Source organism: Ruegeria sp. AG7 (assembly GCF_056541545.1).
Window position 1 is genome coordinate 171,302 of sequence record NZ_JBQFYP010000006.1, and the last position, 54,082, is coordinate 225,383.

Annotated in this window: 62 protein-coding genes and 1 pseudogene (2 of these 63 cut by a window edge); 36 read left to right on the forward strand and 27 right to left on the reverse strand. The window is 58.7% G+C overall.

What is annotated here, in order from left to right; all coding sequences use genetic code 11:
- A pseudogene (gene tnpA, locus ACR0BF_RS10280) lies at positions 1-215 on the forward strand (IS200/IS605 family transposase) (it extends 178 nt beyond the left edge of the window).
- Between the two features lie 33 nt (positions 216-248).
- On the opposite strand, the gene pncB reads toward tnpA, so the two are convergent.
- Positions 249-1,541 carry a nicotinate phosphoribosyltransferase gene (gene pncB / locus ACR0BF_RS10285; protein WP_480554357.1) on the reverse strand — a complete coding sequence of 431 codons (1,293 nt, stop codon included), beginning with the start codon at positions 1,539-1,541 and terminating at the stop codon, positions 249-251.
- A gap of 164 nt (positions 1,542-1,705) precedes the next feature.
- Between pncB and ACR0BF_RS10290 the strand changes: the two genes are divergently transcribed.
- The gene (locus ACR0BF_RS10290) at positions 1,706-2,239 is read left to right on the forward strand and encodes a hypothetical protein (RefSeq protein WP_480518057.1); all 534 of its coding nucleotides are present in this window, start codon (positions 1,706-1,708) and stop codon (positions 2,237-2,239) included.
- Here ACR0BF_RS10290 and pncA read toward each other — a convergent pair.
- The gene (gene pncA, locus ACR0BF_RS10295) at positions 2,236-2,829 is read right to left on the reverse strand and encodes a bifunctional nicotinamidase/pyrazinamidase (protein ID WP_480624847.1); all 594 of its coding nucleotides are present in this window, start codon (positions 2,827-2,829) and stop codon (positions 2,236-2,238) included. The two genes, ACR0BF_RS10290 and pncA, sit on opposite strands and share 4 nt — an antisense overlap.
- Before the next feature lie 97 nt (positions 2,830-2,926).
- Here pncA and trhO point away from each other — a divergent pair, with 97 nt between their 5' ends.
- Together trhO and ACR0BF_RS10305 are read left to right on the forward strand one after the other, a co-directional pair.
- The gene (gene trhO / locus ACR0BF_RS10300) at positions 2,927-3,832 is read left to right on the forward strand and encodes an oxygen-dependent tRNA uridine(34) hydroxylase TrhO (RefSeq protein WP_480624848.1); all 906 of its coding nucleotides are present in this window, start codon (positions 2,927-2,929) and stop codon (positions 3,830-3,832) included.
- A gap of 65 nt (positions 3,833-3,897) precedes the next feature.
- Positions 3,898-4,410 (forward strand): potassium channel family protein, encoded by a 513-nt coding sequence (locus tag ACR0BF_RS10305; protein ID WP_480624849.1) that lies wholly within the window; start codon positions 3,898-3,900, stop codon positions 4,408-4,410.
- 3 nt (positions 4,411-4,413) lie between these two features.
- Here ACR0BF_RS10305 and ACR0BF_RS10310 read toward each other — a convergent pair whose 3' ends face one another.
- On the reverse strand, positions 4,414-4,743 hold the full coding sequence (locus ACR0BF_RS10310; protein ID WP_480474311.1) for a hypothetical protein: 330 nt from the start codon (positions 4,741-4,743) through the stop codon (positions 4,414-4,416).
- Between the two features lie 188 nt (positions 4,744-4,931).
- Here ACR0BF_RS10310 and betB point away from each other — a divergent pair, with 188 nt between their 5' ends.
- Together betB and ACR0BF_RS10320 are read left to right on the forward strand one after the other, a co-directional pair.
- The gene (gene betB, locus ACR0BF_RS10315; RefSeq protein ID WP_480624850.1) at positions 4,932-6,386 is read left to right on the forward strand and encodes a betaine-aldehyde dehydrogenase; all 1,455 of its coding nucleotides are present in this window, start codon (positions 4,932-4,934) and stop codon (positions 6,384-6,386) included.
- A 119-nt stretch (positions 6,387-6,505) separates the two neighbouring features.
- Positions 6,506-7,873: an MmgE/PrpD family protein gene (locus tag ACR0BF_RS10320; RefSeq protein ID WP_480624851.1), complete on the forward strand. Its 1,368-nt coding sequence runs from the start codon at positions 6,506-6,508 to the stop codon at positions 7,871-7,873.
- A 58-nt stretch (positions 7,874-7,931) separates the two neighbouring features.
- On the opposite strand, the gene ACR0BF_RS10325 is transcribed toward ACR0BF_RS10320, so the two are convergent.
- Genes ACR0BF_RS10325 through ACR0BF_RS10345 form a run of 5 tightly spaced genes read right to left on the reverse strand, consistent with a single transcriptional unit; the run spans position 7,932 to position 12,563 of the window.
- Positions 7,932-10,079 (reverse strand): hypothetical protein, encoded by a 2,148-nt coding sequence (locus tag ACR0BF_RS10325; protein WP_480624852.1) that lies wholly within the window; start codon positions 10,077-10,079, stop codon positions 7,932-7,934.
- Complete coding sequence (gene motA / locus ACR0BF_RS10330; protein ID WP_480605402.1) at positions 10,076-10,945, reverse strand: flagellar motor stator protein MotA; 870 nt, start codon at positions 10,943-10,945, stop codon at positions 10,076-10,078. Before motA ends, ACR0BF_RS10325 begins: the two co-directional genes overlap by 4 nt.
- A 47-nt stretch (positions 10,946-10,992) precedes the next feature.
- Positions 10,993-11,577, reverse strand: coding sequence for a MotE family protein (locus ACR0BF_RS10335; RefSeq protein WP_480605405.1), 585 nt, complete (start codon positions 11,575-11,577; stop codon positions 10,993-10,995).
- Positions 11,574-12,056: a hypothetical protein gene (locus ACR0BF_RS10340; RefSeq protein WP_480624853.1), complete on the reverse strand. Its 483-nt coding sequence runs from the start codon at positions 12,054-12,056 to the stop codon at positions 11,574-11,576. Before ACR0BF_RS10340 ends, ACR0BF_RS10335 begins: the two co-directional genes overlap by 4 nt.
- Positions 12,057-12,065: 9 nt before the next feature.
- A complete protein-coding gene (locus ACR0BF_RS10345; protein ID WP_480624854.1) occupies positions 12,066-12,563 on the reverse strand; it encodes a flagellar basal body-associated FliL family protein in 498 nt (165 codons plus the stop codon).
- 118 nt (positions 12,564-12,681) lie between these two features.
- Here ACR0BF_RS10345 and fliF point away from each other — a divergent pair, with 118 nt between their 5' ends.
- From fliF to fliP, 4 genes are read left to right on the forward strand one after another with little or no spacing between them, the layout of a single operon-like run.
- Positions 12,682-14,265: a flagellar basal-body MS-ring/collar protein FliF gene (fliF, locus tag ACR0BF_RS10350; RefSeq protein WP_480624855.1), complete on the forward strand. Its 1,584-nt coding sequence runs from the start codon at positions 12,682-12,684 to the stop codon at positions 14,263-14,265.
- Positions 14,265-14,861 carry a FliH/SctL family protein gene (locus ACR0BF_RS10355; protein ID WP_480624856.1) on the forward strand — a complete coding sequence of 199 codons (597 nt, stop codon included), beginning with the start codon at positions 14,265-14,267 and terminating at the stop codon, positions 14,859-14,861. The genes fliF and ACR0BF_RS10355 overlap by 1 nt, the downstream gene beginning before the upstream one ends.
- Entirely contained in the window at positions 14,854-15,141 is a 288-nt protein-coding gene (locus ACR0BF_RS10360) for a FliM/FliN family flagellar motor C-terminal domain-containing protein (protein WP_267364617.1), read from the forward strand. The genes ACR0BF_RS10355 and ACR0BF_RS10360 overlap by 8 nt, the downstream gene beginning before the upstream one ends.
- Entirely contained in the window at positions 15,141-15,872 is a 732-nt protein-coding gene (gene fliP / locus ACR0BF_RS10365) for a flagellar type III secretion system pore protein FliP (RefSeq protein WP_480624857.1), read from the forward strand. Before ACR0BF_RS10360 ends, fliP begins: the two co-directional genes overlap by 1 nt.
- Positions 15,873-15,974: 102 nt before the next feature.
- On the opposite strand, the gene ACR0BF_RS10370 is transcribed toward fliP, so the two are convergent.
- Both ACR0BF_RS10370 and ACR0BF_RS10375 read right to left on the reverse strand, forming a co-directional pair.
- Entirely contained in the window at positions 15,975-16,574 is a 600-nt protein-coding gene (locus ACR0BF_RS10370; RefSeq protein WP_480474300.1) for an MlaC/ttg2D family ABC transporter substrate-binding protein, read from the reverse strand.
- Positions 16,564-17,334 (reverse strand): MlaA family lipoprotein, encoded by a 771-nt coding sequence (locus ACR0BF_RS10375; RefSeq protein WP_480476848.1) that lies wholly within the window; start codon positions 17,332-17,334, stop codon positions 16,564-16,566. Before ACR0BF_RS10375 ends, ACR0BF_RS10370 begins: the two co-directional genes overlap by 11 nt.
- Positions 17,335-17,685: 351 nt before the next feature.
- Between ACR0BF_RS10375 and ACR0BF_RS10380 the strand changes: the two genes are divergently transcribed.
- From ACR0BF_RS10380 to ACR0BF_RS10395, 4 genes are read left to right on the forward strand one after another with little or no spacing between them, the layout of a single operon-like run.
- On the forward strand, positions 17,686-18,141 hold the full coding sequence (locus ACR0BF_RS10380; RefSeq protein WP_480474299.1) for a RidA family protein: 456 nt from the start codon (positions 17,686-17,688) through the stop codon (positions 18,139-18,141).
- Entirely contained in the window at positions 18,138-18,905 is a 768-nt protein-coding gene (locus tag ACR0BF_RS10385; RefSeq protein WP_480474298.1) for a glycerophosphodiester phosphodiesterase family protein, read from the forward strand. The genes ACR0BF_RS10380 and ACR0BF_RS10385 overlap by 4 nt, the downstream gene beginning before the upstream one ends.
- 45 nt (positions 18,906-18,950) lie before the next feature.
- Complete coding sequence (locus tag ACR0BF_RS10390; protein WP_480624858.1) at positions 18,951-20,138, forward strand: GNAT family N-acetyltransferase; 1,188 nt, start codon at positions 18,951-18,953, stop codon at positions 20,136-20,138.
- Positions 20,135-20,428, forward strand: a complete 294-nt coding sequence (locus ACR0BF_RS10395) for a 4a-hydroxytetrahydrobiopterin dehydratase (protein WP_209505128.1) — start codon at positions 20,135-20,137, stop codon at positions 20,426-20,428. The genes ACR0BF_RS10390 and ACR0BF_RS10395 overlap by 4 nt, the downstream gene beginning before the upstream one ends.
- On the opposite strand, the gene ACR0BF_RS10400 is transcribed toward ACR0BF_RS10395, so the two are convergent.
- From ACR0BF_RS10400 to ACR0BF_RS10415, 4 genes are all read right to left on the reverse strand, one after another.
- Positions 20,425-20,736: a hypothetical protein gene (locus tag ACR0BF_RS10400; RefSeq protein ID WP_480474295.1), complete on the reverse strand. Its 312-nt coding sequence runs from the start codon at positions 20,734-20,736 to the stop codon at positions 20,425-20,427. The genes ACR0BF_RS10395 and ACR0BF_RS10400 overlap by 4 nt on opposite strands.
- Positions 20,737-20,751: 15 nt before the next feature.
- Positions 20,752-21,099, reverse strand: coding sequence for an EF-hand domain-containing protein (locus ACR0BF_RS10405; protein WP_480493970.1), 348 nt, complete (start codon positions 21,097-21,099; stop codon positions 20,752-20,754).
- A 10-nt stretch (positions 21,100-21,109) separates the two neighbouring features.
- Positions 21,110-21,355 (reverse strand): glycine zipper 2TM domain-containing protein, encoded by a 246-nt coding sequence (locus ACR0BF_RS10410; protein WP_209598444.1) that lies wholly within the window; start codon positions 21,353-21,355, stop codon positions 21,110-21,112.
- Between the two features lie 103 nt (positions 21,356-21,458).
- Entirely contained in the window at positions 21,459-21,944 is a 486-nt protein-coding gene (locus ACR0BF_RS10415) for a redoxin family protein (RefSeq protein WP_480474293.1), read from the reverse strand.
- Positions 21,945-22,043: 99 nt separating this feature from the next.
- Between ACR0BF_RS10415 and ACR0BF_RS10420 the strand changes: the two genes are divergently transcribed.
- The 4 genes from ACR0BF_RS10420 to ACR0BF_RS10435 are packed head-to-tail and all read left to right on the forward strand — an operon-like array spanning position 22,044 to position 24,645.
- Positions 22,044-23,255 (forward strand): NAD(P)/FAD-dependent oxidoreductase, encoded by a 1,212-nt coding sequence (locus ACR0BF_RS10420; RefSeq protein WP_480559298.1) that lies wholly within the window; start codon positions 22,044-22,046, stop codon positions 23,253-23,255.
- On the forward strand, positions 23,252-23,812 hold the full coding sequence (rsmD, locus tag ACR0BF_RS10425) for a 16S rRNA (guanine(966)-N(2))-methyltransferase RsmD (RefSeq protein WP_480474291.1): 561 nt from the start codon (positions 23,252-23,254) through the stop codon (positions 23,810-23,812). Before ACR0BF_RS10420 ends, rsmD begins: the two co-directional genes overlap by 4 nt.
- A complete protein-coding gene (locus tag ACR0BF_RS10430; protein WP_480624859.1) occupies positions 23,805-24,440 on the forward strand; it encodes an HAD family hydrolase in 636 nt (211 codons plus the stop codon). Before rsmD ends, ACR0BF_RS10430 begins: the two co-directional genes overlap by 8 nt.
- Positions 24,441-24,465: 25 nt before the next feature.
- The gene (locus tag ACR0BF_RS10435; RefSeq protein ID WP_480493966.1) at positions 24,466-24,645 is read left to right on the forward strand and encodes a hypothetical protein; all 180 of its coding nucleotides are present in this window, start codon (positions 24,466-24,468) and stop codon (positions 24,643-24,645) included.
- On the opposite strand, the gene map is transcribed toward ACR0BF_RS10435, so the two are convergent.
- Together map and ACR0BF_RS10445 are read right to left on the reverse strand one after the other, a co-directional pair.
- Positions 24,633-25,445 carry a type I methionyl aminopeptidase gene (gene map / locus ACR0BF_RS10440; protein WP_480493965.1) on the reverse strand — a complete coding sequence of 271 codons (813 nt, stop codon included), beginning with the start codon at positions 25,443-25,445 and terminating at the stop codon, positions 24,633-24,635. The genes ACR0BF_RS10435 and map overlap by 13 nt on opposite strands.
- Before the next feature lie 488 nt (positions 25,446-25,933).
- A complete protein-coding gene (locus tag ACR0BF_RS10445; protein ID WP_480624860.1) occupies positions 25,934-26,479 on the reverse strand; it encodes a TetR/AcrR family transcriptional regulator in 546 nt (181 codons plus the stop codon).
- A 108-nt stretch (positions 26,480-26,587) separates the two neighbouring features.
- Here ACR0BF_RS10445 and ACR0BF_RS10450 point away from each other — a divergent pair, with 108 nt between their 5' ends.
- The 5 genes from ACR0BF_RS10450 to ACR0BF_RS10470 are packed head-to-tail and all read left to right on the forward strand — an operon-like array spanning position 26,588 to position 30,783.
- Positions 26,588-27,289 carry a type 1 glutamine amidotransferase domain-containing protein gene (locus tag ACR0BF_RS10450; RefSeq protein ID WP_480624861.1) on the forward strand — a complete coding sequence of 234 codons (702 nt, stop codon included), beginning with the start codon at positions 26,588-26,590 and terminating at the stop codon, positions 27,287-27,289.
- A gap of 56 nt (positions 27,290-27,345) precedes the next feature.
- Positions 27,346-28,326 carry an MBL fold metallo-hydrolase gene (locus tag ACR0BF_RS10455; protein ID WP_480624862.1) on the forward strand — a complete coding sequence of 327 codons (981 nt, stop codon included), beginning with the start codon at positions 27,346-27,348 and terminating at the stop codon, positions 28,324-28,326.
- A 15-nt stretch (positions 28,327-28,341) separates the two neighbouring features.
- Positions 28,342-29,019: a cupin domain-containing protein gene (locus ACR0BF_RS10460; protein WP_480518013.1), complete on the forward strand. Its 678-nt coding sequence runs from the start codon at positions 28,342-28,344 to the stop codon at positions 29,017-29,019.
- A 4-nt stretch (positions 29,020-29,023) separates the two neighbouring features.
- Positions 29,024-29,698, forward strand: a complete 675-nt coding sequence (locus tag ACR0BF_RS10465) for an SDR family NAD(P)-dependent oxidoreductase (RefSeq protein WP_480624863.1) — start codon at positions 29,024-29,026, stop codon at positions 29,696-29,698.
- The gene (locus ACR0BF_RS10470; protein ID WP_480624864.1) at positions 29,695-30,783 is read left to right on the forward strand and encodes a flavin monoamine oxidase family protein; all 1,089 of its coding nucleotides are present in this window, start codon (positions 29,695-29,697) and stop codon (positions 30,781-30,783) included. The genes ACR0BF_RS10465 and ACR0BF_RS10470 overlap by 4 nt, the downstream gene beginning before the upstream one ends.
- Before the next feature lie 182 nt (positions 30,784-30,965).
- Here ACR0BF_RS10470 and speB read toward each other — a convergent pair whose 3' ends face one another.
- Positions 30,966-31,931: an agmatinase gene (gene speB, locus ACR0BF_RS10475; RefSeq protein WP_480624865.1), complete on the reverse strand. Its 966-nt coding sequence runs from the start codon at positions 31,929-31,931 to the stop codon at positions 30,966-30,968.
- An 84-nt stretch (positions 31,932-32,015) separates the two neighbouring features.
- Positions 32,016-33,107 carry an extracellular solute-binding protein gene (locus ACR0BF_RS10480; RefSeq protein ID WP_480605448.1) on the reverse strand — a complete coding sequence of 364 codons (1,092 nt, stop codon included), beginning with the start codon at positions 33,105-33,107 and terminating at the stop codon, positions 32,016-32,018.
- A gap of 172 nt (positions 33,108-33,279) precedes the next feature.
- Here ACR0BF_RS10480 and ACR0BF_RS10485 point away from each other — a divergent pair, with 172 nt between their 5' ends.
- Entirely contained in the window at positions 33,280-34,080 is an 801-nt protein-coding gene (locus tag ACR0BF_RS10485) for a helix-turn-helix transcriptional regulator (RefSeq protein WP_480622603.1), read from the forward strand.
- A gap of 186 nt (positions 34,081-34,266) precedes the next feature.
- Here the strand turns inward: ACR0BF_RS10485 and ACR0BF_RS10490 are convergent, their stop codons facing one another.
- Both ACR0BF_RS10490 and sfsA read right to left on the reverse strand, forming a co-directional pair.
- The gene (locus ACR0BF_RS10490) at positions 34,267-35,964 is read right to left on the reverse strand and encodes an adenylate/guanylate cyclase domain-containing protein (protein WP_480624866.1); all 1,698 of its coding nucleotides are present in this window, start codon (positions 35,962-35,964) and stop codon (positions 34,267-34,269) included.
- 86 nt (positions 35,965-36,050) lie between these two features.
- Positions 36,051-36,758 carry a DNA/RNA nuclease SfsA gene (sfsA, locus tag ACR0BF_RS10495; RefSeq protein ID WP_480624867.1) on the reverse strand — a complete coding sequence of 236 codons (708 nt, stop codon included), beginning with the start codon at positions 36,756-36,758 and terminating at the stop codon, positions 36,051-36,053.
- A gap of 50 nt (positions 36,759-36,808) precedes the next feature.
- On the opposite strand from sfsA, the gene ACR0BF_RS10500 reads away from it, so the two are divergent.
- From ACR0BF_RS10500 to ACR0BF_RS10515, 4 genes are read left to right on the forward strand one after another with little or no spacing between them, the layout of a single operon-like run.
- Complete coding sequence (locus tag ACR0BF_RS10500; protein ID WP_480474277.1) at positions 36,809-37,531, forward strand: competence/damage-inducible protein A; 723 nt, start codon at positions 36,809-36,811, stop codon at positions 37,529-37,531.
- Entirely contained in the window at positions 37,528-38,238 is a 711-nt protein-coding gene (locus ACR0BF_RS10505) for a GNAT family N-acetyltransferase (protein WP_480624868.1), read from the forward strand. Before ACR0BF_RS10500 ends, ACR0BF_RS10505 begins: the two co-directional genes overlap by 4 nt.
- Before the next feature lie 15 nt (positions 38,239-38,253).
- Positions 38,254-38,826: a peroxidase-related enzyme gene (locus tag ACR0BF_RS10510; RefSeq protein WP_480474275.1), complete on the forward strand. Its 573-nt coding sequence runs from the start codon at positions 38,254-38,256 to the stop codon at positions 38,824-38,826.
- Positions 38,823-39,725, forward strand: coding sequence for an OmpA family protein (locus tag ACR0BF_RS10515; protein WP_480474274.1), 903 nt, complete (start codon positions 38,823-38,825; stop codon positions 39,723-39,725). The genes ACR0BF_RS10510 and ACR0BF_RS10515 overlap by 4 nt, the downstream gene beginning before the upstream one ends.
- Here ACR0BF_RS10515 and ACR0BF_RS10520 read toward each other — a convergent pair.
- Positions 39,718-40,680 (reverse strand): sodium-dependent bicarbonate transport family permease, encoded by a 963-nt coding sequence (locus tag ACR0BF_RS10520; protein WP_480493955.1) that lies wholly within the window; start codon positions 40,678-40,680, stop codon positions 39,718-39,720. The two genes, ACR0BF_RS10515 and ACR0BF_RS10520, sit on opposite strands and share 8 nt — an antisense overlap.
- Before the next feature lie 98 nt (positions 40,681-40,778).
- Between ACR0BF_RS10520 and ACR0BF_RS10525 the strand changes: the two genes are divergently transcribed.
- A complete protein-coding gene (locus ACR0BF_RS10525; protein ID WP_480517998.1) occupies positions 40,779-41,696 on the forward strand; it encodes a hydrogen peroxide-inducible genes activator in 918 nt (305 codons plus the stop codon).
- Positions 41,697-41,748: 52 nt separating this feature from the next.
- Here the strand turns inward: ACR0BF_RS10525 and ACR0BF_RS10530 are convergent, their stop codons facing one another.
- Positions 41,749-42,654, reverse strand: a complete 906-nt coding sequence (locus ACR0BF_RS10530; protein WP_480474271.1) for a LysR family transcriptional regulator — start codon at positions 42,652-42,654, stop codon at positions 41,749-41,751.
- Between the two features lie 106 nt (positions 42,655-42,760).
- Here ACR0BF_RS10530 and ACR0BF_RS10535 point away from each other — a divergent pair, with 106 nt between their 5' ends.
- Positions 42,761-43,090, forward strand: coding sequence for a hypothetical protein (locus tag ACR0BF_RS10535; RefSeq protein ID WP_480624869.1), 330 nt, complete (start codon positions 42,761-42,763; stop codon positions 43,088-43,090).
- Here the strand turns inward: ACR0BF_RS10535 and ACR0BF_RS10540 are convergent.
- Positions 43,060-45,087, reverse strand: a complete 2,028-nt coding sequence (locus tag ACR0BF_RS10540) for an FAD-dependent oxidoreductase (RefSeq protein WP_480624870.1) — start codon at positions 45,085-45,087, stop codon at positions 43,060-43,062. The two genes, ACR0BF_RS10535 and ACR0BF_RS10540, sit on opposite strands and share 31 nt — an antisense overlap.
- A gap of 137 nt (positions 45,088-45,224) precedes the next feature.
- Between ACR0BF_RS10540 and ACR0BF_RS10545 the strand changes: the two genes are divergently transcribed.
- Both ACR0BF_RS10545 and ACR0BF_RS10550 read left to right on the forward strand, forming a co-directional pair.
- Positions 45,225-45,716, forward strand: coding sequence for an RNA pyrophosphohydrolase (locus tag ACR0BF_RS10545; protein WP_480554394.1), 492 nt, complete (start codon positions 45,225-45,227; stop codon positions 45,714-45,716).
- A 409-nt stretch (positions 45,717-46,125) separates the two neighbouring features.
- Positions 46,126-47,025, forward strand: a complete 900-nt coding sequence (locus ACR0BF_RS10550; protein WP_480624871.1) for a LysR family transcriptional regulator — start codon at positions 46,126-46,128, stop codon at positions 47,023-47,025.
- A gap of 74 nt (positions 47,026-47,099) precedes the next feature.
- Here ACR0BF_RS10550 and ACR0BF_RS10555 read toward each other — a convergent pair whose 3' ends face one another.
- On the reverse strand, positions 47,100-48,089 hold the full coding sequence (locus ACR0BF_RS10555) for an adenosine kinase (RefSeq protein ID WP_480624872.1): 990 nt from the start codon (positions 48,087-48,089) through the stop codon (positions 47,100-47,102).
- Positions 48,086-48,730, reverse strand: a complete 645-nt coding sequence (nth, locus tag ACR0BF_RS10560; RefSeq protein ID WP_209505105.1) for an endonuclease III — start codon at positions 48,728-48,730, stop codon at positions 48,086-48,088. Before nth ends, ACR0BF_RS10555 begins: the two co-directional genes overlap by 4 nt.
- Positions 48,731-48,847: 117 nt before the next feature.
- Here nth and ACR0BF_RS10565 point away from each other — a divergent pair, with 117 nt between their 5' ends.
- Positions 48,848-49,699: a bifunctional helix-turn-helix domain-containing protein/methylated-DNA--[protein]-cysteine S-methyltransferase gene (locus tag ACR0BF_RS10565; protein WP_480474266.1), complete on the forward strand. Its 852-nt coding sequence runs from the start codon at positions 48,848-48,850 to the stop codon at positions 49,697-49,699.
- Between the two features lie 177 nt (positions 49,700-49,876).
- On the forward strand, positions 49,877-50,311 hold the full coding sequence (locus ACR0BF_RS10570; RefSeq protein WP_480474265.1) for a glyoxalase superfamily protein: 435 nt from the start codon (positions 49,877-49,879) through the stop codon (positions 50,309-50,311).
- Between the two features lie 61 nt (positions 50,312-50,372).
- Here ACR0BF_RS10570 and ACR0BF_RS10575 read toward each other — a convergent pair whose 3' ends face one another.
- Positions 50,373-51,812 (reverse strand): aldehyde dehydrogenase family protein, encoded by a 1,440-nt coding sequence (locus ACR0BF_RS10575; RefSeq protein WP_480493952.1) that lies wholly within the window; start codon positions 51,810-51,812, stop codon positions 50,373-50,375.
- A gap of 214 nt (positions 51,813-52,026) precedes the next feature.
- On the opposite strand from ACR0BF_RS10575, the gene ACR0BF_RS10580 reads away from it, so the two are divergent.
- Positions 52,027-52,677 (forward strand): peroxiredoxin, encoded by a 651-nt coding sequence (locus ACR0BF_RS10580; RefSeq protein ID WP_480517988.1) that lies wholly within the window; start codon positions 52,027-52,029, stop codon positions 52,675-52,677.
- 130 nt (positions 52,678-52,807) lie between these two features.
- Here the strand turns inward: ACR0BF_RS10580 and ACR0BF_RS10585 are convergent, their stop codons facing one another.
- Entirely contained in the window at positions 52,808-53,497 is a 690-nt protein-coding gene (locus ACR0BF_RS10585) for an outer membrane protein (RefSeq protein WP_480624873.1), read from the reverse strand.
- 266 nt (positions 53,498-53,763) lie between these two features.
- Between ACR0BF_RS10585 and ACR0BF_RS10590 the strand changes: the two genes are divergently transcribed.
- Positions 53,764-54,082, forward strand: partial view of a DUF1326 domain-containing protein gene (locus ACR0BF_RS10590; RefSeq protein WP_480624874.1) — the 5' portion only. 317 nt of this gene lie beyond the right edge of the window; only the first 319 of its 636 coding nucleotides appear in the window; the start codon lies at positions 53,764-53,766; its stop codon lies off the right edge, out of view.

The window sequence follows — 54,082 nt, forward strand, 5'->3', positions numbered from 1 at the left end:
CGGTGCGCAAGATGAAGGGCCGTTCGTCTCACAAGGTGCAACGGGAACTTCCCGCCCTGCGCAGCCGCTACTGGGGTCGCCGGTTCTGGGGCAGGAGGTATTTCTCAACCACCAACGGTGCCATCACCGAAGACATCGTGCTGCAATACCTCGAAAACCATATCGCCGATCCTACCGACGCCAGTCGGTGGTCGTTCAGTCCTAACATTATATGAATTGAGGGTAAGTGTTTGGTATTATGCCTTAGCTCAGACAATCACTTTGATCGCTTCCTGTGCGCCCACGCCGAACACCCGTTTGTATCGCTCGATCTGATCCGCAGGGCCCATTGCCTTTTCCGGATTGTCCGACAGCTTTACCGTCGGGCGTCCGTTTGCGGATACGGCTTTGCAGACCAGTGAGAACGGTGCCAGCGCGTCATGAGGGACCAGTCCGCGGAAATCGTTGGTCAGCAAGGTACCCCAGCCGAAAGATACTTTGGTGCGGTCCGCAAACTGTGCATGCAATTCCTGAATACTGCCTACGTCCAACCCGTCCGAGAAAATGATCCGTTTTTGGGTCGGGTCCTCTCCGCGCGCTTTCCACCAGTCGATGGCCACCTCGGCGGCGGTAGCCGGGTCGCCGCTGTCGATACGAATACCGGTCCAGCCCGCCAGCCAGTCGGGCGCGTTGTCCAGAAAGCCCTTGGTGCCGTAGGTATCGGGCAGGATGATGCGCAGATTGCCGTCATGTTCGTCGTGCCAATCGCTGAGAACGTCATAAGGGGCCTGCGCCAGTTCGGCATCGGTGTCGGCCAACGCGGAATAGACCATCGGCAGCTCATGCGCGTTGGTGCCGATGGCCTCAACCTCACGCCGCATCGCGATCAGGCAGTTCGATGTCCCAGTAAACGCGGGGCCGAGCCCTTCTATCATCGCCTGCACACACCAGTCCTGCCACAGGAAGGAATGCCGTCGCCGCGTGCCAAAATCCGCGATGCCCAAACCGTTGATCGTACTCAGCTTCTCGATCTTTTCCCACACGCGGGTCATCGCGCGGGCATAAAGCACCTGTAGCGCAAACCGGCGCATGTCGTTCAGCACCGCGCGCGACCGCAATTCCATCAATACCGCCAGCGCCGGAATTTCCCACAACATGACCTCGTGCCATTTGCCTTCGAAGGTCAGTTCGTACTGATCGCCTTTGCATTCAAGGTGGTAAGGCGGCAGGCGCATATTCTCGAACCATTCCATGAAATCGGAACGGAACATCTGGCGCTTTCCATAGAACATGTTGCCCCGCAGCCAGGTGCTTTCCCCCCGGCTGAGATTAAGCGAGCGGATATGATCCAGCTGTTCCCGCAACTCGCCTTCATCAATCAAACGGGCCAAAGGCACGTGATTCGACCGGTTGATCAGGGAAAACACCACGTTTGTTTGGGGCTTGTTTCGAAACACTGACTGGCACATCAGCAGTTTGTAGAAGTCTGTGTCGATTAAAGACCGGACAATCGGGTCAATCTTCCATTTATGATTGTAGACACGGGTCGCGATGTCGACCATGGGGAACTCCTGCGATTTCCGTAGTTAGATCAATCGATTTCGGGAATGGCAAGAGTCGCTGATTTGGTGACAATGCCAGCATGACGTCACATTACGGGCTTATTGTGCAGTGTCTTCGCCGGTTAGTGAGAAAAGGGGATGGTAAGACGAAACTGAGTTTGTGAATGGGTCTCGAGTACGATTTTGACATTGTTAATGTAGCACTGAACGATTTCGACCCCGAAAAGCTGGGGTCAGCCTCTGATGTGGAACGCCAGGTGTGTGCGGTGTTTCGCGACATCAGAACAGCCGATGCGCTACGGGGAACATCGCCGAAAATCCGCAAGATTTTCCTGGATGCGGGGTTCAGCCTCGAGTCGCGGAACAGCGGCATCGTGCCCGGTGTGTTTCCGGCCGAAGATCAGGTGGACCGGGTCAGGATTCTGCGTTCTCTGTTTGAGAACATAAAATCGCGCGGCGTTCAGGGGGAGTATTGCGGCGAGTTCAACCTGTGGGACTTTCTGCATTACATACGGATGGCGCAGCCCATGGCCGGGATCGTGCGTACGCGTCAGGTGCGCAAACCGCCGCCACCGCCACAGCAGCCCGTTTCGGCACGTCGGCGTTCTATTTCGGGGCGTATCGGGCTGGCGTTCGGGCTGGCCGTTATTCTGTTTGTGACGATCAAGCTGCTGGCCGCTGCCGGGGCGACACCTTAGGCCAGCGTAACACCGGCATCGCGCATGGCCTGTTGTGCGGCAGCCAGCGATCCGTCCATGTCAATCGCGCGGCAGGCATCCATCCGGACTGTGACATCAAATCCCAACCGGGCAGCGTCAATCGCGGAAAAGCAGACACAAAAATCCGTTGCAAGTCCGACCAGCGTCAATTGGGTTATTCCACGCGTCTCCAGGTAGCCTTTCAAACCTGTCGGCGTTTTCCGGTCATTCTCGAAAAAGGCGGAATAGCTGTCGATGCTCGGTCGAAAGCCTTTTCGTATGACCAGATCGGCATGAGTGCGTAGATCAGGGTGAAAATCTGCGCCTTCGGTTCCCTGAACACAATGATCCGGCCACAAGACCTGCGGCCCGTAATGCAACTCGGTCGTATCAAAGGGGTCTTTGTCATCATGGAAGCTCGCGAACGAAGAATGCCCCGCCGGATGCCAGTCCTGCGTCAGGATCACGGCGTCAAACTCCTCCATCATGGCATTGATCGGCGCGACGATTTCATCTCCTCCGGCCACTGCCAAGGCACCGCCGGGGCAAAAGTCGTTCTGGACATCGATGACAAGCAGGGCATGGGTCATGGCGGCCTCCGTATAACTGCCTTATCGTTAGGGGGCCGGGGGCGGGGCGTCAATGCAATCCCTTGCGACTCCGGGTTTGCGGGGGTAGATCGCGCATATGTACACGATCGCTGCCCTCTATCACTTTACCCGATTCCCGGACCCCGTCGCGCTGCGCGAACCGTTGCTTGATCTGTGTCGCGCGCAGTCCGTCACGGGAACGCTGTTGCTGGCGCAAGAAGGCATCAATGGCACCATCGCAGGCCCACGCGCCGGGATCGATGCGGCTCTTGCGCATATCCGGGCTCTGCCCGGTTGCTCGGATCTGGAGTGGAAAGAGGCGTCCTCGGACCATCCGCCTTTCGGCAAGATGAAAGTGCGGCTGAAGAAAGAGATTGTGACCATGGGTCAGCCGGATGTCGATCCGCGCGCCCGTGTCGGCAACTATGTCGATCCGCAGGACTGGAACGATCTGATCCGTTCGGAAGATGTCGTGGTGATCGACACCCGCAATGACTACGAAGTGGCGATCGGCACGTTTGAAGGCGCAATAGACCCTGAAACAGCCAGTTTCCGCGAATTTCCGGCCTGGTGGGAGGCGAACAAGGACCGCTTTCACAACAAGCGCGTTGCCATGTTCTGCACCGGCGGTATCCGGTGCGAGAAGTCCACCAATTACCTGCTGGGACAGGGGGTCGAGGATGTCTATCACCTCAAAGGCGGCATCCTGCGCTATCTTGAAGAGATGCCATCGGAAGACAGCTCGTGGCAGGGTGACTGCTTTGTGTTCGACAACCGTGTCTCGGTTGGCCACGGCCTTGTTGAAGGGCCGCACAAGCTGTGCCATGGCTGCCGTCGCCCGATCCTGCCCGAGGATATGAAGCGCCCCGAATATGAACATGGCGTGTCCTGTCACCAATGCATCGACGAGACATCCGAGGCTGACAAGATGCGCTTTCGTGAACGGCAAAAGCAGATAGTGCTTGCGCGCAAGCGGGGCGAGCCGCATTTGCGGCAGGACTGAAAGCGGGTTGCAGGCCCTTGCTTTAGGTCGGATGATCACCGTCAGACTAGGCTGAGAGGGCGTTCATGCACCGCAAACCCACAACTCTGGAAGAATGGAAATCGACCCTGATTGCTGCATTGGGGCTGGTTCTGACAAGTTTTCTTGCCTGGTTCGGGCTATCGCGTCTTAACGAAACCGCTGCGGGTGACATGATCGGAATAATCGCGTCGGTTGGCCTGCTGATCTGGCTGGTGTCGCAATCCTGGTATTACATGACCCAGGTGACATCGCCGCGACGGCTTTTGTTCCTGATGGGTGTGTCATTCATCCAGGTCGTCCCGTTCCTGTTTGCCGCCGTCTACGGAGCTTTTGGGTACAACGATAATTGTGTGGTCGGGGCGCAGGGTCCGGGGGATGTCCTGTATTTCTCATATGTCACCTTCACCACGGTCGGGTATGGCGACATGTCCCCGACCGGCCTGTGCCGCGGGCTTGCCGTGTCCGAGGCTGTGACCGGTTACATTCTGCTGGGTATGTTTGTTGCGGCTGCGGTTGCGCTTTATACCCGCAATCATGCGCCAGAAGACCCTAAATAAGGGTTATCTGTTGTGGTCAATCCAGCGGGACATCATTTTCTTGTCTCGAAAACACTCGGACGGGATCGGGCGACGCTTGCTGCGAGAAATCCGTTCAGCGAACGCCACCTGCTTGCCCGTCGGGTAACTGTCGAATTGCGAGGTGCCACATGATTTGTGGGCCGAAATCCAGTCGGACAACAATCGCCTGTCACGTTGAACTTCGACCGGGATCTCAAGCGCTGATTTCTCGGCAATGGCGCGCGCATATCGCATCTGCCGGTCTGTTACCGGAAGCAGGTGGTAGTCATTGTTTGGCCCGTTCAGGGCCGTGTGGCGCATGTGTTGGGTCATCGGTTTGTCCTCTGACTATGTGGAACATATATAGAACATTAACCAAGGAGTTTCAAGATTTGTGCGCGGTGGCAGGCGTGACCTTGCCGCTTGGATGATTTTATTGACTGGCCAGTCAATAACCATTAGGGCCGATTCAAAATGACCAAATGCCCCGCCCGGACGGGGTCGAGCGAAAAGGACACGGTATGAAGTTTCAGCCCAAGGCCAGCCATTTCATCGACGGCATCTATGTCGAGGATACCGATGGCGCGGCCATTGACGTGATCTACCCCGCTACCGGCGAGGTGATTGCCCGTCTGCATTCGGCAACACCAGCGATTGTAGAAAAGGCTCTGAACAGCGCGAAAACCGCTCAGGCAGCTTGGGCCGCACTGACCGGAACAGAACGCGGCCGCATTCTGCGCCGCGCGGCCGACATTATTCGCGACCGCAACTACGACCTGTCGGTTCTGGAAACCCATGACACCGGCAAACCGATTCAGGAAACCACGGTGGCAGATGCCACATCGGGTGCAGATGCGCTGGAATATTTCGGCGGGTTGGCCGCCTCTCTGACCGGCGAGCATATTCCGCTGGGCGGTGGCGATTTCGTCTACACCATCCGTCAGGCGCTGGGCGTTTGCGTGGGCATCGGGGCGTGGAACTATCCCACGCAGATTGCCTGCTGGAAAGGTGCCCCGGCGCTGGCCTGCGGCAACACAATGGTCTTCAAGCCTTCGGAAACCACGCCCCTTTCGGCATTGAAAGTGGCCGAAATTCTGGTCGAAGCCGGCGCACCCAAGGGTGTCTACAACGTGATTCAAGGCTATGGCGACGTGGGGGCCGCACTGGTCACCGATCCGCGTGTAGCCAAGGTCTCGCTGACCGGATCGGTGCCGACAGGCCGCAAGGTCTATGCCGCGGCAGCTGACGGCATGAAGCACGTCACCATGGAGCTAGGCGGCAAATCTCCGATGATCGTCTTTGACGATGCCGACATCGAAAACGCGGTTTCCGGCGCGATCCTTGGCAATTTCTATTCATCGGGCCAGGTCTGCTCCAACGGTACCCGCGTCTTTGTGCAAAAAGGGATCAAAGATGCCTTCCTGAAACGCCTGTCCGAACGTCTGGCCAATGCCAAAATCGGCGATCCGATGGACGAGGACGTCAGCTTTGGCCCGATGGTCAGCGAAAACCAGTTGAACATCGCGCTGAGCTATGTCGACAAAGCCAGGGCCGAGGGCGCAAGGCTGGTGTTCGGCGGCAACCGGATCGAAGGCGACGGTTTCTACATGCAGCCAACCGTTTTTGCGGAAGTGAACGATGACATGACCATCGCGCGCGAGGAAATCTTTGGCCCCGTCATGTCGGTGCTGGATTTCGACACGGAATCCGAGGTCATGGCCCGTGCCAATGACACCGAATTTGGTCTGGCCGCAGGCGTCTTCACCAATGACCTGACCCGCGCGCACCGTGTTGTGGCCGGGTTCGAGGCGGGGACCTGTTATATCAACACCTATAACCTTGCCCCGGTCGAAGCCCCGTTCGGGGGATCGAAAATGTCGGGTGTCGGACGCGAGAATTCGAAGCTGGCGATCAACCATTTTTCGGAAATGAAAACAGTCTACGTGTCCATGAATGGCGTCGAAGCCCCGTACTAGGGTCTCTTCTTCATACGTTTTCCTCTGTTCCCGACATTTGGCGTCGGGAACAGAGTACAAGCCCGCCCTTACCTGTGGCTGACTTTCCTGTACCGGCCCCGCCCGACAGGAGAGCTCTCATGACGCATAACCCGCAGACAGATACATTTTCCAGGGTTGCCGATTTCACGCTGACCCGCGCGGCCTCGGACATGCCCGAAAGCGCACTAGAGGCCGCGGCACTGATGATGCTCGACACGATGGGGATCCTGATCGCATCCGGCCCGATGCAGGCAGGCGTGATCGCGCGGGACACGGCGGCGTTGCTTTATGCCAGCTCCGATTCTGCTTATGGCGCACGGATGCTGTTCGATGGCCGTACCGTCAGCATGGCAGGTGCTGCCTATGCCGCCGCTACGCAAACCGACAATCTGGATGGTCACGATGGATATAACCCCACCAAGGGCCATATTGGGGTGGTCGTGTTGCCAGCGCTGTCCGCACTGGCCGAACATTGCCCGAACCTAACCGGACCCGAGGCTTTGGCAGCGGTCGTCACCGGGTACGAGGTGGCCGGGCGCGCGGGCCTGTCACTGCACGCCAGTGTCAGCGACTACCACACATCCGGTGCCTGGAACGCGCTGGGCGTGGTCGCGATGGCGGCGCGCCTACGCGGATTGTCTGCCGACCAGATGCGGCAGGCGATGGGGATCGCCGAGTATCACGGGCCACGCAGCCAGATGATGCGCGAGATTGCCAACCCGACAATGCTGCATGACGGGTCGGGCTGGGGCGCGATGGTGGGGCTTTCCGCCGCTGTTCTGGCCGAACGCGGCTTTACCGGCGCGCCCGCCATCACCATCGAGGCGGAAGAGGTCAAACCCTACTGGGATGATCTGGGCACCTTCTGGCAGGTCGAACATCAATATGTAAAACCCTATCCGATCTGTCGCTGGGCCCATGCCGCGATTGATGGCGTGCGCGCTGTCATGATCGCGCATGACCTGACCAGCGCGCAGATCGAAACAGTGCATATCAACAGCTTTCATCAGGCGGCCTGTCTTTTTGCGGGGCTGCCCGAAACAACTTCGCAAGCGCAGTATTCCCTGCCATTTGCCGTGGCCGTTCAGGCCGTTTACGGGCGCATCGGCGTTGAACATATCTCAGGGTCTGGCCTGTCTGATCCAGCGGTCGCCAATCTGATGTCCCGCATCACGGCCGCGGAAAGCGAACACCACAGCGTCCGGTTTCCTGAAGGGCGCTGGGCAGATGTCACGATCACAACAACGGATGGCCGTGTTCTGAAATCCGGGGATATTCATGCCCGCGGCGGCCCCGAGGCCCCCATGACACGGGACGACGTCATCGCCAAATACATGCAGTTTGCAGCCCCTGTGCTTGGGGAAGTACGTGCCGACCGCATCCGTCGTGTAATACTTGGCTGGCCGGACAAAAGCGTGCGGTATGCAGACCTGACACCGCTGATTTTTGATCCGCCAGAACCGTGAACCGCGCCCCGTCCTGCCTGGATCGATCCGGGCAATTGGTCCGGTCGGTTGGGAAACCTCACTCCACCCTGACCGTGTTCAGCATTTCGACGATCCTCTGCCGCGTTGCCTGACTGTCCTCCAGTAGGCTTCCCGCATCAGCCAGCGGCTTGCCTGACACGCGAACCGGCGGGGCCAAAAGGGCCTCCGCAGTTTGGTTGAGGCTTGCGTATTTTCCGTCAGATGGCCCCGATCTTTTCCCCGGCAACCCGGCCAGCCATAGGTATCGGTTCGCCTCGTCCTGTTGCCCGCGGCTCTGCATGATTTCGGCCACTGCGGCGTAGTCCTGCACCTTGTCCAACGCCTGCGCCCGCAGGACGAGCGCCTCATCCGAGGTATCATTGGCCAGCTCAAGCATGGCCTGTTGCGGGCGGTCCGACAACAACGCCGCACGGGCGCGCAAACGGGCGCGCTCTGATCGCCGGGCCTGATCTTCAGGCCTGTTTGTCAGCGCAACGGCCTGATCGGCAAAGCCAAGCACGGCCAAGCGTTCGGCCAGTGCAATCGCGGTATCCGTGGACAGCGCCGCCATGCGATCCGACTGCTGCACCAGCGTAACCTGACGCAAAAAGGTAAGGTCGTCTGATCGCTCTGCCAGCAATTGCAGGTGACGGTTGAAAGCGCTGTTGCTGTCCGGGCCGTCTGGCAAAGACTGGATCACATCGAATGCGCTGTCGAAATCCTGACTCAGACCCAGGGCAATCGCATGGGCGCGGTTCATCATCGGGCCCAGTTCGGATCGCCGGAATTCGATCGCGTAAGACGCGGCCAGTTCAAGTTCCCTTGAAGACACGGTCTCGCGGTCTGACCACCGATTTTCCACCAGCCGGGCCAAAGCCAAAGGCGCTTCGGTCTTTGTCCCGGCCGAGGTCGCGACCTCGGTCAGCAGGGCCTCTTCAAGGGCGCCGTTGCCTTCGGCTTCGGCGACGCCAGCCCGGGCCAGCGTGGCGTTCGGGGACGGGTTCTGTTCAACCCGGTCGACCGAACGCATTATCCTGCGCGCGGCCTCAAGCTCTTGCGCGTTTGTCAGGATATCCGAAAGCCGCGCGCCAAGATGGCGGCGAAGATGCTCTGGCAGCTTTGCAAAGCTGTGTTCGATGGCTTCAAGATGTGCGTCGGATGCCAGCTGACCTTCGGACAGCACGGCCCAAAGTGCCACGTCGCCGTTACCCCGTTGCTGGCCCCTGAATGGATTTGGCACCTGTGCTGGCCGCTCATCCACCAGCCGTGCAATCCCTTCAACATGTCCAGCCTCTTCCGATGGGGTGTTCAATAACTGCAAAACCTTTTGCGCCTCGGCCCCAAAGCCGTGATAGGCATAGAGCTTTGCCAGGCTCAGCGCGCTTTCCGCGTCAAGACGGTCGAACTCTTTGTATAGGGCGGTGCGCAAGGCGGACACCTGCTCTGGAAACGGGCGCGTCCCGGACCATGTCGTGAACCCCAGTTCAGCCGTTGAGATACAAACCGGGTTGTCGTCGATCTGCTGCAAACCAGAGTTCAGAATGTCCTGCAGATCATCCAGAACCGAGGTCACGCGGATGTTCGATGTCAATCCGGGTAATAGCGTCACGGCGTCGGACGAGGCAGAACGGCGCGGTCCGACAGGTGCCAGATTCAGGTCAAGCAGCTCACGATCCGCCCCTTGCACCAGACGGGTCGACAATTGATCCCTGATCCCTTGCGTCTGCCCGGTCAGAAGCGGCAGGTCGAGCTGGGAAGGAAGCTTTTGTTCCGGGGGCTGAGGTTTCAGAGCATCCCGATTTATTCGGGTCGGCGGAGGGATATCTGCAAGTAGGGGCGGCAGGGCTATTGCTGGTGCAATGTCCAGAACGATCATCGAGTTTCGAAACAGGAACGCCGACGCCGTGCAATCGCACCCGAATTCCAGCTCAAGCGCGCCACCGGGTTGCGCCTGCGACAGCGCGGCCAGCCGATCTGATGTCAACCGCGCAAACACCGAACCCGTCCGAAATGTGACACCCTTCAGGTCAATTGCCAGCTTGGCACCGTTCTTACGCTGGCTCAGAACCCAGCCCGTATCCGGTGGAACGTTGAAAACCAGCCGGGTGTAGCCGTCATGTTCACCGGACCGCACAATCACCTCTTCAGAGGTTGCGGCCGTTGCAAGAGTGATCAACGCTGCAACCAGTATCGCGGTTTGCCTCATGCCGCTGCCCGTTTGAGCTCTTTCAAGGCATCCTCAAGCTCAGAGAAACCGGGGCGGTTATGCGTTGGTGTGTTCTGGCGTCCCACCTCAATGCACATTGCGGCATTGTGGTTGTGCAGGTTTGCAACCAGAACTTCCTTGATCAGCTGATAGAAGTGGCTGTCTTCCTCGACCACAGATTTCAGCTTGGCCGCAAAGGGACCAACCAGACCGTAGGCCAGAAAGACGCCCAGAAACGTACCCACAAGGGCGCCGCCGATCAGTTTTCCCAGAACTTCCGGTGGCTGATCAATGGACCCCATTGTCTTGATTACCCCCAGAACGGCGGCGACAATTCCAAGCGCGGGCAGGCCATCGGCCACGGTTTGCAAGGCGTGGCTCGAATGCAGGGCATGGTGGAAATTCGCCTCCATCCGCTTCTCCAGAACCTCTTCGACCTGATGCGGATCGTCGTAATTCATCGCCGCGGACCGCATCGTGTCGCAAATCAGATCAACCGCTTCTTTGTCGGCTAGAATTCTGGGGTAGGACGAAAACAGGTCAGAGCTGCCGGGGTCTTCGATATGCTGTTCCACCTCTACCGGATTGGCGCGGGCAATGCGAATGAGGGAAAACAGCAGACACAACAGGTCGCGGTAATCTTCGGGCTTCCATTTCGGGCCTTTAAAGACATTCCCCATGTCCTTGATCGTGTGTTTCACGCCGCCGATGTCGTTGCTGATCAAAAAGGCACCAACTGCGGCACCACCGATCATCATCATTTCAAACGGAAGCGATTTTAGAATGATGGCCATCTTACCGCCAGCGGCCAGATAACCGCCGAAGACCATAACGAAAATGATGACAATTCCAACAATTCCAATCATCTGAGATCTCCGGCTATGTGTGTTGCAACCGCGGGGGACACGGACGGCTATTCCTGCGGGGCCGAGGCGTTTCGGCCCGCCATGACAACGCTGATCGTATAAGCCGCTTCGGGGCTGAGCCCCGCCAGAACCCCGGCTGCCGCATCCGGTGGCATGCGTGACAGAAACCCGGCGGCAAAGGTCGGGTCCATGGTTTCGAACAGGGCAGCCGCGTCTTTCGGCTTCATGTTCTGATAGACATCGGTCAGGCGCGTCAGATCGTTTTCCGCCGCCCTGTCCGCCAGGGCCAGAGTGGTGCGCAACGACTCCTCGGCCTCCTCAAGCGCGGCCATGCGTATCTCGATAGCCTGGCCCGCGATTTCCAGAGCGTTTTCCCGCTCGCGCAGCATGTCTTCCTTTTTCTTGACACGCTCTTCGCGGCGCAGAAGCTCGGTCAGCAGAACCTGCATGTCACGGGTGTCCGACGGGGCGGGTTCATCGTGTTCCGCCTCAGGTTTGGCGGGTTTGGCAAAGGCGGGTCCGGCTTCCAGCCCGATGCGGATGGCGGCCGAGCCGATCATCAGCAATGAGATCACGGCAAGCACCCCTCCGCGGGGTCGCGCGTTGGGATTGTTGGTCCGCGCGCGGCTCATGCCTGCGCCTCGCCTTGCTTGCGGTCATGCCGGAAGAACATCAGCCCCTCAGGTGGTCGTGCCTGTTCTTCGGGCGCAGCGGCTTCGCTGGCCTGCGGCTTGGGCTTGTCTTCGTGCTTCACGCTCTCCGGCACTTCGGTGGCGGTGTTTGTCGCGGAAACCTCTGCCTCGGGCTGGGGGTCAGTGTCTTTCTCGGGCACGACGTCGTGCATTGACGCCATCATGAGTTCCAGCCGCTGTGCCACCGCTTCGGCGCGCCCCGTCAGTGCCCTAAGCTGATCGCCCGACTGATCAGAGGCGTTGCGCGCATCATCCAGTGATTTCCGCAGCTCTTCCGCTTGGGTCGACAGCACCGCCACCGCGCCGCCGACGCCCTTTTCAAGATCGGCAAAACGCTTGAGACGGCGCGACAGCACAAAACAATACAGACCCGCACCCATGGCGCCGGCGACCAGCAAAATATCCGCAATCAGCTCCAATTTCGCCTCCTAGTTCAGAACAAATTCCATCACCAGCACGTCGCGCACGCGACCTTCGCCAACGACAATCTCGATACGGCGCAGCAGGTGGCCCCGGATACGCATCAACGCCAGTGAATCCTCAAGATCCTTCAATTCGACGGCCCGCAGATACCCGTTCAGGACATCCATGATTCGCGGTCGCATTTTTTCCACGTCAGTCATGTACAGGGCGTTAACCTCAAGCTGTGCGTGAAACTTCAGATGCCGCGCGCCGCCGGAATTCACCGAAACGATCACCGGCGGCAAATCGAGAAAGGCAACATCCGCCAATGCCTTGGCCGGTTCATCCTTGTCCACGTCATGGCTTTCCGCCTTCTCGGCCTTGTTCCCCAGCGGCAGCAGCCCGGACGAGGTCAGGAAATACCCACCGACGGCACCGGAGATGGCCAGAATCACCCCGACGATGATCCCTTTTTTTCCCTTCTTTTCCGGGGTTTCCGCCTGTTCAGCCGTTGCGTCGGTCATGACGTCCTCATTCCTGTGATCCGCCCAGTCATAACCTTGCAGGGACTAACCGATTGTTAAGGGCAATCGTCCAAACAGAGGATGCGCCGGGCAGAATGTCGGCGAGTCGGAGGTGAGCGTGCAGCAGATCGGAACTGTCTGGGCAAGTTTGGACAGGCGTAAACAAATCGTCGTTGCCGGTGCTGTTGTGCTGGTGTTTCTGGGGATCCTCGGGATGTCGCGCCTTGCGACGGCACCGTCGATGACCCTGCTTTACGCGGGTCTGGAAAGCAGTGCCGCCGGGGACATCGTGCGTGCGCTGGATCAGCGTGGCGTGACCTACGAGATTCGGGGCCGATCAATTTACGTCTCTGGCGCACAACGGGACGAGCTGCGGATGACTTTGGCCAGCGAAGGACTGCCTACCAACGGCAACAAGGGCTATGAACTGCTGGATTCGCTGAACGGCTTCGGCACCACATCCCAAATGTTCGATGCTGCCTACTGGCGCGCGAAAGAGGGGGAACTGGCGCGCACAATCGTGGGCAGCCCGCATGTCAACCAGGCCCGCGTTCATATCGCCAACGGCTCTGCCAATCCGTTTCAGCGCAGCGTCGCACCGACGGCTTCGGTTTATCTGGTGCCCTCGGGGGGCGATATCACTGGCGATCAGGCCAAGGCCATCCGGTTTCTAGTCGCCTCTGCCGTTAGTGGTCTGTCGCCTGAAAGCGTGACAGTGATCGATTCGAACGGGTCCGTGATTGGCGGGCAGGACACCGCCGTGGCCGCCGACACGGCGGATGACAAGGCGCGGCAGCTGCGGGAACGGGTTTTGCGTCTGGTCGAAGCGAGAGTTGGCACGGGAAATACCGTGGTCGAGGTCAGCGTCGATACTGAAACCAGGACAGAATCCCTGCGTGAGCGGCGCTTTGACCCCAAGGGCAGGGTGGCTATCAGCACGGATGTCGAGGAACGCTCCGACAGCGCGCGCAACCAGTCAGCCGATGTCACGGTGGCCTCAAACCTGCCCGACGGCGATGGTGCGGGGGGGGACGAATCGAATTCGACCGCGACCCAGACACGTGAGCGGGTGAACTACGAGGTTTCCGAAACCGAGCTGGAAGTGCACACCGCCCCCGGTGCGATCAAACGCCTGACGGTTGCCGTTCTGGTCAACGGAACGCGGGCGCTGGATGCTTCGGGCGCTGAATCCTTCACGCCGCTGCCGCAAACAGAACTCGACGCACTTGAGGAGCTGGTGGCCTCGGCTGTGGGATTTGACGCCGCGCGCGGGGACGTCATCACGCTGAAATCATTGGATTTACCAGTGGTCACGCCACAAGGCACGCTGGTTTCCTCTTCGCTTTGGCAAAACATCCATCTGGACGCCATGTCACTGATTCAGATGGCAGCGCTGGCGCTGGTGTCACTGGTGCTGGCGTTGTTCGTGATCCGTCCAATCCTGATGAAACCCGCGATAGTCCCGGCGCTGTTGCCGGCCGCGGACGGAGGGGCTCCGGCCCGGTCGGTCCTGACCGGTGAAATCGCGGCGGACGGAACGGCAGAGTTCACGCCGCTGCCCCAACAAGGGGCCGTTCCCGTGCTTGGGGTCAGTGCCATCGGGGATCCGGTTGATCGGTTGCGCGCAATGATCGGCGACAAGCAGGAAGAAACGGTCGAGATCCTGCGCAGCTGGCTTGAAGAAAGTGAGGAGCGCGTGTGATGTCCATCGCTCATCTGCTTGAGGATTTCACCACCCGGACCAGCGCCGGAACCGTTCTTTACCTGGACGAGGAAACGCTGGAGGAACAACGCCTTGCCGCGTTCGAAAACGGGTACGGCGCCGGTTGGGAAGACGCCGCGCAGGCGCAGGAACAGAACCGCGACCGCGTTTCGGCCGAACTGGCGGGATCGCTCGAGGATATGTCCTTCACCTACCACGAGGCGCTTACCCGGATGACATTGTCTCTGGAACCGATGTTCGAAAGCCTGGTTCAGACCGTATTGCCTGACATGGTCGAACGCGGGTTGGCCGCCCGGATCGTCGAACAGCTTTGCGAAATGGCGCGCACGGAAATCGAACAACCGATGCAGATCATGGTGCCGGAAGGGTGCGCGCAAGCGGTGCAATCCCTGCTGCCGCAGACCCTGCACTCCGCACCGCGCGTCATCGAAGACCCTGGCCTGGCCCCCGGACAGGCGCGATTGCAGGTCGGCACAAGCCGGCGCGAGATTGATTGCGCGACCCTGCTGTCCACCATTGCACAGGCATTTGACGCATACGTCTTTGAGGCAAGAAAGGCTTTGTCCAATGAATGACACCCAGTTTCCCAAAACTGAAAAACCCAATCCTTTCGAAACTGTTCCGATTGAAGTGACCGTTTCGGTTGGTCGCGCCCGCCCGTTGATCCGGGATTTGCTGAACATGGGTGAAAACGCGGTGTTGACCCTGGACAAGCGGATCGAAGACCCGGTCGACCTGTATGTCGGGGATCAGCTGGTGGCACGCGGGGTGCTTGAGGAGATGGAGGGCGATCAGGCTGGGCAACTGGCCGTGCGCCTGACCGAGATTGCGGATCTGCAAAACGGAATCGGCTGATGCGCTATGTGATCTGGATGGGTCTGGCTGTAGTGGTGTCCCTGCCGTCGATGGCGGCAGCTCAGGATGTGACCCTGTCGCTGGGCGAAGGCGGTTCGATCTCGGCCCGCACCATACAGTTGATCCTGTTGATCACGGTGCTCAGCGTTGCTCCGGGTCTGGCGATCATGATCACATGTTTCCCGTTTCTGATCACCGTGCTGTCGATCCTGCGTCAGGGGGTCGGCCTTCAGCAATCACCGCCGAATATGCTTTTGGTCAGTCTTGCGCTGTTTCTGACCTATTTCATCATGGACCCTGTGTTCACCGAGGCCTGGACCGCGGGAATACGCCCGATGATGGAAGAAACCATGGCGGTCGAGCCCGCGCTGGAACGCGCGTTAGAGCCGTTTCGTACCTTCATGGCGAACCGGCTGGATTCAGATACGTTTTATGCAATGGCGGCCCTGCGCCCCGGCGGTGACGCGATCGAGCTGTCAGCTCAGGCCCCGTTATCGGTGTTGATGCCCTCTTTCATGCTGTCCGAGATCGCGCGCGCCTTTCAGATCGGGTTCCTGATCTTCCTGCCCTTTCTGATCATTGATCTTGTGGTTGCGGCGGTATTGATGTCGATGGGCATGATGATGGTGCCACCTGCCATCGTGTCTTTGCCGTTCAAGCTGGCGTTTTTCGTAATCGCTGACGGGTGGGCTTTGATCGCAGGCGCGTTGGTTCGCAGCTACATGCCGTAAATCTGTAAGGCACGCGCATCACGAGAAAGGGTCAGGCAGATCCGACCCTCTTGAACTTCCAAAAACACGAGCTGTCCGGCACACTTTTGTGCCGGAAACGGCTTAACCCGTCTTTTTCAGGTCCGTGATCAGTTGATTCAGATTGCCTTTGCGGGCGTCCAGCATCGCGCCGATTTCGGTTCGCTCGGTCAGCAACAGATTCACGCCTTCGATGAACATGTTGTAGAACTTGTCCCGACCTGATTTGTCGGAAACAAGGAACGTTACGTCGAACGGGGCTGATCCGCGCAGCTTGACCAACGTGCGAACCTCGTACCCGGCTTTGATCTTGCGGGCATTGCGAACATCGACCTCACCGCCGATAAATTCACGAAAACGGCGACCGTATTTACGCGAGATATAGCCCTGAAATGCAGCGGTGAACTGTTTCAGCTGGGTCGGGCTGGCTGTGCGGGCGTCCGCACCCAACGCATAGCGCGCCATGATCGGCACATCAGCATATTGAACAAAGATCTTTTCGAAATCGCGCAGCATCGCTTTTTCGGATTTACCCGACTCGATCACCCGGTTGATGTCGGAAACCACGTTGGTCACAAGCGCCTTGGCGGCGGCCTCGGTCTGGGCAAAGGCAGGTACGGGCAGCACTGCCAGCGCAAGCCCGGCTGCGATAAAATGGCGACGGTTCAACGCGTTATTCAGCATAGGGGTCCTCATAGGGGTCAAGATAGGGGTCCCTGACCGGGTCCGTCCCGGTTTCGGCATAGGGGTCAGAATACAAGTCCAGATAGGCGTCTTCGTCATCTCTTGCCAGTTCGAAGCGGCGGTTTTGCAGATAGATCAGGCGAGCCTGCGCATAGCTGTCGGCACTTTCGTAAAGAATGGAATCGACAGTATCCGAGAACCGACCCCGATCCCCCATGCGCCGCACAATTTCTGCGTAGACGCCAAGATTGTCGGCGGGGCGGGTCGGGCTGAAATTGATCGGATTCGAGAACAGGTTGACCACAACCCCGATCGCATCCCTTTGGGTCGACGGGCCATAGAACGGTAGCTCGACATAAGCGCCTTCGCCAACCCCCCAGACATGCAAGGTCTCACCGAAATCAGTGTCAACGGGTGGCAGGTTCAGCTCATCAGCGGGCGAGGACAAGCCAAAGCCGCCGACGGTCATGTTGATCACAAAGCGCAGCAGAGCATTGCCCATCTGTTTTGGATTGCCCTGAAGCAGGTAGTCAACTGCCTGACCGGGCAGCGAGATGTTTTCGGCAAAAGTGCTGAAACTGGTGACCATCGGGTCAGGAACGATTTTGACATACCCTTTCGAGGCCGGCCGGAACAGGAACCGGTCAACACCCAGATTAAACTTGTGAATTCCCCGGTTCGCATTTTCGTACGGATCAAACACGTCGCTGCGCAAGGCACCCTCTGGCGGCGTTGTTGCGCAAGCGGACACAAGGGCCATGACCGACAGTAAAACAAGGTGTTTCAGGCGAAATCTGCTCGACACGATCTTTGTTTCTCCTAAATGGCCCCGGCACATGCGCCCGCCGGACATTCAATCAATAATCCACCAAAATCCACGTGCCGGGGTGGCACAAGTTGCAGTCACATAGTCGTTTCAAGTCTTAAATGAAACACCTTGCGTGTAACCTGTTCATCACGGTGGGGTAAAGTGACCGTCGATCAACAGTGAGTTTTCAGTAAAGATACGCTCAGATCGCAGGAAGGCCGAAATTTGCCGGTTTCCGTCTTTCCCAATCCGTGCTTCCCGGTTAGCGTCCCGCTGAGTTGAAATTAGGGAAGGACCCTCGCAATGAGCATCGCTGCAAAACTGGAAAGCCTCGGTGTAACGCTGGAAGACGCGCCCGCGCCTGCGGCCAACTATGTGCCTTTCGTGCGTGTCGGCAACATCCTTTATGTATCTGGCCAGATCTCGAAGACTGATAAGCTGATCACCGGAAAACTGGGCGATGACTTGGATGTCGAAGCCGGGGCTGCGGCGGCGCGTGTCTGCGCGATCAACCTGCTGGCACAGGTCAAGGCGGCTTGCGGCGGCGATATCGAAAAGCTGGTCCGCGTGATCAAGCTGACCGGATTCGTGAACTCGACCGCTGAATTCACGGCACAGCCGCAGGTGATCAACGGCGCGTCCGATTTTCTGGTCGAGGTGCTGGGCGATGCCGGTCGCCATTCGCGTTCCGCCGTCAGCGCGGCGTCGCTTCCGCTGGGTGTCGCGGTCGAGATCGAAGGCATTTTCGAAATCGAATGACGCCGCCCCTACCAGATGTGTTTTTGCAGGCCCCGATTGCGCATCGGGCGCTGCACGACATTACCAAGAACCGCCCGGAAAACAGCCGGGCGGCCATTCGTGCCGCGATTGAAGCTGGCTACGGGATCGAGATCGATCTTCAACTGACATCGGACGACCAGGCAATGGTCTTTCACGATTATGACATGACCCGTCTGACCGGGCAGTCGGGCCCCATTCAGCAGGTCACGGCACTGGCCGCCTCTGGCACGCCGCTTCTGCATGGGGATGACGGCATTCCGACACTGGATGATGTGCTGGAAATTGTCGCGGGCCGGGTGCCGTTGCTGATCGAATTAAAGGATCAGGACGGGGCGATGGGCACGAAGGTGGGCGCGCTTGAACGCGACACCGTACGCGCGTTGCAGGGCTACAAAGGCCCGGTGGCCCTGATGTCCTTCAATCCCAACTCGGTCGCTGAACTGGCGCGGCTGGCCCCGCATCTGCCGCGCGGGATCACGACCTGCGCGTATGAGCCCAGTGTCGAGCTTTTGCCGCAAAGCGTCTGCGATCACTTGCGCGATATCCCGGATTTCGACCGTGTCGGCGCCAGTTTCATCAGCCACGAAGCCGCAGACCTGTCGCGCCCCCGCGTGGCGGAACTCAAGGCGCGGGGCGTGCCGATCCTGTGTTGGACAATCCGGTCGCCCGAACAGGAGGCAGAAGCCCGCAAGGTTGCCGACAATGTGACCTTCGAAGGCTATTTGGCTGCGCATTCGACTTGAACCCCCTCCGTGCGGTCACAGATAAAAGACAGGCGCGGAGGACATATGGATCAGGCACAGATCGAGGTTCAGGTACTGGGCGCTCTGTCGCAGATTGCAGCGGCAGAGTGGGATGCCTGCGCCTGCCCCGAAGCTGCCGATGGCGGGCGGCCGCTTGATCCCTTTACCACACATCGCTTTTTGCTGGCGCTGGAAGACAGCGGCTCGGTAGGGCGTGGCACCGGCTGGCAGCCGCAATACCTGACGGCCTATCATGACGGGATGCTGATCGCGGCGGCCCCGATGTATGCCAAGTCGCACAGCCAGGGCGAATACATCTTCGATCACAGCTGGGCCCATGCCTATGAAAGCGCGGGCCGGCGGTATTACCCCAAACTGCAAATCGCGGTGCCGTTCACCCCGGCAACCGGGCGGCGGTTTCTGGTGCGTCCGGGCTATGAACGGATCGGTATGTCGGCGCTGGTTCAGGGGGCGGTGCAGCTTGCGGCTGACAACCGGGTTTCGTCCCTTCACGCGACCTTCTGTACCGAGGATGAAGCATTGGCTGGCGAACAGATGGGTCTGATGCTGCGCCGATCGCAGCAGTTTCACTGGCTGAACGATAACTATTCGGATTTCGACGGCTTTCTGAGCGCGCTGTCGTCGCGCAAGCGCAAGACTATCCGGAAAGAACGTGCGCAGGCCTGTGGTTTTGGTGGTGAGATCCGCACTCTGACCGGTGACCAGCTGCGCCCCGAACATTGGGACGCGTTCTGGCGGTTCTACCAGGACACCGGATCGCGCAAATGGGGCTCACCCTACCTGACGCGGCGGTTCTTTGATATTGCACAGGATACGATGGCAGATGACATGGCCCTTGTGCTGGCCGAACGGAATGGATTTCCCATTGCGGGTGCGTTGAACTATATCGGCCGTGAAACCCTTTTTGGGCGTTATTGGGGTTGCATCGAACATCATGCCTGCCTGCATTTCGAACTGTGCTATTATAGGGCAATCGACTTTGCCATTGCCCAAGGTCTGGCCCGGGTCGAGGCAGGCGCACAGGGTGAACACAAGCTGGCGCGAGGGTACCTGCCAACACGCACGCATAGCTTGCATTGGGTAGGCGATCCGGGTTTTGCCGATGCGGTCAAGAAATATCTGGACGCCGAAGGCCACGCAGTGGAAGAAGAGATCGAGATTCTGACGGATTACGGCCCGTTCAGGAAATCGAACCCGGAGGAACAGCAATGACCGAACTCTTGTCGACCGAAACCCGTGGCCCGCTGCTGGATCCGCTGTTCAAAAACGGTTGGACCATGGTTGAAGGCCGCGATGCGATCACCAAGACCTTCATTTTCGACAATTTTGTCCACGCCTTCGGCTGGATGACACAGGTGGCAATCTGGGCTGAGAAGTGGAACCATCACCCCGAATGGTTCAATGTCTACCGCACGGTCGAAGTTGTCTTGTCCACCCATGACGTGGGCGGCCTGTCGTCGCTGGATGCCAAGCTGGCCCGCAAGATGGACAGTCTGTGCTAGCGATCGTTGCGGCCTGACCCTTCACCGCCAGCCAGCGATGCGGCAGTGCCCATCTGCCGGAACTCGACAGGCGTGACAGTGCCGTCGCTGACATCAATCGCCCTTGGAATACCCGTGGTCTTGTTTCCGATCTGCCGCACGCTGCGCGCGGCCGGGTTGATATCCAGACACTTGTTTTCATAACAGGTCAGGCCAGACAGGTTGATCTGTATGCGGGCCTGCCCGTCCGGGCCTGTCACCATCGGGGCCTGCGGCACGTCACAGGCCGCAACCAGCCCCAGCGCCGTCACCCCAAGCCATTTGTTCATCTCATGCTCCTGCTGTTAGTCAAGCTGACCATTCCCGTCCTGATCGGCAGACTGGAAATCCTCGCCCATCTGGGTGTCAAATTCAGGTCTTGAGATTACGTTGTCGCCGTTTCGGTCAGCGCTGCGGAACAGTTTGATATCCATGAACGGTTTGGCCTCGGCCTGACCCAAAGTGCCGTTCCTGTCTTCGTCCATCGTCTGAAAGGCGTAATCCGAGAAAGCATCGAACTCGTCTTTGGACAGGAACCCGTCATTGTTGGCGTCGATGGCCTTCAACTCGTTTTCGTGCAGTTCAGCCACGCTTTCGGCGTGACCCGTACCGGCCAAAGCCACCATGAACATCACTAGGCTTAGCTGTTTCATATCGACCTCCTCAGCACGCGAATCTCTGACCTTCGATGCCGCCAGCGGCAGCGCCCGCTGCGGTCAGGATCGTCTTGCCTGATCCGCCACCAAACTGGTTGCCGATTGCGCCCCCGATCAGCGCCCCGCCCAACGTTCCGCCCAGACAGGCGATTTCGTGCTGGCGTGCAGCTTGCTGTTGCGGAGTTGGGGCCGGTCCACAGGCCGCCAAAAGGGCCGCGCCGGACAGTAATAGGTAGAACGCGTTAAGTTTCATGAAAAAACTCCCCGTATGAATACGCCAAGTATTCGCGCTCTGGGGCGGTGCTTCAAGTTAATTTGGCGGCGAAAGGCCCCGGTCGGACCGGGGCCGATCAAAATCAGATCACATCCAACAGGCCTTCACCGGCGGAAATCTCGCAGGCGCCGGGGTTTTCTTCCATATTCAGCACCGTGACCGTGCCATCCTCGACCAGCATTGCATACCGCTTGGACCGCGCGAAAAGCCCCACGGGCGGCGCGTCGAAATCCATGCCGATGGCCTTGGTGAACTCTGCCGCTGCGTCCGACACCATGGTCAGCCCCGCCTCGGTCGCGCCTGTGGATTGCCCCCACGCCTGCATCACAAACGGATCATTGACCGAAAGGCACAGGATCTCGTCCACGCCCTTGGCGTCAAACTGTTTCTTTGTGCGGATGAAACTGGGCACATGGGCGGTCGTGCAGGTTCCGGTATAGGCCCCCGGCACGGCAAAGATCACCACCTTGCGGCCTTTGGTCTTGTCTGAAATCCGCACCTCTTCCGGCCCGTTCGCACCCATCTGGATCAGCGTTGCTTCGGGTAGGGTATCTCCTGTTGAAATCATTATTCAGCTCCTGTCGTTTGGATTTGCAGAAATGGGCTTAGCCGCAATATAGGTGGTCTGAACACGGTGACCACTTGAAAACTACGGGGTAGGCAAAGCATGAACCATATTGTCGTGATCGGCGCGGGGCAGGCAGGCGCCTCTTTGGTGGCTCGTCTGCGCAAGGACGGGTTTGCGGGTGAGATCACTCTGATCGGGGCCGAGCCGCATCTGCCCTATCAACGCCCACCCCTGTCCAAAGCCTATCTGCTGGGCGAGATGGAGCTTGAGCGTCTGTTCCTGCGGCCCGAAAGTTTTTACACGGAAAACAACATCACCCTGCGTTTGGGTCAGCGCGTAACCGGTATCGACCCCAAGGCCAAAACGGTCACCCTGGGGGATGAGGTTATCTCATACGACGAACTGGCGCTGACCACCGGGTCTGACCCGCGCCGCCTGCCCGCAGCGATTGGTGGCGATCTGGACGGTGTGCATGTGGTGCGCGATCTGGCCCATATCGACGAGATGGAGCCCAAAGTGACCGAAGGCGCCCGCGCGCTGATCGTGGGCGGCGGGTATATCGGCCTCGAAGCTGCCGCCGTCTGCGCCAAGCGCGGCGTCAAGGTCACTCTGGTCGAGATGGCCGACCGTATCCTGCAACGTGTCGCAGCGCCCGAGACCAGCGACTATTTCCGCGCGTTGCACAGTGCATACGGCGCTGACATCCGCGAAGGCGTCGGGCTGGATCATCTGATCGGCGAAAACGGCAAGGTCACCGGTGCGGTTCTGACTGACGGAACAAAGCTGGACGTTGATTTCGTTGTGGTTGGCGTCGGCATTGCACCCGCAACCCAACTGGCCGAGATGGCGGGGCTGGACCTGGACAACGGCATCAGAACCGACGCCCAAGGCCGCACGTCCGACCCGTCGATCTGGGCGGCTGGCGATTGCGCCTCCTTTCCGCATGGCGAAGGCCGCATCCGTCTGGAAAGCGTCCCCAATGCCATTGATCAGGCCGAGATCGTGGCCCAGAACATGTTGGGTGCGGCCAAGGACTATGTGGCAACCCCGTGGTTCTGGTCGGATCAATACGAGGTCAAGCTTCAGATCGCGGGTCTGAACACCGGATATGACCGCGTGGTGACCCGGCAGGGCGACGGGCAGACCGTGTCCTTCTGGTATTACAACGGGGATAAACTGATTGCGGTCGACGCGATGAACGATCCGCGCGCCTATATGGTCGGCAAACGCCTGATCGAAATGGGAAAAACGGCCGACCCGGCTGTCGTGGCCGACCCTGATGCAGACCTTAAATCGCTGCTCAAGGCATGAGGATCATCGCCGGAGAGTTCCGCGGTCGCGCCCTGACCCCCGTCGGCAAAGGCGATGCGGGCGCACATCTGCGCCCGACCACCGACCGGGTGCGCGAAAGCCTGTTCAACGTGCTGGCCCATCAGATCGATTTCGACGGCCTGCGCGTGCTGGACCTGTTTGCTGGCACCGGGGCGCTTGGGCTCGAAGCGCTGTCACGCGGTGCGGCGCATGTCACCTTCGTCGATGACGGGCGCGTGGCCCAGGGTTTGATCCGCAAGAATATCGACCTGACCCGCAGTGCCGGGCGCACCGACCTGATCCGCCGCGATGCAACCCGGTTGGGCGAAAATCCGGACGCGCCCTACGATCTGATCTTTCTGGACCCGCCCTATGGCAAGGCCATGGGACAGAAAGCCATCGCCGCGCTGGCCAATGGCTGGATCGCGGATGATGCGCTGCTGGTTTGGGAAGAAAACTCACGGATGCAGGCCCCGGCCGGGTTCACGTTGCACGACAGTCGCAAATATGGCGACACGTATATCTCATTGATGCGGAACGGTGATCAGAGTGCATGATCTGGTCATTTTCGATTGCGATGGCGTTCTGGTCGACAGCGAGGTGATCTCGAACCAGGTGCTGGCGGACAATCTGGCGGGCTATGGCCTGCACCTGACCTTGCCCGAATGCATGTCCCTGTTTGTGGGCGGAACCATGGTCGGGGTGTGCGACAAGGCGCGTGCGATGGGCGCAGACCTGCCCGAAGATTGGATTGATCAGGTCTATGCCGAAACCTACGACCGCCTGCGCGCCGGTGTGCCTTTGGTGCCGGGTGTCGCGGACCTGCTTGCGGCGCTGGATCAGCGGGGCATCCCCTATTGCGTGGCCTCAAACGGCAGCCCGGACAAGATGCAGATCACGCTCGGCCAGAACGGGCTTTGGGACCGGTTCAAAGATGTGATGTTCTCGGCCCATGTGCTTGGCACCGGCAAGCCTGATCCAAAGATGTTCCAACTGGCGGCGGAACATTTTGGCGCACAGGCCCCAGTGGTTATCGAAGACAGCCACAATGGTGTTACGGCTGCAATCCGGGCCAATATGCGCTGTCTGGCCTACGCGCCGCATGGCGGTGGTGACAGGCTGGCCGATCTGGGGGCCGAGGTGATCACGGATATGTCTCAGGCACACCCGCTGTTGCGACTTTGACCCCCAACTGTGCTATGGTGCAGCCATGGACCATGCTCTGACACCCTTTGCCTGGAAAATCTCCCGCGACGCCGAGGTCACCACGAAACCTGACCGCAAACCCCTGCGTGCGCCGGTGTTCATTCACGACGCGGTTACCCCTTGGGGAGCTGAGACGATGTTGCTGAAGCTCCTGCGCGAACAGGCCGCCGATCAGGACGAATAGGTCGGGTGAAACTTGCCGCCCGGTGATAGGGTAAAGATATCGACCCCATTCGCCGTTACGCCTACCGAATGCTCGAACTGTGCCGACAGCGACTTGTCGCGGGTCACAGCGGTCCAGTCGTCGGCCAGCGTCTTGGTTTCGGGACGGCCCAGATTGACCATCGGCTCGATGGTAAAGAACATGCCTTCCTCAAGAACCGCGCCGGTGCCGGGACGGCCATAATGCAGCACATTCGGCGGCGCGTGGAACACGCGGCCCAGACCGTGCCCGCAAAAGTCGCGAACAACACTCATCCGGTGCGCTTCGACATAGGCCTGAATGGCATGGCCGATATCGCCGAACGTGTTGCCCGGCTTGACCATTTCGATACCCTTGAACAGTGCGTCATGGGTCACCTGAATCAGACGCTCGGCCTTGCGCGGCAGCTTGCCCGCCACATACATGCGCGAGGTGTCACCGAACCAGCCATCCACGATGACGGTCACATCGATGTTCAGGATATCGCCTTCCTTCAGCTTCTTGTCACCGGGAATACCGTGGCAGACCACATGGTTCACACTGATGCAGCTGGCGTGCTCATACCCCTTATAGCCGATCGTGGCCGAGGTCGCGCCCGCATCCTCGACCATCTGCGTGATTAGCCCGTCAATCGCACCCGTGGTCTGACCGGGAAAGACATGCGCGGCAATATCATCCAGAATCCGCGCCGCCAGAGCGCCCGCCGCGTGCATCCCGGCAAAATCACCCTGTTCATAGATGCGAATACCGTCCTTGGTCAGGCGGCCACGATGCTCTTTCATCGACGCAAAGCTCCAAATGTTACGCGCGGCACTTCTTTTACGCTGCTTGTGCAGAAAGTACCAGAGGGCGTCAGGTTGCGGGTGTCAGATGGGGCAAAAAGCAGCAAGTTCAAGCATCGGCTGACCGAGGGGTGTTTTGATTGTTGGGAATGGCGTTTCGTGACGCAGAAAACCCTCGCATTCACAGCGATGGGTCATCGGTAGCGCCGCGAGGTTCCCGCTTGCGGGCATTCAGCCGTGCAGATTTCTACAAAATCTGAACAATTCTTTGCTGCATCCAGGAACAACCAACAACAGCTGCGCCAGATTTTTTACCGAAGAGAAGGGCGGTTCCTGCGTAAGGAGCGTACTGTAAGCCTCGGTTCGCAATACACGCGTTGGAAAGGAAGGCTACGGTGAGATTACGCATTCTACCTTGATGACACTTACGAGAACATCGTTTTGATGAAGAATGTCGTAGTCGAACTGGGCAGCTCCAAACTCGGTTCCTATCCCTGGCCAATGCCGCGAATTGCCGCTTTGGCGACCTGATCAAATATTGATCGGTCGCTTGAAGCGGAGGCGACAATCATGCCGCCCTCCAAGGCCGCGACGATGAGGCCTGCGGTATCTTCGGCATTCTTGACTCCGTGCTTGGTGAATAGGTTTTCTAACCATGCCTTGTTCATCTCGAAGAAGGCTTTGGTGCGCTGATTGACGTTTTCGGGCAGCCCAATGGCTTCGGCACCCATGATGGCGCAAAGGCAAATGGACTCGTTCAGCACCAGCGCGCCGGAATAGAGCGCCACGAAACCTTCCAATGCAGAATGCAGGTCGTTCAGGTCAATCTTGTCCAGTTCTGCCTTGAACTGCTCGGCGTAGCGGGTGACGAGAGCCTCCCCGAGATCCGGTTTGGTGGGAAAATGGTAGTGAACGCTGGCACTTTTGATTCCCACATCGTTGGCCAGGTCACGGAAGCTCATCTCCGAAAAGCCCGCACTGCGCACGCGTTTCTCGGCGGCGATGAGAATTTTTTCTTTCATTGTCAGTAGCATGACTATCTCCAATCTATCGATTGATAGATAAACGTTGACAGCTCGGGAATCAATTTCTAACTGTTGCCTACCTAGTGATAGATAGACATCCATGAAAGGAACACGCTGATGGCTACTGGAAACAAACAAAAACGCGTCTTGCTGGTCATGTCGTCCGTTGACGAAATGGGCATCTCGGGCAAGCAAACCGGCACCTGGTTCGAAGAGGTCGCAACCCCGTATTTCGTCTTGACGGAAGCGGGCTATGAGGTTGTTTTTGCTTCGCCCAATGGCGGCAACGCACCCATTGACCTGCTGTCGATGAAGGCTCCGTTCACTACCGAAAACACTGACCGCTTCTTCAACGATCCGGTGGCCATGTTCGCGGTACAGAATACCCGCAAACTGCGTGAGATCGACTATTCGACCTTCGATGCGCTCTTCATTCCGGGCGGCTATGGCCTGATCTGGGACCTGGCTTCTGACAGCTATGCCATCAAGATGATCCGGGAGTTCTACGAATCCGACCGGCCTGTCGCGATGGTCTGCCACGCGCCGGCCATACTGCGGGATATCAAGAAGTCAGACGGCAGCTACCTGGTTGAGGGCCTCAGCCTGACCGGCTTCAAGAACGACGAAGACAACGAGATCGAGCTTCTGCATCACCTTCTGTTCTCGCTTGAAGACGAGTTGAAACGTCGTGGCGCCACCTACGTCAGCAAGGCCAACTGGGAAGCCAACGTGGTCGAAGATGGCGCCCTGATGACTGGTCAGAGCCCGGCGTCGGCACCCCCACTCGCGGAAGCGCTCAAGCAGCGTCTTGCTGCCTGACGCAAATCGCCGGGGCGGGCAATTGTCCGCCCTGGCAACCCGAAACGGAGAAGACCATGCCCACCAAGCTTCAACCCATCGACAGTGTCGAGATTCTTGTTCTCATCGACAACCGGACGGACAGCCTGTCCAGCGTGCCCGTGGGGTTCACCCATGAGTGGGACAATCTCCACAACGCCGGGATGGAGCAGATCTCGGGTGCCGGTCAATGTTGTGCAAATCACGGCCTGGCGTTGATCATCACAGCCCGGCGCGGCGAGACGGAACATACATTGCTCTTTGACGCCGGGCCGGTCGATTTTGCCGTCGAATACAACGCGTCGCGGCTTGGAACATCCTTTGGCACCATCGACGCGATCGCTCTGTCGCATGGCCATTGGGATCATGCGGGCGGTATTCCAGCGGCCATCGACCTGATCCGCAAGGACGGCCGGACCGGCGAGTTACCGGTTTATTTGCATCCCGGAATGTTCCGAAAACGTGCTTTTCCGCTTTCGTCAGGAGAACTGATCGAAATACAAGAAATCGCCACACCCGAAGAACTGGCTGCGCAGGGCGCAACACCCGTTGTCACGGATCAACCGGTCAGCGTGTTGGACGATATGTTCTATATTTCGGGCGAAATTCCCCGTGTCACGGATTACGAGGTCGGGTTTCCGGGCCATGTCCGCCGCACCGAAGACGGCGCGGGTTGGGAAGACGACCCGCTGCTCATGGACGAACGCTATGTCGCGGTGAATATTGCGGGCAAAGGTCTGGTGGTGTTTTCTGCCTGTTCACATGCGGGTATCGTCAACGTCCTTCATGCCGCTCAGCGCGATTTTCCCGGCGTGCCGATCCATTGCCTGACCGGCGGCTTTCACCTTGCCGGTGGCAATGAAAAGATCATCGACCAGACCGTCGCCGACTTTGCGCAATTCGACGTCGACCTGATCATGCCCGGCCACTGTACCGGGTGGCGTGCGACGAACGCACTGGAACGCCGGTACGGCAAGCGGGTCGTGCCAATCGGCGTCGGCATGAAGTTCAACATTTGAGAAAAGGACAAGAAGATGGAATTCAACGCAAACTTTGATGAACGTGCGGTTGTCCATTCGGAAAATGAACCGTGGATCGCCTCACCTATGAAAGGTGTCGACCGTCGGATGCTGGATAGGATCGGCGATGAGGTTGCACGGGCAACAACGATTGTTCGCTATGCACCGGGCAGCGCCTTTTCGGCCCATACACATACAGGGGGCGAAGAGTTTCTGGTGCTGGATGGGGTCTTTCAGGACGAACACGGGGATTTTCCCGTTGGCACCTATGTGCGCAATCCGCCGACCACGTCGCATACGCCAAGCGCGGCGGACGGGGCAACGATCCTGGTCAAGCTTTGGCAGTTCGACCCGGAGGACCGCACACAGCTGACAATCGACACAAACGCGCAGGACCCGCGCCCGGTTGCAGATGGCATATCCGAAATCCCGCTCTTTGAGGATTCCCGTGAACGGGTCCGGATCGAGGTCTGGGACGCATCGGCACATGTAAACGTGACCGGGCACAAGGGGTTCGAGGCACTGGTGATCGACGGCAGCTTCACCGAAGGCGGAGAGGTCTTCCAGAAGAACTCATGGCTGCGTCTGCCACCGGGTATGGCGCTCAACGCCACGGCCGGGTCGGAAGGTGCCCGTCTTTGGATCAAATCCGACCACCTGGCGCAACCGCCAATCATCCCGACCCAAGGATAGGACAATGGACAAACCTCTCGCGATCGTCGCCGGTGCCGGCCCCGGCCTTGGACAGACGCTGGTCACGTCATTTGCTCAGAACGGATATACGGCCTTTGGCCTGAACCGGACCGTGCCGCAAGGCGCCAGTACCACGCTGGCTGTCGATCTGACCGAACAGCGCTGGAGCAGGGCAAAGCTCCGGGACATGATCTGCACCCATGGCCCGCCCAAGCTTGTGGTCCACAACACGGCGAACCTTGTCATCTCGCTCTTCGAGGAGACAAGCACGGATGACTTCGAGGCGACCTGGCGTTCCATGGTCCTGTCAGCGGTCATTCTGGCGCAAGGTGTTTTGCCCGCGATGGCCGACACCGGGGGCGGCACCTTCATCGTGTCTGGCGCCACGGCCAGCCTGCGCGGTGGCAAGAACTTCTCGGCTTTCGCTTCGGCCAAGGCAGGTCTGCGGGCATTGACCCAGTCTCTGGCCCGGGAATATGGACCCAAAGGTGTGCACGTCGTGCATGTGATCCTTGACGGGATCGTCGATACAAAAGCCAGCCGGGATCTGCACAGCATGGATCCGTCGCGGATGATGCAACCGGCAGATGTCGCAGACACCTATCTCGCGCTCGCCAGCCAGCCAAGATCCACCTGGACTCACGAACTGGATCTCAGACCCATGGGGGAGACATTTTGACGCAAACGGATATTCTCATCGTTGGCGGCGGCCTGTCTGGCCTCGCCCTCGCGGACCACCTGACGCAGAGGGGTGCAGATTTCCTTCTGATCGAGGCGCAGAACCGCCTCGGTGGGCGCATCCTGACCAAAGAGCTGTCGGGTGGAAAATTCGACCTTGGCCCGGCCTGGTTCTGGCCTGGCCAGCCGCGTATGGCCACCCTGGCTCGGCGCTTCGACATCCCGGTCTTCGAACAGTATTCAACCGGGGATCAGATGTATCAGGACCAGTCCGGCGCTGTCCAACGCGCCCGCGGCTATGCGTCGATGCAAGGATCCTACCGGCTGGCCGGAGGCATGGGTTCCCTGACCGGCGCGCTTGCCGGATCGCTGGATGCAGGGCGTATCCTGACACAAACCAGACTCAGATCGGTCCGGCATTCTCCCGGCAAGATCGCCGCATTTCTCGACCATGACGGCGGACCTTATTCTGTCGAAGCCAGACAGATCATGCTGGCCATCCCGCCGCGGGTGATTGCGGATACCGTCAATTTTGAACCAGCGCTGGATGCGGATCAGATCCAAGCCTTGAAAAACATTCCGACCTGGATGGCCGGGCAAGCCAAGATTCTCGCGGTTTACGATGAGCCCCATTGGCGCAACGCCGGGCTTTCAGGTGACGCGATGAGCCACCGCGGCCCCATGGTCGAAATTCATGATGCCTCCCCCATGAAGGGAGGACCTTATGCACTGTTCGGATTCGTCGGATACCCCGCCGATATGCGCGCGACACACAAAGAAGCCATGATGGACCAGGCCTTGGCGCAACTCACGGCCATGTTTGGCCCCAAGATGGCGCAACCCCTTGATCTGGAACTGCAGGATTGGGCAACAATCGCGGAAATCTCCCGCATGCAGGATCATGTTCCGGCTCGCTTCCTCCCAAGCTACGGCTTGCCTTCGATCCTTAACAGCCTTGCAGCACGAGGTGTCCATTTCTGCTCAACCGAAACCGCGCACGGGTTCGGCGGATATCTTGAAGGCGCTCTGGAGGCCGCTGAGAAAGCTGCAAAACTCGCGACTCACTCTATGGAAACCAAGGTCTGACCGACATTTGACTGTCACCCTTTGTCCTGGATGGATCATTGATCTGCACGATTTCTATCGTCGCCCAAAAAGAAACTGGTTCACCGCGCCACATGCAACTTTTCGACCATTTCGCTTGGACGTCTGACGTGTTGCGCGGCCCCGTTCGCTGTGCGAATGAGTTTTGGGCTGCGGCATCACTCTCAAGCCATCTCTTTATCCGTTTTTTTTCGCGCCTTTGCTATTAAGCAAACCATATCCAGCAAGAGCGATGCACCGGCCAAAGCTGTAATCTCTGCATGATCGTACGGAGGGGAGACTTCGACGAGATCGGCCCCGACAAGGTTGACCCCGTCGAGCTTGCGTACCAAAGACTGCCCTTGATAGGTAGACAGTCCTCCGCATACCGGCGTTCCGGTTCCGGGCGCGAATGCCGGATCAAGCGCGTCAATATCGAAGGTCAGGTAAGCAGGCCGGTCTCCTACTGTCTCTTTGATGCGCGCAACCGTTGCATCAATCCCGTTCTCGTGAACCCAATTTGCGTCGAGTACCGTGAACCCGTGAGTCTTTTCATTCAGCGTGCGCATGCCTGCCTGCACTGACGTCTCAGGGGATATGATGCCTTCGACAGTGGCATGGTAGAACATTGAACCATGGTCGATCCGCTTTGGGTGTTCTTCCCATGTATCCGAATGGGCATCAATCTGGATCAGCGAAATGGGGCCGTGGCGTTCTGCCTGCGCCTTCAGGATCGGATAGGTGACCGAGTGATCTCCACCCATCGTCAGAAGAAAGGCACCGGATTTCAGGATTTCCCGCGCTTGGTCCTGAATTTGCAGCGCAATCTGCTCTGGAAAGCCTGGGTCGATATCACAATCGCCGTAATCAACCATGTTCAGGATTTCGAAGGGATCAAACCTCCAGGGCCAGGGCCCACCATCCCAGGCGAGGTTGGTCGATACAGCACGAATGGCACGTGGCCCGAACCTGCATCCCGGGCGATTGGTCACAGAGAGATCATAGGGAACGCCCCACGTGACCATATCCGCGCGCTCCAGATTGCGGGAATATTGTCGCCGGAACAGACTTGTCGCTCCGCTAAAGGTCGGCTCATACCCCATGCCCATTTCGTTTTGCGCCAGAAAGGCGCGGTCGGTTGAAGTCACCATTATTGGCTCCGTTCATTTTGATGATTGCTGCCCGAGTGGCGGGGTGTTGCAATTCTTTCCCGCCTTTGCCGGGCTTGGCAGGGTTCAGGTGCCGGATTTTACATTCGTCCAAAGACGGTTGCGATTGCGCAGCGTTTTCGCGCCGACACTCAGATCAGGGAAGAGCCGTCTCAATGTCGCCTCATCCGGGTAGATTCCCGGGTCGGTCAGAATGGCTTCATCTACGAACGTATCTGCTGCGGAGTTCGCATTCGCAAAATAGACGTAGTTGGACACTCCTGCGATGACATCAGGCCGCAGCATGTAGTCAATGAATCGATATGCCTCATCCGCCCGTGTTGAATCCACCGGGATGGACATGAGGTCGATCCACATCAAAGTGCCTTCGCTCGGAATTGTATACAGAATTTCGACACCATTGCCGGACTCCATGGCGCGGGCCTGAGCTATGCCGGCATCACCACTGTACATCACTGCCAAACAGGCATCTCCACCGGGCAAATCTGTAGATGCTTTCTGGTTGTGAAAATAACGAATGGACGGCGTGACGGCCTCGAAGAGGTCCTGAACCCTGTCGAGATCGGCGGGGTCATCGGAGTACGGGTCAGCCCCGAGATAGTTCAGCGCCACTGAGACCATTTCTACCGGTGAGTCCAGCACGGCAATCCCACAGTCGGCAAGCTTGGCGGCGATCTGAGGATCAAAAAGAACGTCCCAGGATGTGATGACATCCGTGCCCAGTCGCTCTTTGATCATGGTTGGATTGTAGGCAAGCCCTACTGTGCCCCAAGTGTAAGGTACGCCCAATTGCCGGGCACCGGGTATACTGTCGAGCGACGCCAGAATTTTCGGATTGAGATTGCCGTAGTTGCTCAGGCGCGCGGGGTCGATCGGATGTAACGCCCCGGCCTGAAACTCTCGTTGCGCATTGGACGCGGCGGGGAAAACGACATCGTAACCTGACGCCCCTGTCAGCAGCTTGGTTTCCAGAACTTCGTTTGAATCGTAATAGTCCAGGCTGACATGTGTGCCGGTCTCCTTTTCGTAGTCCGAAACTGTCGTTTCACCAAAGTAATCAGCCCAATTGTAGATTGAGAGGTCTTCGGCTGAAGCCGGAAAAGCGATCGCGAGGTTTGAGGCAATGGCAACAGCCGAAAGGCCAAAATGCGGTTTCATTGTTTCTCCTCCTTGTTGCAGGATTCCGCCCTGAATTTTCACGTCCGGAGAGGCTTTGGTGACGAGGCACAGTCAGCACCCCGGGCGAGCGTTCTGACATCAACAATGGAATCGAATGGCCATCACTGTAAATTTGCGGTAGGATATATATCTTTAGTTATAGGAATTGGCTATGTTACCAGATAGCGGCGACATCTCGGCGGCCAAGTGGGATGAGACCTACGCAATCTTGTTGGAGCGGTTGGAAACAGACTTCTTCCCAACAGCTCTGAGGAAGATGTTGGAACTGCATGTCAGTTTTGAATCGATGATCCTCACGCGCTATCAGGATCAAGCACCACCTGTCTCGCTCTATCACGATCTCGACGACGTGCAGGCGGCCATATCAATTCAGTTTTATGCAACCGGCCCATACCTGCTGGATCCGTTTTCGCAAGCGTGTAGATCGGGAAAAGAACCCGGCGCTTACCGTCTGGCCGATTTAGTCAATGAGGCGTTCTTTCGTTCAGAGTACTACCGGACCTTTTATCGCAAGGTTCGGATCAGCGATGAGTTGGGGGTGCTGATAAGGCTAAACAGCGGGGACTGGGTCGTAATATCTCTGTCGCGAGGCGCCCGTCAGCCCCGGTTTACCCCTGAGGATGTCGCGAAGATCAATTCCATCCATAAGACCCTGTCGGCCGCCGTGATCCGAAACTGGAACCTGAGGGGTGCCGAAAGACAACCGGAAGCCCTGAATCAGGTTGAGGAACGGTTGGCCACTTTTGGTGCGGACAGGTTAAGCCCAAGAGAAGCCGAGGTCGTGCGCCTTGTTTTGCAAGGCCACTCAGCCGGCTCTGCTTCCGCATTTCTCGGGATCACCGAAGGTACAGTCAAAGTGCATCGCCACAACGCCTACTCCAAGCTGGGCGTCAGTTCACAGGCAGAGTTGTTTTCCGCAGCAACTCGATATTTGGCATCAAAGCCATCTTAACTTGGGAAATCCGTAGAACTTTCTTGTGAATGCGGCCAGGGCCGAGATTCACAAGGTGTTCTGGGTGCTGCGGGTGCAACCCACATTGCCGGCATTCGCTACGGGCGCAAAATCAGGACCTGGGCGAACTGACGGTTTTACGGGCTTTGAGGACGTGTTTGCCAGCACAATCCGTTTTCAGCGCCGCTATTCTGGCATCCCTGCCCGTCGAAGCGCCTCAAAATAACGTTCAGCGCCTTCTGAACCGCCATAATCCACGTTGCTACGCCACCTCGAGATCGTTTCGCTAGGTTCCAATTGCAGCATCTGCATCAAAGCTGCAGACGCTTTTTCAGTTTCCCCAAGCATTGCGTGTGCAGCAGCTCTCGTGCTGTGAAGAGCGGCATAATCCTTTGAGAATCGCATACCTGCTTCTGCATAGGCGATGGCATCACGGTCTCGGCCGAGCATTACGCAAGAAGTGGCGGCACCTCCGGAAGCGCCCACGAAAACAGCACCATACCGGCCCAAGCGAAGCGCCGTTTGAAAGCAGCTTAGTGCTATTTCAGGAAACCCAGCCCAATTATACCCCCACCCCATAAACAAATGAAGGCGGGCATCTAACGGTGCTCTTTTCTGGATTTGTTCAAGCGCCACGGACAACTTATCTGCATCCCCGTCCACATTATAGTCAGCCACGGCGACACTCAGATCAAGCGTTGGGTTTTGACCTGCCATGCGTCGCCCGGCCTCAATCCAAGATGGCAGTTTCTCGTAGTAGGTCGACAGTTCGCAACGCAGATTGTAAGTCCTCGCGCCATTCATTGTCCAAATAGCTTCGGCATAGGCGGCCGTGAGAGTTGGTTTGGCTTCAATCGCCTTGGCTTGATACGATAACGTTTCTTCGTAGCTGTCGATCCCGGCACCAGACCAAGCGATCATACCCTTCAGGACGCATTGCTCGGCAGTTAGTTCGTTTTCAGGCAGTACCGAAAGCTTTGCGGTCTCAAACTCGATCAAGGTTCCGCTTACGGCGTCCAACAGCTTTTCTACCACCTCATCTTGCCAATCGAAGATGGCTTCGACCACCCCATCGAACTTCTCGGTCCAGATTTCAGAATCAGAAGGATCATGTAAGCGGGATTCCAGACGCAATCGATCCCCGTATCCACGTAGCACGCTACGAAGTGCATATCCCTTTGATGGTTCCGTCGAGGATACCGCTGCATTCAACCAGTTGATTGTTCGAAAATAGGAACCGAAATCCGAAGTCAGAGCTGCGGCCATTTCCTTTAGTTCAACGCGTTGGTCGCGGCATGAGACGGGATAAATGGAGAGCCTTGGCAAGTTCGTTTCAGCGAAAGAAACTGCTCTATGCGTGGGTGCCACGTACAGTCCATGATGCATCCAGACATCTAGGCTGCGCTCGATGTTCTTAAGCTTCTTCTTCCCGACAGATTCGAAAGCAGCCGCCAGAGTGCGGTCAAGGTTCAAGTGTACTGGTTCAGAAATAGCGATGCCGCCGGATGGAGCAATGCTCTCAAGCCGCGCAGCAATGTTTACACCGTCACCCAGTATGTCGTCGGCTTTTTCTGTAATATCCCCAACATGAACGCCGATCCGCACTTTCATTAACGGGTGCTCAGCCAATTGTTCCTGTATCTGAATTGCTGCAGTCACAGCTTGTGCCGCACTGTCAAATCGAACCAACCAACCATCGCCCACGCTTTTCACGATCTGACCTGATTGGCCCACTATTGTTGGAGTGACGATGTCGGTTTCCAGATGATCAAGCATTTGCAGTGTTGCTTGCTCATCGTTATGCATGAGTGCCGAATACCCGACGACATCAGCGGCCAGTATTGCCGCCAACTTTCGTTGCAAATGTAGTCCATTGTTCGACATGCACTCGACAATAGTTGATAAGCCTCTTCAGACCAACTTGCTAAAGACGATGTCCACTCTGGGCGCCTCGCACCCGTTCAGAGCCATCAGACACCAAACCGGGTTTCACTCGTGTCAACCCAAACCCCATCCGGTGATATCCGCGTCCCGCAAATCATCCGCTCTACGCCCATAGCCTGTGCCGCCTCGAACGCTGCTGCATAGGACGGGTCGATATCCGCGGCCAGCGCGAACCGGTCGCAATCGGTGCGTTGCACCAGGTACAGCATGATCGCCCGGTGCCCCTGCGTTGCCATCTGTGCCAGCTCGCCCAGATGTTTGGTGCCGCGGCCGGTGACGCTGTCGGGGAACTCGGCCAGACCGGGCTGACGGGAAAGGGTCACGCTTTTGACCTCGACATAGGCATCTGGCAGACCGGGGCCGCTCAGCAGGAAGTCGATACGGCTGTTTTGCCCGTATTTCACTTCGGGTCGGACGGTTTCATAAGCGGCCAGCTCGGGGATCTCGCGCGCCTCAAGTGCTGCCCGCAAGGCCCGGTTCGGGACGGAAGTATCGACCCCGGTGAAATGCCCGTTTTCGTGATCCACCAGCCGCCAGCCGAATTTCAGCTTTTTCTTAGGGTCGTCATTGGGCTCCAACCAGATCAACTGGCCCGGTTCAGCCAACCCCATCATGGATCCCGGATTGGCGCAATGGGCGGTGACTTCGCGCCCGTCGTCCAGCCTGCAATCGGCCAGAAAGCGTTTGTAGCGACGGATCAGGCGGGCGGGGATAAGAGGGGTTCCAAAACGCATGTCTCACGGCCTATACCTGCCCCTGAAGACGATCAAGAGGAGTCCGCGCCATGGCCAATCCAACCGCAGCAATGCTGGTGATCGGGGATGAAATCCTGTCGGGCCGCACCCGCGATGCAAACATGCATTATCTGGCGCAGGAGCTGGCAAAACACGGCATTGATCTGAAAGAGGTTCGCATCGTCAGCGATGACGCCCCCGCCATCGAAGCGGCGGTCAAAGCGCTGTCTGACAGCCACGACACCGTCTTTACCAGCGGCGGCATTGGCCCGACCCATGACGATATCACCGCCGATTGCATTGCGCGCGCCTTCGACACCCCGATTGACGTTCGCGACGACGCGCGCGCGCTGTTGCAGGCGCATTACGACAAGTCCGGGCTGGAACTGAACGCCGCCCGCCTGCGCATGGCGCGTATCCCGGATGGCGCGACATTGATCGACAATCCGGTCTCGACGGCGCCGGGTTTCACCCTGAAGAACGTGCATGTGATGGCCGGGGTGCCGCTGGTGTTTCAGGCTATGGTCGCCAGCGTCCTGCCCACGCTGACCGGTGGCAGCCCCTTGTTGTCGCAAACCCTGCGCGTGGACCGGGGCGAAGGCGATATCGCCGCAAACCTGTCTGCGCTGGCCGAGGATTTCAGCGATCTGTCCATCGGTTGCTATCCGTTTCAAATCAACGGGGCCTTTGGGGCCAACGTGGTGGTGCGCGGCACCGATGGCAGCCGGATTGACGCGGCCATGACCCGTCTGGCGAAAGAGCTTGCGCTTTGAGCGGCGACTGGGCTGACATCGTCGATGGCACATGGCCTGCCGCGCGGTATCGCAGGCTGGGGCCGTTTCAACTGCGCGAAGGGCAGGGCGGTGGCTCGCGTGTTTCTGCGGCCAATGCATTGGCCCCGGCCAGCGATGCCGATATCGACGCGGCCGAGGCCGCGATGCAGGCCATGGGGCAGGAATCCATCTTCTGCCTGCGTCCGGGGGATGAGGCGCTGGATGCAAAGCTGGCGCAACGGGGATATGACATCCTTGATCCGGTCAACATCTATACGTGCCCCGTCTCTCACCTCACCGATCAGCCGATCCCTCCGGTCATGGTGTTTTCGGTCTGGGAGCCGCTTGAAATCATGCGTGAAATCTGGGCGGCCGGTGGGATCGGGCCCGAACGTCTGGCGGTGATGGAGCGCGCGAAGGGTCCCAAAACCGGTTTGCTTCTGCGCCACAACGACAAGCCCAGCGGTGCAGCCTTCGTAGCAATGCATGACGATGTCGCGATGCTTCATGCGCTTGAAATCCTGCCCGCGCACCGCCGTCAGGGGCTGGGTCAGTGGACCATGCGGGCCGCGGCGATTTGGGCAGGTGACAACGGCGCACAAAGCCTCAGTGTGATCTGCACCAAGGCCAATGAAGGTGCCAATGGTCTCTATCGCGCCCTCGGGATGGAGATCGCCAGCGAATACCATTACCGTCACCTTGTCTGAGCAAAAGGGGTCGCCATGACACAGAAAGACATGCCCACCGCGCTGAACCTGCCCATGGTCGATCCGCTGCCGCCGGAAACGCAGAAATATTTCGATATCTGTGTCGAAAAGCTGGGCATGGTGCCGAATGTGCTAAAGGCAAACGCCTTCGACATCGACAAGCTGAACACGTTCACGGCTATGTATAACGATCTGATGCTGGCCGACAGCGGCCTGTCCAAGCTGGAGCGCGAGATGATTGCCGTGGTCGTTTCGTCGATCAACAAGTGCTTCTACTGTCTGGTCGCGCATGGTGCCGCGGTCCGGCAGCTTTCGGGCAACCCGCAACTGGGTGAGATGCTGGTGATGAATTACCGTGTTGCACCGATCGAGCCCCGGCAGCGCGCGATGCTGGACTTTGCCGCCAAAATGACAACCGCCAGCGCCGAGATCGAAGAACCCGACCGCCAGAAACTGCGCGATGCAGGCTTTACCGACCGCGATATCTGGGACATTGCCAATGTTGCCGGGTTCTTCAACATGTCCAACCGGGTGGCCAGCGCCACGGCAATGGTGCCCAACCCCGAGTATCACGCGCAGTTTCGATGATCCGGTCAGCCGCCCTCATTGCCACGCTTTTTGCGGGGCCGGTTCTGGCGCAGGACCTGACCCTGCCAGCCAGCGCCCGCCAGATCAGCGACCGCACCTCGCCGTTGGACAGCTATGACCTGCCAACGGGGCCTTTTGCGAATGGCGCGGTGCCTGCTGACACCCTCGAAGGCCGGGTTGAACGCTACACGTGGCGGCTTCAGGCGGGCTCCAGCACAACCCTCCAGCTACTGGCCCCGCTGCGCGACCAGATCGAGGCTCAGGGCTACAAGATTCTGTTCGAATGTGATGCCCGCGCCTGTGGCGGGTTCGACTTCCGCTTTGGCACCGAAGTGGTACCGACCCCGGACATGTACGTCGCCATTCAGGATTACCGTTTCCTGTCGGCCACCAAGGGGTCTGTTGCCCTCAGCCTGCTGGTCAGCCGCAACCCCCCGGACGGGTATGTCCAGATGATCCGCGTCACGCCCCAGAATGCACCGGACCCTGTTCCGGTCGTGATCGAACAGGCTGTCGAGGGGTCGGGCGGGCTGCTCGAAGCACTGGCAACATCGGGTCACGTGATACTGGACGATCTGCATTTCCCAACCGGTGAGGTTGCGCTGGACGAGGGGACTTATGCCTCTCTGACCCTGCTGGCCGGATATCTGGCTGAAAACCCCAAGATGCGCCTGGCGCTGGTGGGGCACACCGATGACACCGGCGCGTTGCAGGCCAATATTGCGGTCAGCAAAAGTCGGGCCGAGTCCGTCCGCACCCGTCTGATTGATGCGCATGGCGTGGCCGCCGACCGGATCGAGGCACAGGGCGTCGGCTATCTGTCCCCGCTCACATCGAACGCAACCCCCGAAGGGCGAGAGCTGAACCGCCGGGTCGAGGCGGTCTTGCTCGTCAACTGACCCACCACAGGTACAGCGGCAATCCGACTGTGATGTTGAACGGAAAGGACACACCCAGCGACAGGGTCAGATAAATCCCGGCCTCGGCCTTTGGCAGTGCGATTTTCATGGCGGCCGGAACCGCGATATAAGACGCCGAGGCCGACAGCACCATGAACAGGAACAGGCTGCCTTGCGGCAATCCGATTACCGCACCGACGGCCCAGGCCATCAGCGCGCCGATCAAGGGCATCAATACGCCAAAGGCGAACAGGCCAACCGACAGTTTGTCGCGATTGCTGATCAGGCTGCGCCCCGCCGAAAGCCCCATATCCAGCAGAAACAGGCACAGGATGCCGGTGAAAGGCGTGACGATGAAAGGCGCGATCATCTGCATGCCTTCACCCCCGGTTATGGCCCCGATCAGGAACGCCCCGGTCAGCAGCACAATTGATCCATTGGCCAGCAGATCACGCCACAGCTTGTCATCCTTGACGCCATTTCCGCCGGTCTTGTGCGCCAGCCACAGCGCCGACAGAATGGCCGGCACCTCCATCGCTGCCGCCACCGCCACCATGAACCCGTCATGGGCAAGACCTACCAGATCCAGCAGGCTGGTGGCGGTGACAAAGGTGACAATCGAAATCGACCCGTAATGCCCTGCGACCGCCGCAGCGTTCAACGCATCCAGCCGTGTCATCATCCTCAGCAGGGCAAAGGCCACGAAGGGGATGGTAAAGGACAGGGCCACTCCGCCCAGCAGGGTCAGGAACAGTTGCAAATGGATGCCGTGCGCGGCCAGGCTGGCACCGCCTTTGAACCCGATGGCCAACAGCAGGTAGAGCGACATGAACTTGGCCGCTCCGGCCGGGATAGACAAATCGCTGCGCACAAAAGCGGCCAAAAGCCCTAGGGCAAAAAACAAAATGGTGGGCACCAGCAGGTTGCTGGACAGCGTCTCGATCACTCCGGGCATACTTGACTCCTGATCCCTCGTTTCAGGGCTAGGTGCCTTGCAAAATTGATTTCGCCAAATACTATCTTTTTAAGTTTAATATAGTTTCAGGTTATGAAATGCGTCCAACCCTGCGCCAATTGGAATACATCGTCACGGTCAGCCGCCTCGGACGGTTCAGTTTGGCCGCCGAAGTGCTGAATGTCAGCCAACCCAGCCTGTCGGCGCAAATTGCGACCGTAGAACAAGAGCTTGGCGTTCGGATCTTTGACCGCAATCGCGGCGGAATTCAGGTGACCACAAAGGGGGAAGAGTTCATCTCGCGCGCGCAAAGGATCCTTGCCGAGGTCAAGGACCTGCGCCACGCCATGACCAACGATATGCCCGTTGGCGGAAGGTTGCGGTTAGGCGTTTTGCCTTCGATCGGGCCATACCTGTTGCCGCAAGCCATCAAAGAGGTGCACCGCCTGCGCCCCGGATTACGCATTGTCGTGCGCGAGGAAAACACCCGCGATCTGGAACAGGGCCTGAAATCCGGTCGATTTGACCTGATCCTGTCAACGCCCGAGGATCACCCCAATACCGTGCAACACCGCTTGTTCAACGAACCCCTCTGGGTCGCGGTGGCCGTTGACGACGTTCTGGCGCAGGACCCACAGGGCGTCAGTGCCGCCGACTTGCAGAACCGGCTGTTCCTGACCCTTGACCAAAGCCACCGCCTGTCGCGCATCGTCTATGCGCTGGCAGCGGAATGCGGCGGCGTGGTTTCGGATGAATATGAAGGCACGACGCTTGATTCCATTGTTCTGATGGCGGCTTCGGGGGTTGGGGTTGCGGTACTGCCTGATCTTTATGCTCGCAGACAGGGGATCTACCGCGACGAGGTGCGCCTGCGACCGCTGTCCATTCCCAATGCAAATCGCGATATCGCATTGCTGGCGCGCAATGCCGAAACGCCGCCGCCGGGCCAGAACGTATTGATGGAAAGCCTGCGCTCTTCCGCGCGATCCATGGGTCTGACGGTGATCGGTTCATAAAAAAAGGCCCGCACTTTGACATGCGGGCCAAAGGTTGGTCTTCAGGGAGAAACTACCAATCCATCGGGCTTTTGTCTTCGAACGCATCGACTAGGAAATCGATGAAGGCCCGGACTTTGGGTTGTGTGAAGCGGCCGGGCGGGTAAACGGCGTAAATGCCTTGTACCTCGTCCGGCAGGGACGGCATGGCATCGACAACCTGCCCCGATTTCAACGCCTCGGCATAAAGATAGCTGGGCAGATACGCGATCCCCAGCCCCGAAATGGCCGCGTTCAGCAGCGACTGTCCGTCATTCACGCTCAGCCAGCCCGCGGTGCGCACCTGACGCTTTTCACCGGACGGTGCGGTCAGCTTCCAGACATTGCCTGACGACTGGCTGGAATAGTGCAGCAACTTGTGTTCGTTCAGATCGTCGATCTTCTGCGGGCGCCCGAACCGTTCGATATAGCTGGGCGCGGCAACCATGCGTTTGACCGTTTCGGTCAACTTGCGGGCGCGCAACGTGCTGTCTTCCAGCTCGCCGATGCGCACGGCCACGTCAAATCCTTCGGAAATCAGTTCGACATAGCGGTTGTTCAGAACCATGTTCACGGTGATGTCGGGGTAGACGGCCAGGAAATCGGACAGGACCGGTGACAGATGATTGACGCCGAAATCCGTGGCAACGCTGATGCGCAGCAGACCGGACGGGGCCGATTGCATCGATGTGACCAGCGAATCCGCTTCACCCGCATCATTCAGAACGCGACGTGCGCGGTCATAATAGGCCAGGCCGATTTCCGTCGGCGACACCCGGCGCGTGGTGCGGTTCAGCAACCGGGCCCCCAGACGCGCTTCGAGGCTCGAGACGTGTTTGGACACGGCCGATTTGGAGATGCCCATCTTCTTGGCCGCATCGGTGAAGCCACCCTGGTCCACCACATTGGCGAAGGCTTCCATTTCGGTCAGTCGGTCCATACTCGTTCCCCAGATATTGATTTCCAACCCGACTATCGCTCTGAATCTGGGCGGAATCGGGGCATACATGGGATAATATCAGGGATTTGAATCGGATCGTTTGCGTATGAGAAACGCGGAAACAGTAGTTTCCAAACCGGTCCTGAACCCTGCGATACTGCGTTTTCCGCGCAATTATGCGTTTCTGTTCATCTTAGAATGGCATTTTTGTGACCACAGACGGGGTCAAGAAATCCGTTTTCACCATCGCCGTCCTTGCCTGCCGAAGGGTGCCGTTCTGGCCCGCGACTACGTGATCCGCCGTCCGACAGTGATGACGTGGATCAGGCGGAGTTTTGCAACGGCCTTTGGCGCTCTGGGTGCAAAACTCGCGCTGTCCGACTGGGAAACGTTAAACCGGGGCGATCAGAATTCCGCCGCCAGCCGCGTGCCCTGATTGATCGCGCGCTTGGCGTCCAGTTCGGCGGCGACATCCGCACCCCCGATCACATGGGGGGTGATGCCCCGCTCGATCAGCGTGTCCGCCAGTGACCGTTCGGACACCTGACCGGCACACAGCACGATGGTGTCGGCCGCGATCACCGTCGGGTCCGCGCGCTCTTCGCCAAAGCTGACATGCAAGCCGTCATCGTCGATGCGCTCATAATTCACGCCACCCACGAATTTGACGTTCTTCATCTTCAGTGTTGCCCGGTGAATCCAGCCTGTGGTTTTGCCAAGACCTTTGCCGTGCGCCTGTTTCTTGCGCTGCAACAAGGTGACCTGACGCGCGGGGGCGCTGGGTTGCGGCCCCTCGGGCGCCAACCCCGCACGGTGTTCAGCCGGGTCCGTCACGCCCCATTCCTTCATCCATAGCGGCAGGTCGGTCGTGGCGCTGTGACCCTCTTCCAGCAGATACTCGGACACATCAAAGCCGATGCCACCGGCCCCGATCACGGCAGCAGACTTGCCAACCTCGGCCTTGCCGCGCAGCACGTCGATGTAACTCAGCACGTTGTTCCGATCCTGCCCCGGTATCTGCGGATCACGCGGTCTTACGCCGGTGGCGATGACTACCTCGTCAAAGCCGGTCAGGTCATCTGCGCCAACCTCGCGGTTCAGTTCCACCTTCACGCCCAGATCATCCATCATGTTGCGGTACCAGTCGACCAGTCCCCAGAATTCTTCTTTCCCCGGCACCTGCTTGGCCATGTTCAGCTGCCCGCCGACCTCATCAGCGCGGTCGAACAGGGTGACGTCGTGACCGCGCTGGGCCGCGATAATTGCGGTCGACAGACCGGCAGGGCCTGCACCCACAATGGCAATGGATTTGCGCGTTTTTGCCGGTTCAATCACCAGTTCGGTCTCATGACAGGCGCGCGGGTTCACGAGGCATGAGGTCAGCTTGCCACTGAACGTGTGATCCAGACAGGCCTGATTGCAGGCAATGCAAGGCGCGATCTTTGCCGCCTGATCTGCCATCGCCTTGTTGACGAAATCTGCATCCGCCAGCATCGGGCGGGCCAGCGAGACCATGTCGGCGCAACCGGTCGACAGAACCTCTTCGGCCACCTCGGGCGTGTTGATCCGGTTTGATGTGATCACCGGTATCCCCACCTTGCCCATCAGCTTCTTGGTCACCCAGGCAAAGGCCGCACGCGGCACGCTGGTGGCAATTGTGGGAATCCGCGCCTCGTGCCAGCCGATCCCGGTATTGATGATCGTGGCCCCGGCCTTTTCGATCTCCTGCGCCAGTTGAACCACCTCGTCATGGGTCGAGCCGTTGGGGACCAGATCGATCATCGACAGCCGGTAGATGATGATGAAATCGGTGCCCACCGCCTCACGCGTGCGGCGCACGACCTCTATCGGCAGACGCATCCGGTTCTCATAAGACCCGCCCCAGCGGTCGGTGCGCTTGTTGGTATGGGTCACAAGGAACTGGTTCAGGAAGTACCCCTCGGACCCCATGATCTCGACCCCGTCATAGCCCGCCTTTTGCGCCAGTACGGCGGCGTTGACGATATCGCTGATCTGCTTCTCGATGCCCTCTTCATCCAGCTCAGTGGGCGGGAACGGAGTGATCGGCGATTTCACCGGGCTGGGGGCCACGCATTTCGGCCCATAGGCATAGCGCCCCGCGTGCAGGATCTGCATCGCGATCTTGCCGCCCGCTTCATGTACGCGCTGCGTCACGATGGAATGGTGCGCCACGTCCTTGTCGCTCACCATCATCGAGGCCCCCGGCAGGACCGAGCCTTCAAGGTTCGGACCTATCCCGCCTGTCACCATCAAGGCTACGCCACCCCGCGCCCGATCCGCATAGAACTCGGCCACCCGGTTCCAGTCGCCGGTCTCCTCAAGCCCCGTATGCATCGAGCCCATCAGCACGCGGTTTTTCAACGTGGTAAAGCCCAGATCCAGCGGGGCCAGCATATTCGGGTACGCAGTCATGGCGGAACTCTCCCTCCTGAATTTGCCCGCTAGATTGACGTTCGCGTCAACTTTGTCACGCGAAACCCCACGTCACCCTCTTTGCTGTAGCGCCGGTGATTGCTAGAGGTGGGCGGAACAACCCGATGAGGCCGCGCATGACCCCCGAAGAAATCGCCAAACTGCCCTATCGCCCCTGCGTCGGGCTGATGCTGATGAATGCCGAGGGCAAGATTTTCGTGGGACAGCGCAACGACCGCCACGCGGACGCTTGGCAAATGCCGCAAGGCGGTGTGGACAAGGGCGAAGACCCCCGCGTCGCGGCCCTGCGCGAGCTGTGGGAAGAAACCGGGGTCACGGCTGATCTGGTCGAAGTCATCGCCGAAACCGAGGGCTGGCTGCCCTATGACCTGCCCCATGACATCGTGCCCCACATCTGGAAAGGACGCTATCGCGGGCAGGAACAAAAATGGTTCCTGCTGCGCTTCACCGGCGCCGACGATCAGATCAACATCGAAACCGACCACCCGGAATTCACCCGCTGGAAATGGCAGGAGCCAGACCGGCTGATCGCCGAAATCGTGCCGTTCAAGCGCGATGTGTATGAGCGCGTGGTCGAGGCTTTTTCCGACTATCTAAACGAACTCTGATCGCTAGGGATGCTTTTCAGGTTGTTCCGCTAAGCGGGACGAAACGGACACGCAACAATACACAAAACTGCGCAATCCCATTGGAGCCACGTTCAAAACCAAGATGGGTAGCACTGCATCAGGTACTGAACGTCCAATTCACTTTGAAATGCCTCAGGGTGGCTTTGCATCATTTCTTGAATGAACTCCCGTCGTTGTCGTGCCGCTTCATGGTCATTCTCGCAGTACCGTGAAGGATCAGGGATACGTTCAAACAGTTTGTGCAACAATCTGAAAGGTTTCCAAGTATCGAGTTGTGGGGTGATGTGCAAAGTCATCGTTAGCCACCTTGGTTCATGGGTTCTCCATTCAGGTTATTGGCCAGCATCACCTTCTGGTATCGTGCTTGAATTTGTGCTGTTCTACATAAATGCAGAGCGAGAATTGGAACTGGTCCGATGTACGCGTTTTTCTGATGGTCGTCAGAGAGGGGTCGACGCTGGCCGCTTCTCGCAAACTCGGCATGGCCCAACCTACTGTGGCTAGGCGTATTGATGCATTGGAACATGCAGCCGGACTAGTTCTGTTCGAGCGTGACACCAGAGGCTTCAAACTCACGAAAAACGGACTCAATCTCGTCAAGAGCGCCGAGACGCTCGAAGCCGCAGCAAATATGTTTGCCAGACATGCAGGTGAATTGGCGGCAACAAAACCCATTCGTATCACTGCATATTCAGCGAACTTCTCGCCGCGAATGGTCGATATTGTCAATGAATTTTCGGCAAGTAACCCCGGCATAGCGTTTGAGTTCTTGCCTTCAGTGAGAGCTCTGGACCTGATGGCAGGTGAAGCAGATATAGCGCTACGATTGGTGCGGACTGAACCTGACCAAAATTTGATTTCAAGGAAGATTAGCGACGCGAAGTGGTCGCTGTTTGGTGGGAAAAGTTATGAGCAGGAATTTGGATTACCCACCTCATCTCAGGATTTGAAAGGCCACAGGTTCGTCACGTTCCAAAGAGGGGACGTCCCCAACGTTTTTCACCATTGGTTAGTTGAACGCATTCAGCCCCAGCAGATTGTGGCGACCTATAGCGAACTGGACTTAATGCATTCGGCGATCAGGGCGGGTCAAGGGTTGGGAATAAGCAACGTGAAGTTGCTTGAGCCGGACAAAACCCTCATCAGGTGCTTCGACGAGATCGAGGAGCTGTCAGCGCCACATTTGTTGTTGGTTTCACCAGATGCCTACCGACGACCTGAAGTTAGAGCCTTCGTCAAATATTTCGCACCTCGCTATGCGGTAATTTTTAAGGAACAAGCCACCTAAGGCTGAATGAAGCTGCAGCCGACAAGATTGCGAGTTCCCTTCTGAGATGAGAGTTGACGTGGTCCACCTTGGACTCAAAGCAACCCTTCTTCCCGCAACAATTCCAGCATATCCGCCTCGGGTCTCGGGCCGATATGGCTGATAACCTCGCGGGCACAGACGTTGCCGATCCTGGCACAGGTCTCGTAGTCGCGTCCGGTGGCCATTCCGTACAGGAACCCCGCAGCGAACTGGTCACCGGCACCTGTTGCATCTACAGGGACAATCTTCTTGACCGGCACGTCGATGCGTGTGCCTCCGTTCAGGACGGTCACCCCGTCACCCGATCGCGTGCAAACCACCAGCGGGCAAATCTCGGCGGTCTTGATCAGCGCCTCTTCCAGATCGTCGGTTTCAAACAGCGATTTGATTTCGGCCTCGTTGCCGATGACGAAATCCAGCTCATTCTCGATCAGCAGCAGGAAATCGACCCGGTGCCGTTCCACGCAGAACGGGTCGGAAATGGCGATCCCGGTCTTGCCGCCGCCCCTGTGGCAGGCGCGCGCGGCCTCAAGGAACGCGGCCTTTCCCTTTTCCTTGTCGAACAGATAGCCCTCAAGGAACATGATCTGGCTGCTTCCGGCGACCTCATCGGGCACGTCATGCGACGACAGTTCCGAGGAGATGCCCAGATAGGTGTTCATCGACCGCTCGCCATCGGGCGAGACAAAGATCATCGAGCGCGAGGTCGGCAATTCCCCGCCCGGAACAGGCGGGTTCACGAAATCGACGCCATCTTCGTTCATCGCATCCGCATAGAACCGGCCCAGCGCGTCGTCATGCACCCGTCCGATAAAGGCGGCATCCAACCCCAGCGCACCCGCGCCCGCAATCGTGTTGGCAACAGACCCGCCCGGCGTCTGTACCCGGCCCTCCATCGAGGCATACAGCAGCTCGCCGCGCTCCTGCTCGATCAGCTGCATGATGCCCTTTTCAATGCCCATCAGTTCCAGGAAACTGTCATCGGCCTGCGAGATCACGTCCACAACGGCATTTCCGATACCGGTCAGCTGGTAGGTTTTCATAATGTCTTGTCCTCGAATTGACAGAGATCACGGATGATGCAGGTCGGGCATTGCGGCTTGCGCGCCTTGCAATGATACCGGCCATGCAGGATCAGCCAGTGATGCGCATGGAGTTGAAAATCGGCGGGGATATTGTCTTCGATGGCGCGCTCGACCGCGTCCACGTCCTTGCCGGGGCAGATGCCGGTGCGGTTGCCGACGCGAAAGATATGCGTGTCCACAGCCTGCGCCGGCTGCCGCCACCACATGTTCAGCACAACGTTGGCGGTCTTGCGCCCGACACCCGGCAGCGATTGCAGTGCTGCACGGGAATTTGGGACTTCACCACCATAGTCTTCGACCAGAATACGGCTCAGCTTGATGACGTTCTTGGCCTTCTGGCGGAACAGGCCGATGGTCTTGATATGCTCGATCAGGCCCTCCTCGCCCAGATCCAGCATCTTTTGCGGCGTATCGGCGATCTTGAACAATTCGCGCGTGGCCTTGTTGACCCCCGCATCGGTTGCCTGCGCCGACAGCGCCACGGCCACGACAAGCGTGTAGACATTCACATGCTCAAGCTCACCCTTGGGTTCGGGGTCGGCCTCCTGAAAGCGCGTAAAGATCTCGCGGATCGTATGATAGTCGAGTTGCTTTGCCATCCGGGCCTTAATGCCGCCCGAGGGGCCGCGACACAAGCCCAAAGCCAATGCGCAAGTTCCGGGTCGCGGCAGCGTGTCGCGCGCGCTATGGTTTGTGCCAGACAATGAGGTGCAACCATGAACGTCCAGACCCCCGAAAGCGGATACCACTATAACGTCATGCGCCGGGCAATCGACCTGATTGATCAGGGCGGTGAAACCCTCAGCCTCGATGAGTTGGCCCGCCAGATGGATATGAGCCCAGCGCATTTCCAGCGCCTGTTCTCGCGTTGGACTGGTGTGTCGCCAAAACGGTATCAGCAATACCTTACGCTGGGCCATGCAAAGGCGCTGCTGCGCGAACGGTTCACCACGCTTGAAACCGCCCATAATGTCGGCCTGTCCGGCAGTGGCCGCCTGCATGATCTGTTCCTGAAATGGGAATCCATGAGCCCCGGCGAATACGCCCGCAAGGGCACGGGTCTGACGATCTACTGGGGCTGGTTTGAATGCCCCTTTGGTCCCGCGCTGGTCATGGGCACCGACAAGGGGATCTGCGGCATCGCCTTCGGGGCCGAAACCGGAGAGAAGGCGGCGATGGAGGATATGGTCTCGCGCTGGCCCAACGCGGATTATGTCGAAGATACCATGCGTCTGCGCCCCTGGGTTCTCAGCGCTTTCGGCACGGCCCGCGACCGGTTAGAGCCGACGCCGCTCTACCTGATCGGCTCGCCCTTGCAGATCAAGGTATGGGAAGCACTGATGCACATCCCGTCGGGGCAGGTGACGACCTATTCCGAGATCGCGCAGCGCGTGGGTTCGCCGCAGGCCGTGCGCGCCGTGGGCACGGCGGTCGGGCGAAACCCGGTCAGTTGGCTGATCCCGTGTCACCGCGCCCTGCGCAAATCAGGGGGGTTGGGCGGCTATCACTGGGGTCTGCCGGTCAAACGGGCCATGCTGGCCTATGAGGCGGCGCAGGCCGACGCCTGATTGACAGAAGGCCCGACCGCTGCCAAAAAGCAACGCAGGTTCGGGTCCCCTGCCGTTCGCGGCCATAGGCTTTGGTGAAACCCGGTTGAACAAACATCTGTTGCCCTTTCCCGGCGCGCGGATGGTAATGCGAACCCCGTCCTAAACTCGCGCCCGTTCAAGGAAACGAGGCAAAACATGACACTGTCACAAGACATCGCTCCGCTGGAGGAGCTGAAAGAGCAGGCCAAACGCCTGCGACGGAAACTGCACGACACCGGCGTTCAGCTGTCGCACGGTCAGGCCCTGGAACTGGTGGCTCATCAACATGGGGTGCGCGACTGGAACACATTGCACGCGATGGCGGGCAACCGGATGCGCTTGCGCGTGGGCGACCGGGTCGAAGGTCGATACCTGGGCCAGCCCTTCACGGCGGAAATTCGTGGTCTGACCATGCTGGGGGACGGTGCACACCGCCGGGTGACCCTACAGTTCGACACGCCTGTCGATGTAGTCCGGTTCGACAGTTTCTCGGCCTATCGCCAGCGCGTGACAGGAGAGATTGGCTGGGACGGTCGTTCCCGTCGCCATACGTCCGACGGGGAACCCCAGCTAGTGGTGCGGCCTGTCTGACATAACACGGGCGAGGCAACCGCGTTGCCTCGCCCTCTCATCTTGCATTGCGCTGGGTGTATTATTCAGCCGCCCAGCCGCCGACGGATTTGACTTCCAGAAAGTCTTCCAGCCCCCAAACGCCACCTTCGCGCCCGTTGCCGGATTGCTTCATCCCACCAAACGGAGAGCCCGCGCTGCGCGACTGGCCGTTCATCTCGACCATGCCCGACCGCAGAACCCGCGCCATGCGGTTGGCGCGCGCCTTGTCCTGCGTCTGCACATAATTGGTCAGGCCATAAGGGGTGTCATTGGCGATCTCGATGGCCTCTTCCTCGGTGTCGAACGGGATCATGGTCAGGACGGGGCCAAAGATTTCCTCGCGCGCGATGGTCATCTGGTTGTTGGCATCGGCAAAGACCGTGGGGCGGACATAATAGCCCTTGTTCAGCCCCTCAGGGCGTCCGGTGCCGCCCGCGACCAGCCGCGCCCCTTCGTCGATACCTTTCTGGATCAGGTCCTGAATCTTGGTCCATTGAACCTCATTCACGACGGGTCCGATATGGCGGCCCTCGTCTGCGGCATTGCCCACCGTGACCTTGCTGGCGACCTCGGCCGCGATCTCAACGGCCTGATCATAGATCGGGCGCTGCACCAGCATCCGGCTGGGGGCATTACAGCTTTGGCCGGTGTTGTTCATCATATGCAGGACGCCGCGTTTGACAGCCTTTTCATCGGCATCGGCAAAGACCACATTGGCGCCTTTGCCGCCCAGCTCCAGATGCACTTTCTTGAGCGTTTCCGCCGCGTTCTTCGAAATTGCCGTACCCGCACGGGTCGAGCCGGTAAAGCTGACCATATCCACGTCGGGATGACCCGACAGCTGCGAGCCAACGCCCGGGCCATCGCCGTTCACCAGATTGAATACACCGGGCGGGAACCCTGCCTCGTCCATCATCTCGGCAAAGATCATCGCATTCAGCGGGCTTTGCTCGGATGGTTTCAGAACCATCGTGCAGCCCGCAATCGCCGCCGCACCGACCTTGAGCGTGACCTGGTTCATCGGCCAGTTCCAGGGCGTGATCAATGCGGCCACGCCAACCGCCTCATAGATGATCCGATCATTCGGGGCGTGATCCCCCAGAGGGCGTTCAAACTGAAACGCCTTGGCCGCGCGGATGAAGTTCTGCAAATGCCACGTGCCTGCACCAACCTGCTGGCTGCGCGACATGTCAATCGGCGCACCCATTTCCAGCGACATGGCCTGCGCCAGATCTTCCGCGCGGGTCTGGTAGATGTCGATCAGCTTCTCGACCAGTGCGATGCGGGTCTCCACCGGCGTTGCCATCCAGCCCGGCAGGGCGGCCTTGGCGGCGGCAACCGCCGCATCCGTGTCGGCCTGACCACCCAGCGAGATCACCGCGCACGGCTCCTCGGTCGAGGGGTTGATGACCTCGAAATCATTGGGTTGCGACGGCGCGACCCATTGACCATTGATATAGAAATTCCGTTTCTCGATCATCCTGAGCCCTCCTGTCGGTTCAGCTAGAATCCGGCTGTTCGCCGACACTCTGTCACCCAAGCGAAGAGGGGGCAATAGATAATTTGATCAAATTATTTTTCAAGTGAAACCGGCAAATTCCTTGGCCGCGACCACGATGAAAGGTTTAACCTTCGCACAAAGTGATTAGGTTTCAGGCAATCGACTCGGATTTTCAACAGGAAAGGAAGTAGCCATGGGTTTGCGCATCAACGATACGGTCCCGAACTTCACCGCAGAAACAGATCAGGGCACCATTCAGTTTCACGACTGGATTGGCGACAGCTGGGCCATTCTGTTCTCGCACCCCAAGGATTTCACGCCTGTCTGCACCACCGAATTCTCGGCCGTCGCGCAGCTGAACGACGAATGGGCCGCGCGCAACACAAAGGTGATCGGCGTGTCGGTTGACGGTGTTGAAGACCACAAGAAATGGAAGAAGGACATCGAGGAATACGGCAAGGCCAATCCCAGTTTCCCGATCATCGCTGATGACGGTCTGGCCGTGTCGAAAGCCTTCGACATGCTGCCTGCCGAAGCTTACCTGCCCGATGGCCGCACCCCGGCTGACAGCGCCACCGTGCGGTCGGTCTTTATTATCGGCCCGGACAAGCAGCTGAAACTGTCGATGACCTATCCGATGACCGTGGGTCGCAACTTTGCGGAAATTCTGCGCGCGCTGGATGGGTTGCAGATGTCGTCGAAAGGTGTCGCAACGCCCGCCAACTGGGTGCCGGGTGAAGACGTGATCATCCCACCGTCTGTGTCGAACGAAGACGCCAAGGCCAAATTCGGCGCGTTCGAGACGATCTTCCCCTATCTGCGCAAGACCAAAGCGCCGTCCTGAGGCGGTTCCCGGGTCAGGGGGGCTGTCTGCCCCCCCATCGCGCCTGCCGGCACGATTCCCCCCGAGGATATTTGGGGCCAGATGAAGCAGGCAGGGGCAGGATGACCTGAGAGAAACCTGCCCCTAGACCTCAGAACTTGTACCGAAGCCCGAAATTGACACTGAACGTATCCAGATCGTCTTCGACAATGCCGGTCAACGCGCCGTTCGGGGCCAGTCGCCGCGACGAGACGTCAAAGGCGCGGGCATAGCGGGCGTCGACGGTAAAGGCGGTTGACGGGTTGATCTCGTAAGCCACACCGGCGATCAGCTGCGCGGCAAAGGTGGTGTCGCTGTCATCCAGTACCACACCCGGCCCATAGGCAAAATCCAGATCCGAATAGGTGGCCCCCAGACCAAACCCGGCATAGGGCGTCAGCGCACCCGCCTGTTTGAAATCAAACAGCACATTGGCAAACAATGAGGTCTGCGTGACATCGCCCGAGATATTGCCCTCGGCCCCCGGCCCGTTGCCCGAGAAGTTCACACCATCCACGTCGCTGTCGCGGTAAGACAGCTCCAGCTCAATCCGCGTGCCGAACCTGTCATTGGACCATTGCGGGATCTCCTTGCCGATGGCCACGCCCAGACCGAAACCCGCGTCGAACTCCGTGTCGACCGATTGCGGCGTGCCGCCGATCGTGCCCGCGAAATCGCTGTCCTGCAGCTGGCTGTACCCGACAAAGCCCTGAATATAGGTGCCGTCGCCCAGGCTCTGCGCGGCAAGCGCCGTCGCGCTGACGGCGAGGGCCGTTGAGGTAAGTAAAACGTGCTTGATCATGATTGTCTCCGTTGCTCCAAAACTCTGCTTGGCTTCGATGTGGGCGGGCTTGGCGGAAAGGAAAGGCGCGGGGCTATCACTTCGTTTCACAGGGTTTTGGACGCGCGTGAATGAATAGATCCGGGGCTGGGCAGGCCCGTTCATCTGCCGTCTCATGGTCCTCAGGTTCTGGTTCGGGGCAATTTGTGATAGGATGTTCCGGGGCAAAACTCAGGCATAAGACCAATCACCTCGGGCTTTCGGACTGTACTTAGCGGGAGAAGACCATGGCTTTTACAGATTGGTATGTTGAAGGAGAGAGTTTCGGGAACTGCAATTGCGGCTATGCCTGCCCCTGCCAGTTCGAAGAGTTGCCGACCCATGGCGATTGCCGGGGGTTCGAAGTGCTGGAGGTGAGCAAAGGGCATTTCGGTGACACCGACCTTAGCGGGACCAAAGCCGCGCTGATCTATGCCTGGCCGGGGCCGATCTTTGAAGGCGGCGGCGAGATGCAGGTGATCGTCGATCCCGCAGCAACCCCGGCACAGCGCGACGCGCTGGAAAAGGTCTTTCACGGTGAAGAAACCGAAGAGATGGCGACGCATT

Coding starts and splice junctions, on each gene's coding strand:
- pncB (WP_480554357.1), bottom strand. CDS start 1,541: ATGGTCGACATCGCGACCCGTGTCTACAATCATAAATGGAAGATTGAC.
- ACR0BF_RS10290 (WP_480518057.1), top strand. CDS start 1,706: ATGGGTCTCGAGTACGATTTTGACATTGTTAATGTAGCACTGAACGAT.
- pncA (WP_480624847.1), bottom strand. CDS start 2,829: ATGACCCATGCCCTGCTTGTCATCGATGTCCAGAACGACTTTTGCCCC.
- trhO (WP_480624848.1), top strand. CDS start 2,927: ATGTACACGATCGCTGCCCTCTATCACTTTACCCGATTCCCGGACCCC.
- ACR0BF_RS10305 (WP_480624849.1), top strand. CDS start 3,898: ATGCACCGCAAACCCACAACTCTGGAAGAATGGAAATCGACCCTGATT.
- ACR0BF_RS10310 (WP_480474311.1), bottom strand. CDS start 4,743: ATGACCCAACACATGCGCCACACGGCCCTGAACGGGCCAAACAATGAC.
- betB (WP_480624850.1), top strand. CDS start 4,932: ATGAAGTTTCAGCCCAAGGCCAGCCATTTCATCGACGGCATCTATGTC.
- ACR0BF_RS10320 (WP_480624851.1), top strand. CDS start 6,506: ATGACGCATAACCCGCAGACAGATACATTTTCCAGGGTTGCCGATTTC.
- ACR0BF_RS10325 (WP_480624852.1), bottom strand. CDS start 10,079: ATGAGGCAAACCGCGATACTGGTTGCAGCGTTGATCACTCTTGCAACG.
- motA (WP_480605402.1), bottom strand. CDS start 10,945: ATGATTGGAATTGTTGGAATTGTCATCATTTTCGTTATGGTCTTCGGC.
- ACR0BF_RS10335 (WP_480605405.1), bottom strand. CDS start 11,577: ATGAGCCGCGCGCGGACCAACAATCCCAACGCGCGACCCCGCGGAGGG.
- ACR0BF_RS10345 (WP_480624854.1), bottom strand. CDS start 12,563: ATGACCGACGCAACGGCTGAACAGGCGGAAACCCCGGAAAAGAAGGGA.
- ACR0BF_RS10355 (WP_480624856.1), top strand. CDS start 14,265: ATGTCCATCGCTCATCTGCTTGAGGATTTCACCACCCGGACCAGCGCC.
- ACR0BF_RS10360 (WP_267364617.1), top strand. CDS start 14,854: ATGAATGACACCCAGTTTCCCAAAACTGAAAAACCCAATCCTTTCGAA.
- fliP (WP_480624857.1), top strand. CDS start 15,141: ATGCGCTATGTGATCTGGATGGGTCTGGCTGTAGTGGTGTCCCTGCCG.
- ACR0BF_RS10370 (WP_480474300.1), bottom strand. CDS start 16,574: ATGCTGAATAACGCGTTGAACCGTCGCCATTTTATCGCAGCCGGGCTT.
- ACR0BF_RS10375 (WP_480476848.1), bottom strand. CDS start 17,334: ATGGCCCTTGTGTCCGCTTGCGCAACAACGCCGCCAGAGGGTGCCTTG.
- ACR0BF_RS10380 (WP_480474299.1), top strand. CDS start 17,686: ATGAGCATCGCTGCAAAACTGGAAAGCCTCGGTGTAACGCTGGAAGAC.
- ACR0BF_RS10385 (WP_480474298.1), top strand. CDS start 18,138: ATGACGCCGCCCCTACCAGATGTGTTTTTGCAGGCCCCGATTGCGCAT.
- ACR0BF_RS10390 (WP_480624858.1), top strand. CDS start 18,951: ATGGATCAGGCACAGATCGAGGTTCAGGTACTGGGCGCTCTGTCGCAG.
- ACR0BF_RS10395 (WP_209505128.1), top strand. CDS start 20,135: ATGACCGAACTCTTGTCGACCGAAACCCGTGGCCCGCTGCTGGATCCG.
- ACR0BF_RS10400 (WP_480474295.1), bottom strand. CDS start 20,736: ATGAACAAATGGCTTGGGGTGACGGCGCTGGGGCTGGTTGCGGCCTGT.
- ACR0BF_RS10405 (WP_480493970.1), bottom strand. CDS start 21,099: ATGAAACAGCTAAGCCTAGTGATGTTCATGGTGGCTTTGGCCGGTACG.
- ACR0BF_RS10410 (WP_209598444.1), bottom strand. CDS start 21,355: ATGAAACTTAACGCGTTCTACCTATTACTGTCCGGCGCGGCCCTTTTG.
- ACR0BF_RS10415 (WP_480474293.1), bottom strand. CDS start 21,944: ATGATTTCAACAGGAGATACCCTACCCGAAGCAACGCTGATCCAGATG.
- ACR0BF_RS10420 (WP_480559298.1), top strand. CDS start 22,044: ATGAACCATATTGTCGTGATCGGCGCGGGGCAGGCAGGCGCCTCTTTG.
- rsmD (WP_480474291.1), top strand. CDS start 23,252: ATGAGGATCATCGCCGGAGAGTTCCGCGGTCGCGCCCTGACCCCCGTC.
- ACR0BF_RS10435 (WP_480493966.1), top strand. CDS start 24,466: ATGGACCATGCTCTGACACCCTTTGCCTGGAAAATCTCCCGCGACGCC.
- map (WP_480493965.1), bottom strand. CDS start 25,445: ATGAAAGAGCATCGTGGCCGCCTGACCAAGGACGGTATTCGCATCTAT.
- ACR0BF_RS10445 (WP_480624860.1), bottom strand. CDS start 26,479: ATGCTACTGACAATGAAAGAAAAAATTCTCATCGCCGCCGAGAAACGC.
- ACR0BF_RS10450 (WP_480624861.1), top strand. CDS start 26,588: ATGGCTACTGGAAACAAACAAAAACGCGTCTTGCTGGTCATGTCGTCC.
- ACR0BF_RS10455 (WP_480624862.1), top strand. CDS start 27,346: ATGCCCACCAAGCTTCAACCCATCGACAGTGTCGAGATTCTTGTTCTC.
- ACR0BF_RS10460 (WP_480518013.1), top strand. CDS start 28,342: ATGGAATTCAACGCAAACTTTGATGAACGTGCGGTTGTCCATTCGGAA.
- ACR0BF_RS10465 (WP_480624863.1), top strand. CDS start 29,024: ATGGACAAACCTCTCGCGATCGTCGCCGGTGCCGGCCCCGGCCTTGGA.
- speB (WP_480624865.1), bottom strand. CDS start 31,931: ATGGTGACTTCAACCGACCGCGCCTTTCTGGCGCAAAACGAAATGGGC.
- ACR0BF_RS10480 (WP_480605448.1), bottom strand. CDS start 33,107: ATGAAACCGCATTTTGGCCTTTCGGCTGTTGCCATTGCCTCAAACCTC.
- ACR0BF_RS10485 (WP_480622603.1), top strand. CDS start 33,280: ATGTTACCAGATAGCGGCGACATCTCGGCGGCCAAGTGGGATGAGACC.
- ACR0BF_RS10490 (WP_480624866.1), bottom strand. CDS start 35,964: ATGTCGAACAATGGACTACATTTGCAACGAAAGTTGGCGGCAATACTG.
- sfsA (WP_480624867.1), bottom strand. CDS start 36,758: ATGCGTTTTGGAACCCCTCTTATCCCCGCCCGCCTGATCCGTCGCTAC.
- ACR0BF_RS10500 (WP_480474277.1), top strand. CDS start 36,809: ATGGCCAATCCAACCGCAGCAATGCTGGTGATCGGGGATGAAATCCTG.
- ACR0BF_RS10510 (WP_480474275.1), top strand. CDS start 38,254: ATGACACAGAAAGACATGCCCACCGCGCTGAACCTGCCCATGGTCGAT.
- ACR0BF_RS10515 (WP_480474274.1), top strand. CDS start 38,823: ATGATCCGGTCAGCCGCCCTCATTGCCACGCTTTTTGCGGGGCCGGTT.
- ACR0BF_RS10520 (WP_480493955.1), bottom strand. CDS start 40,680: ATGCCCGGAGTGATCGAGACGCTGTCCAGCAACCTGCTGGTGCCCACC.
- ACR0BF_RS10525 (WP_480517998.1), top strand. CDS start 40,779: ATGCGTCCAACCCTGCGCCAATTGGAATACATCGTCACGGTCAGCCGC.
- ACR0BF_RS10530 (WP_480474271.1), bottom strand. CDS start 42,654: ATGGACCGACTGACCGAAATGGAAGCCTTCGCCAATGTGGTGGACCAG.
- ACR0BF_RS10535 (WP_480624869.1), top strand. CDS start 42,761: ATGAGAAACGCGGAAACAGTAGTTTCCAAACCGGTCCTGAACCCTGCG.
- ACR0BF_RS10540 (WP_480624870.1), bottom strand. CDS start 45,087: ATGACTGCGTACCCGAATATGCTGGCCCCGCTGGATCTGGGCTTTACC.
- ACR0BF_RS10545 (WP_480554394.1), top strand. CDS start 45,225: ATGACCCCCGAAGAAATCGCCAAACTGCCCTATCGCCCCTGCGTCGGG.
- ACR0BF_RS10550 (WP_480624871.1), top strand. CDS start 46,126: ATGCAGAGCGAGAATTGGAACTGGTCCGATGTACGCGTTTTTCTGATG.
- ACR0BF_RS10555 (WP_480624872.1), bottom strand. CDS start 48,089: ATGAAAACCTACCAGCTGACCGGTATCGGAAATGCCGTTGTGGACGTG.
- nth (WP_209505105.1), bottom strand. CDS start 48,730: ATGGCAAAGCAACTCGACTATCATACGATCCGCGAGATCTTTACGCGC.
- ACR0BF_RS10565 (WP_480474266.1), top strand. CDS start 48,848: ATGAACGTCCAGACCCCCGAAAGCGGATACCACTATAACGTCATGCGC.
- ACR0BF_RS10570 (WP_480474265.1), top strand. CDS start 49,877: ATGACACTGTCACAAGACATCGCTCCGCTGGAGGAGCTGAAAGAGCAG.
- ACR0BF_RS10575 (WP_480493952.1), bottom strand. CDS start 51,812: ATGATCGAGAAACGGAATTTCTATATCAATGGTCAATGGGTCGCGCCG.
- ACR0BF_RS10580 (WP_480517988.1), top strand. CDS start 52,027: ATGGGTTTGCGCATCAACGATACGGTCCCGAACTTCACCGCAGAAACA.
- ACR0BF_RS10585 (WP_480624873.1), bottom strand. CDS start 53,497: ATGATCAAGCACGTTTTACTTACCTCAACGGCCCTCGCCGTCAGCGCG.